At 43.0% G+C, this 56,715-nt stretch carries 42 protein-coding genes; 22 read left to right on the plus strand and 20 right to left on the minus strand.

What is annotated here, in order from left to right; genetic code table 11:
• Positions 1-822: 822 nt before the first annotated feature.
• The 8 genes from F0475_RS04565 to lysS all read right to left on the minus strand — a co-directional run bounded on the left by F0475_RS04565 (position 823) and on the right by lysS (position 8,943).
• On the minus strand, positions 823-1,293 hold the full coding sequence (locus tag F0475_RS04565; RefSeq protein WP_155715673.1) for an HU family DNA-binding protein: 471 nt from the start codon (positions 1,291-1,293) through the stop codon (positions 823-825).
• A gap of 93 nt (positions 1,294-1,386) precedes the next feature.
• The gene (locus F0475_RS04570) at positions 1,387-3,030 is read right to left on the minus strand and encodes a hypothetical protein (RefSeq protein WP_155715674.1); all 1,644 of its coding nucleotides are present in this window, start codon (positions 3,028-3,030) and stop codon (positions 1,387-1,389) included.
• 36 nt (positions 3,031-3,066) lie between these two features.
• Complete coding sequence (locus F0475_RS04575; protein WP_155715675.1) at positions 3,067-3,237, minus strand: fatty-acid--CoA ligase; 171 nt, start codon at positions 3,235-3,237, stop codon at positions 3,067-3,069.
• A gap of 179 nt (positions 3,238-3,416) precedes the next feature.
• Positions 3,417-3,599, minus strand: a complete 183-nt coding sequence (locus tag F0475_RS11835) for a hypothetical protein (RefSeq protein ID WP_234422958.1) — start codon at positions 3,597-3,599, stop codon at positions 3,417-3,419.
• A 230-nt stretch (positions 3,600-3,829) separates the two neighbouring features.
• Positions 3,830-4,624 carry an HAD family hydrolase gene (locus F0475_RS04580; protein ID WP_317163179.1) on the minus strand — a complete coding sequence of 265 codons (795 nt, stop codon included), beginning with the start codon at positions 4,622-4,624 and terminating at the stop codon, positions 3,830-3,832.
• 178 nt (positions 4,625-4,802) lie between these two features.
• The gene (locus tag F0475_RS04585; protein WP_018910607.1) at positions 4,803-6,158 is read right to left on the minus strand and encodes a glucose-6-phosphate isomerase; all 1,356 of its coding nucleotides are present in this window, start codon (positions 6,156-6,158) and stop codon (positions 4,803-4,805) included.
• 6 nt (positions 6,159-6,164) lie between these two features.
• The gene (locus F0475_RS04590) at positions 6,165-7,160 is read right to left on the minus strand and encodes an NAD(P)H-dependent glycerol-3-phosphate dehydrogenase (protein WP_155715677.1); all 996 of its coding nucleotides are present in this window, start codon (positions 7,158-7,160) and stop codon (positions 6,165-6,167) included.
• A 49-nt stretch (positions 7,161-7,209) separates the two neighbouring features.
• A complete protein-coding gene (gene lysS, locus F0475_RS04595; RefSeq protein WP_155715678.1) occupies positions 7,210-8,943 on the minus strand; it encodes a lysine--tRNA ligase in 1,734 nt (577 codons plus the stop codon).
• Between the two features lie 498 nt (positions 8,944-9,441).
• Here lysS and F0475_RS04600 point away from each other — a divergent pair, with 498 nt between their 5' ends.
• The 7 genes from F0475_RS04600 to F0475_RS04630 all read left to right on the plus strand — a co-directional run bounded on the left by F0475_RS04600 (position 9,442) and on the right by F0475_RS04630 (position 15,951).
• Positions 9,442-9,858, plus strand: coding sequence for a PaaI family thioesterase (locus F0475_RS04600; protein ID WP_009435383.1), 417 nt, complete (start codon positions 9,442-9,444; stop codon positions 9,856-9,858).
• Positions 9,859-10,902, plus strand: coding sequence for an isochorismate synthase (locus F0475_RS04605; protein WP_155715679.1), 1,044 nt, complete (start codon positions 9,859-9,861; stop codon positions 10,900-10,902). It abuts the gene before it with no gap.
• A 37-nt stretch (positions 10,903-10,939) separates the two neighbouring features.
• On the plus strand, positions 10,940-12,622 hold the full coding sequence (gene menD, locus F0475_RS04610; protein WP_155715680.1) for a 2-succinyl-5-enolpyruvyl-6-hydroxy-3-cyclohexene-1-carboxylic-acid synthase: 1,683 nt from the start codon (positions 10,940-10,942) through the stop codon (positions 12,620-12,622).
• A gap of 42 nt (positions 12,623-12,664) precedes the next feature.
• Entirely contained in the window at positions 12,665-13,492 is an 828-nt protein-coding gene (gene menB, locus F0475_RS04615) for a 1,4-dihydroxy-2-naphthoyl-CoA synthase (protein WP_004382423.1), read from the plus strand.
• Between the two features lie 167 nt (positions 13,493-13,659).
• Positions 13,660-13,785 carry a hypothetical protein gene (locus tag F0475_RS11925; protein WP_262885076.1) on the plus strand — a complete coding sequence of 42 codons (126 nt, stop codon included), beginning with the start codon at positions 13,660-13,662 and terminating at the stop codon, positions 13,783-13,785.
• Between the two features lie 74 nt (positions 13,786-13,859).
• Positions 13,860-14,897, plus strand: a complete 1,038-nt coding sequence (locus tag F0475_RS04625; RefSeq protein WP_155715681.1) for an o-succinylbenzoate synthase — start codon at positions 13,860-13,862, stop codon at positions 14,895-14,897.
• A gap of 28 nt (positions 14,898-14,925) precedes the next feature.
• Positions 14,926-15,951, plus strand: coding sequence for an AMP-binding protein (locus tag F0475_RS04630; RefSeq protein ID WP_155715682.1), 1,026 nt, complete (start codon positions 14,926-14,928; stop codon positions 15,949-15,951).
• Between the two features lie 12 nt (positions 15,952-15,963).
• Here the strand turns inward: F0475_RS04630 and F0475_RS04635 are convergent, their stop codons facing one another.
• On the minus strand, positions 15,964-16,968 hold the full coding sequence (locus F0475_RS04635) for a hypothetical protein (protein ID WP_155715683.1): 1,005 nt from the start codon (positions 16,966-16,968) through the stop codon (positions 15,964-15,966).
• A gap of 485 nt (positions 16,969-17,453) precedes the next feature.
• Here F0475_RS04635 and F0475_RS04640 point away from each other — a divergent pair, with 485 nt between their 5' ends.
• The 6 genes from F0475_RS04640 (at position 17,454) to F0475_RS04665 (ending at position 25,199) form a co-directional block, all read left to right on the plus strand.
• Complete coding sequence (locus F0475_RS04640) at positions 17,454-18,380, plus strand: magnesium transporter CorA family protein (protein ID WP_004382418.1); 927 nt, start codon at positions 17,454-17,456, stop codon at positions 18,378-18,380.
• A 158-nt stretch (positions 18,381-18,538) separates the two neighbouring features.
• On the plus strand, positions 18,539-20,407 hold the full coding sequence (locus F0475_RS04645) for a DUF349 domain-containing protein (protein WP_155715684.1): 1,869 nt from the start codon (positions 18,539-18,541) through the stop codon (positions 20,405-20,407).
• A 291-nt stretch (positions 20,408-20,698) separates the two neighbouring features.
• Positions 20,699-21,058 (plus strand): ribosome silencing factor, encoded by a 360-nt coding sequence (gene rsfS, locus F0475_RS04650; protein ID WP_018910596.1) that lies wholly within the window; start codon positions 20,699-20,701, stop codon positions 21,056-21,058.
• Between the two features lie 55 nt (positions 21,059-21,113).
• Entirely contained in the window at positions 21,114-23,183 is a 2,070-nt protein-coding gene (ftsH, locus tag F0475_RS04655) for an ATP-dependent zinc metalloprotease FtsH (protein ID WP_155715685.1), read from the plus strand.
• A 10-nt stretch (positions 23,184-23,193) separates the two neighbouring features.
• A complete protein-coding gene (locus F0475_RS04660; protein ID WP_155715686.1) occupies positions 23,194-24,057 on the plus strand; it encodes a phosphatidate cytidylyltransferase in 864 nt (287 codons plus the stop codon).
• 494 nt (positions 24,058-24,551) lie between these two features.
• Entirely contained in the window at positions 24,552-25,199 is a 648-nt protein-coding gene (locus F0475_RS04665; protein ID WP_009435378.1) for a SprT-like domain-containing protein, read from the plus strand.
• 31 nt (positions 25,200-25,230) lie between these two features.
• Here F0475_RS04665 and F0475_RS04670 read toward each other — a convergent pair whose 3' ends face one another.
• Together F0475_RS04670 and F0475_RS04675 are read right to left on the minus strand one after the other, a co-directional pair.
• Positions 25,231-26,847 (minus strand): RagB/SusD family nutrient uptake outer membrane protein, encoded by a 1,617-nt coding sequence (locus F0475_RS04670; protein ID WP_155715687.1) that lies wholly within the window; start codon positions 26,845-26,847, stop codon positions 25,231-25,233.
• Positions 26,848-26,880: 33 nt separating this feature from the next.
• Complete coding sequence (locus F0475_RS04675; protein ID WP_199879780.1) at positions 26,881-29,616, minus strand: SusC/RagA family TonB-linked outer membrane protein; 2,736 nt, start codon at positions 29,614-29,616, stop codon at positions 26,881-26,883.
• 169 nt (positions 29,617-29,785) lie between these two features.
• On the opposite strand from F0475_RS04675, the gene F0475_RS04680 reads away from it, so the two are divergent.
• Entirely contained in the window at positions 29,786-32,953 is a 3,168-nt protein-coding gene (locus F0475_RS04680; protein ID WP_155715688.1) for a glycoside hydrolase family 2 TIM barrel-domain containing protein, read from the plus strand.
• A 287-nt stretch (positions 32,954-33,240) separates the two neighbouring features.
• On the opposite strand, the gene F0475_RS04685 is transcribed toward F0475_RS04680, so the two are convergent.
• Positions 33,241-34,644, minus strand: a complete 1,404-nt coding sequence (locus F0475_RS04685; RefSeq protein ID WP_155715714.1) for a C1 family peptidase — start codon at positions 34,642-34,644, stop codon at positions 33,241-33,243.
• A gap of 246 nt (positions 34,645-34,890) precedes the next feature.
• Between F0475_RS04685 and F0475_RS04695 the strand changes: the two genes are divergently transcribed.
• The 6 genes from F0475_RS04695 (at position 34,891) to F0475_RS04720 (ending at position 41,650) form a co-directional block, all read left to right on the plus strand.
• Positions 34,891-35,712, plus strand: a complete 822-nt coding sequence (locus F0475_RS04695) for an ABC transporter ATP-binding protein (RefSeq protein ID WP_009435401.1) — start codon at positions 34,891-34,893, stop codon at positions 35,710-35,712.
• A 20-nt stretch (positions 35,713-35,732) separates the two neighbouring features.
• Positions 35,733-36,470 carry a GIN domain-containing protein gene (locus F0475_RS04700; protein ID WP_155715690.1) on the plus strand — a complete coding sequence of 246 codons (738 nt, stop codon included), beginning with the start codon at positions 35,733-35,735 and terminating at the stop codon, positions 36,468-36,470.
• 22 nt (positions 36,471-36,492) lie between these two features.
• Positions 36,493-37,299: a hypothetical protein gene (locus F0475_RS04705; protein WP_155715691.1), complete on the plus strand. Its 807-nt coding sequence runs from the start codon at positions 36,493-36,495 to the stop codon at positions 37,297-37,299.
• 28 nt (positions 37,300-37,327) lie between these two features.
• On the plus strand, positions 37,328-37,690 hold the full coding sequence (locus F0475_RS04710; protein WP_009435364.1) for a GntR family transcriptional regulator: 363 nt from the start codon (positions 37,328-37,330) through the stop codon (positions 37,688-37,690).
• A 477-nt stretch (positions 37,691-38,167) separates the two neighbouring features.
• Positions 38,168-40,765 carry a transglutaminase-like domain-containing protein gene (locus F0475_RS04715; RefSeq protein ID WP_155715692.1) on the plus strand — a complete coding sequence of 866 codons (2,598 nt, stop codon included), beginning with the start codon at positions 38,168-38,170 and terminating at the stop codon, positions 40,763-40,765.
• A 129-nt stretch (positions 40,766-40,894) separates the two neighbouring features.
• Entirely contained in the window at positions 40,895-41,650 is a 756-nt protein-coding gene (locus F0475_RS04720; protein WP_155715693.1) for a copper homeostasis protein CutC, read from the plus strand.
• A gap of 75 nt (positions 41,651-41,725) precedes the next feature.
• Here F0475_RS04720 and recA read toward each other — a convergent pair whose 3' ends face one another.
• The 3 genes from recA to F0475_RS04735 all read right to left on the minus strand — a co-directional run bounded on the left by recA (position 41,726) and on the right by F0475_RS04735 (position 44,806).
• Positions 41,726-42,730 carry a recombinase RecA gene (gene recA, locus F0475_RS04725; protein WP_009435396.1) on the minus strand — a complete coding sequence of 335 codons (1,005 nt, stop codon included), beginning with the start codon at positions 42,728-42,730 and terminating at the stop codon, positions 41,726-41,728.
• Positions 42,731-42,934: 204 nt separating this feature from the next.
• The gene (locus tag F0475_RS04730) at positions 42,935-44,173 is read right to left on the minus strand and encodes a saccharopine dehydrogenase family protein (RefSeq protein WP_155715694.1); all 1,239 of its coding nucleotides are present in this window, start codon (positions 44,171-44,173) and stop codon (positions 42,935-42,937) included.
• A 12-nt stretch (positions 44,174-44,185) separates the two neighbouring features.
• Positions 44,186-44,806, minus strand: a complete 621-nt coding sequence (locus F0475_RS04735; protein WP_155715695.1) for a DUF6621 family protein — start codon at positions 44,804-44,806, stop codon at positions 44,186-44,188.
• Positions 44,807-45,536: 730 nt separating this feature from the next.
• Here F0475_RS04735 and F0475_RS04740 point away from each other — a divergent pair.
• Positions 45,537-45,995, plus strand: coding sequence for an HU family DNA-binding protein (locus tag F0475_RS04740; protein ID WP_155715696.1), 459 nt, complete (start codon positions 45,537-45,539; stop codon positions 45,993-45,995).
• Between the two features lie 140 nt (positions 45,996-46,135).
• Here F0475_RS04740 and alaS read toward each other — a convergent pair whose 3' ends face one another.
• Positions 46,136-48,802, minus strand: coding sequence for an alanine--tRNA ligase (alaS, locus tag F0475_RS04745; RefSeq protein WP_155715697.1), 2,667 nt, complete (start codon positions 48,800-48,802; stop codon positions 46,136-46,138).
• A 177-nt stretch (positions 48,803-48,979) separates the two neighbouring features.
• Here alaS and F0475_RS04750 point away from each other — a divergent pair, with 177 nt between their 5' ends.
• Complete coding sequence (locus F0475_RS04750) at positions 48,980-49,318, plus strand: MerR family transcriptional regulator (RefSeq protein WP_009435381.1); 339 nt, start codon at positions 48,980-48,982, stop codon at positions 49,316-49,318.
• Positions 49,319-49,441: 123 nt separating this feature from the next.
• On the opposite strand, the gene F0475_RS04755 is transcribed toward F0475_RS04750, so the two are convergent.
• From F0475_RS04755 to F0475_RS04770, 4 genes are all read right to left on the minus strand, one after another.
• Positions 49,442-50,500, minus strand: a complete 1,059-nt coding sequence (locus tag F0475_RS04755) for a DUF4876 domain-containing protein (RefSeq protein WP_155715698.1) — start codon at positions 50,498-50,500, stop codon at positions 49,442-49,444.
• Between the two features lie 194 nt (positions 50,501-50,694).
• Positions 50,695-52,101: a hypothetical protein gene (locus F0475_RS04760; RefSeq protein ID WP_155715699.1), complete on the minus strand. Its 1,407-nt coding sequence runs from the start codon at positions 52,099-52,101 to the stop codon at positions 50,695-50,697.
• A gap of 21 nt (positions 52,102-52,122) precedes the next feature.
• Positions 52,123-53,574, minus strand: coding sequence for a hypothetical protein (locus F0475_RS04765; RefSeq protein ID WP_155715700.1), 1,452 nt, complete (start codon positions 53,572-53,574; stop codon positions 52,123-52,125).
• Positions 53,575-53,589: 15 nt separating this feature from the next.
• On the minus strand, positions 53,590-56,013 hold the full coding sequence (locus F0475_RS04770; protein WP_199879781.1) for a TonB-dependent receptor: 2,424 nt from the start codon (positions 56,011-56,013) through the stop codon (positions 53,590-53,592).
• Positions 56,014-56,715: the final 702 nt, after the last annotated feature.

The raw sequence follows: 56,715 nt of genomic DNA on the forward strand, positions 1-56,715 counted from the left end.
AGACAAAGTGGGGGGAACATAAGGCGATAGTAACATACTATATGTGGAAGGGAAACAAAATCCGTCAACGACGGATGATATGTCATTAAAAAAAATATGTCTTTCTGTCATTGTGTCTTAGAATCATTTGTTTGTTGCTAAATCACAATGACATAGTTTTTTAAGACATAGAAAGCAAAGGAACGATCATATATTTTGTAGACACAAAGACATATCTTTTAATGATATATTTTTAAAGACAAAGTGGGGGGAACATAAGGCGATAGTAACATACTATATGTGGAAGGGAAACAAAATCCGTCAACGACGGATAATATGTCATTAAAAAAATATGTCTTTCTGTCTTTGTGTCTTAGAATCATTTGTTTGTTACTAAATCAATTTGTTCTTCTGTTACTCTGTCTTCAAAACCCATGTTCCTCTGTCTTATACAAAAGCCTCACCCCGTTAGGCGCCCCCCTCTCTGTAGGAGAGGGGCTGGGGGTGAGGCCGTACCACGAGAGCGAGAGAACCAAATTAATACACTAGTTTTGAAAGACATTAATTTCACAATTAATATAATCGATTGTCTTATTACAGAACGATTGATACCCTGAATCAATCTAATAAATGCTCCCGTGGCACGTTTATCTAGAAGCAGAACCTGTCATAAGAAATGTGTTCTTATATCATTCTGCCTAAAGCCTTGTTCTTCTGTTACAATGTTCCTCTAAGCAACGCAAAAAATTCTTCGCGAAGAAAATTAAAATTGTTCGCGAAGAATTTCGAATTTCTTCGCGAACAATTTTTTTGTTGTTTTAGCAGAATCTCAAAAATCCGTTATCATCCTTCTGTTACAGGACCTGAAGGCTCGGTTCCTTCCTCTTTCTTTTTCTCTTTCTTTCCTTTCTTCTCCTTTGGTGCTACTTGCTCATACGTAACATCATTCAGTGTGAAATACTTCGCAGAAGCAAGAAACTTTATAACAGGTTTCTCAATGTGCTGTTGTGCGCGGAACTGCTCAATAGTCTCTACTGCCTTGCTCTTAAACGAGGGTGTCAACGTTCCCATGTCGCCAAACTCCACAATGTCACCATTGGCTACGATGTCACGGGCGGTCTCGCTTGCAAGATTCAGCACGGCTGCTACCTCCTGCGCATTAAAGGTTGTTGACTTAGCAATACGTTCGCAAAAGTTGCGGAAGTCTACACGGTGCCTACCAGTTGGACGAGCAACAATTACAGTCTTTCCAGCCTGCTTACCGATGTTTAGCTTCTGCTCTCTCAAGAAAAATTGAATTGGTTTGTTAGCCATATTATCATTAAGGTGGTCTCTGGTTGTGAATACTCCGTGGGCTTGAGACCTTTTAGCCCACGGAGCATTGGTTAATAATATTATTGTTTGCTATTAAAAATGAATGAAAGATCTAACCGAGAGAGCTGTAGGAATAGTAAAAGAGCCTGAACCTGAAGTAGTTTCCATATGTGCATAAAACGCAGGAGAACTGTTTGAACCATTTATACCAAATCCTATCCAACTCGAATTTAAAGTAGATGCAGTCCAATACCATTGAGACATAGGCCTACCAAAAAAAGTTTCAAAAGCATCAGGATAACAATCAGCAGACCAGTCGTTACGACCACCTCCCAAAATCTTACTACCAAAGAATAGTTTTTCACAGGCATCAGCCCACTCTCCAGCCGCAGGAAGATACCACTTACTAACATTTGTGGCACTCGCAAAAGGCTGTCTGTGGCTTCCATCTTCAGCTCTAGCAGCATTTACTGCTGGGCTGTAGGAAGGAAATTGATTCCAAGTTTTACTATATCCATTTTTATCTTGCCTGGTATCTTCCATATAATTGAAAGAGGTAATACTATAACTGCTTGGCATATCTGATTCTGGATATGTTGTACCATATTGACTATCTTCTAAAGCCATAGCTGTTCCAGACTGAGGTGTTCCGTTATTCTCATTGATAACAACTGCAATAGGATTTCCATGCCCACTAGATGCAGGATCACCATCCTTCCATACAGTTCCATCTTGATAGAGGAGTTTGTATCTATATTTAAGCGTTATACGCAGTGTGTACGATCCATTCTGAGTAGTAGTAGACGATAAAAGGAAACCACCATTTAATGAGATATTGCTCATCTCCTTTTTATAGATCTTAAGTGTTGAGAAATTCACCATTAAATCCAACAAATCTGTTCCTGGTAGGATATAATAATAATCACCTAAAGCATCAAATGTATTCCCAGATCCTTTACTATATGCATTATAAAAATGAGAACCAGCAGAAAGGGATGAATTAGCAGCGACAGAATTATCTGTAGTATAGCTGCCTGTTGGGGCATTCAGCGTTGTTGAGCCTGGAATATTATTCTTTGTCTTAAAATCTGCCGTTGAGTAAAATGGCATATAACCAGACACCTTAATGCGCACACGTGCTCCAACGTGTTTCATCGTAAAGTCCACCTTTTGCTTTGCTGGAGTAGCAGTGATGACCTTTGTCGTAACACCAATACGAGCCGTACCTGCATCTGCACGATTTACGGTTAGGTTGTTCCCGCTGATGTTTACCTTGTCATTGCAACAATAGAAGGTATATGTTCCTGGATCAAGGTTGAGACTTTGGTTAGCACTAGTTGCTGTGAATACGTTGCTGGTGACAGTGCCTTTAAGTGTACCCTTTAGGACACCGCCCTGATAAGTCAGAATCGTATAAGTACCATTCGACATACCAGCTGCGCGCGTTGCAGGCTTGGTATCACGGGCTGTATCGCGTTCAAGTGTGGCTTCTGCAAAGATATCGTTACCAAGGTCAATGGTATCTTTTGCTACTTCCAAAGATTGTTTTCCTGCACGAGTTACAGATACTTCTTCATCTGCATTGAAGTCTTCGTCAGTTAAAGTAAATGTGAGTTGCTGTTTTGATCCCTCACTTCTCTTGTTGTCGAGATTATCATCACTTGAACAGGCAATAAACATACTTATAGTGATTATCGCTGTCAATAAAGAACTGATATTTAATAAAATCTTCTTCATCTTGTTTAGTTTGTCGTTAATTTGCTTTCTTAATGATTATTCAACCCATACTTCGCCAAAATTCTTTTCTTCATCAGGATTCCAATCTTCTTCTTGAGACGTCATCGGTGCTGGGGTAACCGATACGCAGAAGAATGCCTCTGACTTCATTTCATAAACGAGACATACTGGTCGTTCATAATCTTTCTTTTCTTGCTTTTTTCTCATTGCTTTTATTGATTAAAAATAGTTGTTATTTCGTTCTTAATTTCTCTATATTTCGGTTTAGGTACGGACACAAAAAAAGAACAAAGGAAACTCCTAGAAGTCCTTTGTTTACAGGGTTTACGGCACGCTTCGCGCGCGCGTACGCGAGAAGAAAAAATGTGTAATTTACGTCTGCTCTACTAGAGAGAGAGAGAGAGAGAGAGAGAGAGAGAGAGTATACAAATATTTGGAACTACCAAATTATTTGCTATCTTTTTCTCGATTTTAGATGTTAAAGAATCCAACGCAACAACACGGCTTACCCCTTTATTATATAAGGCGCAAACGTTAGCTTGATTGAATTTCGTTGTTTGTAACATCATTATTAATAAGTTAATTCTCACTCAACGGGCGCAAAGGTAAGAAGAATTAATTAACTAGCCAAATAAATTAAGAAAAAAGAAGCCTCATCAAGCACCCCAACCAGCCTCACCCCCACCCCCTCTCCGCAAGAAGAAAAGCCTCTCCCCCGACCCCTCTCCGAATGGAGAAGGGAGTAAAAAGTACTGTTTGCTAGTGATTTACAGTAATGGAGATAAAGGGAGGGAAAGGCTTAATAATGGGGGAAATGAGATAAAAGAAGTTCCCATTTGTCGGCGAACTCACGGATAGTTGGGAAGAGGAGGTTGGCTTCTTCATCAAGAAGAGCTGTATCGGGCAATGGTCCACTATTGATTGCTACGGTGAAACAACCAGCTGCTACACCAGCACGAACGCCCAAAGGGGCATTCTCAACAACGATTCCCTCGGATGGAGAATAGTTGCCCGCCTTCTTCAAGCCCATAAGATAAGGATCAGGATTAGGCTTACCACGCTTCACATCAAAGGCTGTAGTTACCTGATCCCGAGTGATAAAGTCGGCAAAATCATGCGTCACACGCTCTATCAATGGTCGCTGTGCACTACCTGTTACAATACCAATCTTCAGTCCACTGCGCTTTATCTTCTGCATGAGATCGAGCACACCATCGAAGATCTTAGCTTCTGGCATCTCATGAAAATAGTGTGCTTTCACATCATACATCCGTTGCGCCTCTTCCTCACTCAGTTCCTTTCCGAGTTGTTCGCGAGCATATTTACGAATGGTATCAACCCCTCTAGCACCTTCAGTTGCATACGAATCCTCCAGCGTAAAGTGTATTCCAAACTCCTTCATAGCACGCTGCCAAGCAACACCATGATTCGGCATTGAGTCATAAAGTACCCCATCCATGTCGAAGAGGACGACTTTGAAGCCCGTCCAAGCTTCTCCAAAAGAAGGGATGTTAGGGGGATTGAAGCCTCCCCAAACCCCTCCAAAGGAGGGGATGTCTTGCTGAGGTTGGGATGATATAGTTGTTTTCTTCACCTTATTATATATTATTATCCTCAAGTACCACACCTTAGTGCAGGACTTGAGGATACATTAGAATCTTATTAAAGAATACTCTCTAAACACCTAACTAACTAACTTCTGTTAGCTACTCTTCCCCATTCGTGAAGGTTTGTTAGGACATCCCCTCCTTTGGAGGGGCTTGGGGAGGCTCTTATTCCTTAGTCAATCTTTCTTGAATAGCCTTGCTCTCTGCCTCGTAACCAGGCTTATTGAGAAGAGCAAACATATTCTTCTTGTAAGCCTCAACACCTGGTTGGTTGAATGGATTAACCTCTTGGATAAGACCACTAATACCGCAAGCCTTCTCGAAGAAGTAGATGAGCTGACCAAGATAATACTCGTTCAATACTGGTACACTCACACGAATATTAGGCACGCCACCATCTACGTGAGCCAGACGAGTACCAAGTTCTGCCATCTTGTTAACCTCATCAACACGCTTACCCTCTAAGAAGTTCAAGCCGTCGAGATTCTCATCATCATGTGGGAAGAGCAACTTTGCGTTAGGCTGTTCGATAGAGATTACAGTCTCAAAGATAGAACGCTCGCCCTCTTGAATCCACTGTCCCATAGAGTGGAGATCGGTTGTAAAGTCGCAAGCAGCAGGGAAAATACCCTTGTGATCCTTACCTTCACTCTCACCATAGAGCTGTTTCCACCACTCAGCAAAGTAATGGAGCTTTGGTTGGAAGTTAGCAACTATCTCAATCTTCTTGCCTGCCTGTGAGTAAAGACCTTGACGAACAGCAGCGTAACGTGCTGCGATGTTGTTAGCAAAAGGTACGTCATTAGCCGTCTCCTTCTCCATTACCTGTGCACCTTCAACAAGTTTCTGAATATCGAAACCAGCTACTGCAATAGGCAACAAACCAACTGGTGTAAGAACTGAGAATCGTCCACCAACATTATCAGGAATGATGAATGTCTTGTAACCTTCCTTTGTTGCAGCAGCACGAGCAGCACCCTTGTGCTCATCAGTGATAGCTACAATAACATCTTTAGCAGTCTCCTTACCACGTTGCTCCTCACATTGCTTCTTCAAAAGACGGAATGCAAGAGCTGTCTCTGTGGTAGTACCAGACTTAGAAATATTAATGACACCAAACTTCTTATCGCTTAAATAGGCGGTAAGTTCAGCGAGATAATCCTCACCAATATTGTTTCCTGCGAACAAGATTGTAGGGTTCTTCTTGTCATTCACAAGCCAAGCAAAACTATTACCTAAGGCTTCGATGACAGCACGAGCACCTAAATAAGAACCACCGATACCAGCAACAACAACCACTTCACACTTCTCACGAAGAGTGTTGGCAACCGCTTGTATCTGACCAAGGAACTCGGTAGTTATACTTGATGGCAAGTGTAACCAACCTAGGAAATCGTTACCTGGACAAGTGCTCTTCTCCAATGCTTCTTGGGCAGCAGCTACGTGAGGAGCATAGGCCTCTACCGCACCCAAATTCAAAAACTGAGCTGCTTTTGAAATGTCTAACTTAATACTTTCCATTTGTGTTTATCTAAATGAATCTGTTAATAATTTAATCTCTACTTGTGGACTTATACGTTCGTAAAGGATGTTATACACGGCATCTAGAATCGGCATATTTACATGTAGACGGCGGTTAATCTCCTTCATGCACTTCGTTCCGAAGTATCCTTCGGCTATCATCTCCATCTCTAATTGAGCCGACTTAACGCTATATCCCTTACCAATCATCGCACCAAAGGTGTGGTTACGAGAGAAGTTACTATATCCCGTTACCAACTGATCGCCAAGATAAACGCTATCGATAATAGATCGTTGGATAGGGTTGATCGTCTTTAAGAAACGATCCATTTCTTGCATAGCGTTCGACATTAACACCGCTTGAAAGTTATCGCCATACTTCAGACCAGCACAGATACCAGCTGAAATGGCATATACATTCTTCAAGACAGAAGCGTATTCTATACCAAGAACATCTGGTGATATCTTCGTCTTAACATAATTGGATGCTAACACCTCTGTAAAGCTTCGAGCCTTCTCAAGGTCAGAACAACCGACGGTTAGGTATGTAAGACGTTCCATAGCAACCTCTTCTGCATGCGAAGGACCACCTATCACAGCCAGATTATCATAAGGAACTTTGTATTCCTCATGGAAGTATTCCGAGCAAACAAGGTTCTCATCAGGCACAATACCCTTGATAGCTGTAACGATAAGTTTCGTATTGAGCTTTACTTTTAGCTTCTTCAACAAAGCCTTCAAGTAAGGAGATGGGGTCACAAAGACCAATGTGTCATACTCCTGAACAATCTTATTAATATCAGACGAGAAAGTTATCTCATCCATATTGAACCTGACACTCGTTAGATAGGTAGGGTTATGTCCTCTCCGTTTAAACTCTTCTATCTTATCATCACGGCGGAAGTACCAACCTATGTGATGCGTATGTTCCACAACAATCTTAGCGATAGCCGTTGCCCAGCTACCGCTACCAATGATTGCTATTTTACCTATGTTGAACATTCTTCTTAGGTAGTTAAAGGAGGAAGAGGCAACTCTTCACTTCTTCCAATTACTTTCCAGCCTCGTCAATCCACTTCTGGATCTCATCAACAGAAGGCTTCTCATATCCGAGTTTATACTTCTTATTGATCTCACCCAACTTCTGTTGTAAGCCTTGCGCCTTCTCTCCCTTGATATCAGCAATTAGGTTGAAACCTGCCTTACGCAGCACATATACCCAATCTTCTGATACACCAAGAGCAGCCCAATCTTTGATTGAGTCTTGTGGAATCTTTGGTTCCGGCTTCATCTGAGGGAACAACATTACCTCCTGAATGTACTCCTTGCCAGTCATTAACATCACGAGTCTGTCAATGCCAATACCAATACCTGAGGTAGGAGGCATACCATATTGCAATGCACGTAAGAAGTCTTGATCAATGATCATAGCCTCATCATCACCCTTATCAGCCAAGTGCATCTGATCCAAGAAACGCTCCTCTTGATCAATCGGATCGTTCAACTCGGAGTAAGCATTAGCCAACTCTTTACCATTGACCATTAACTCGAAACGTTCAGTCAAGCCTGGTTTTGAGCGGTGCATCTTAGTAAGTGGAGACATCTCTACCGGATAGTCGGTGATAAAAGTAGGCTGAATATAAGTTCCCTCACAGAACTCTCCAAAGATTTCATCAATGAGTTTGCCCTTACCAAAGCTCTCATCTATAGTCTCCATCTTCAACTTGTTCAATGCAATATCACGTATCTCGTCCTCTGACTTACCCTCTAAATCAAAGCCAGTCTTCTCCTTTATAGCCTCAAGAATAGGTAGACGGCGGAACGGAGCCTTAAAGCTTATCACCTTATCACCCATCTTTACCTCTGGTTTCCCATTAACGGCAACACAGATCTTCTCGAGTAACTGCTCTGTAAAAGACATCATCCAGTTATAGTCCTTGTACTGAACATAAAGTTCCATACAGGTGAACTCTGGGTTATGGAAGCGATCCATACCCTCGTTACGGAAGTTCTTACCAATCTCGTAAACACCTTCAAAGCCACCAACAATGAGTCGTTTCAAATAAAGCTCAGTAGCGATACGCATGTACATATCAATGTTGAGTGCATTGAAGTGGGTGATGAATGGGCGTGCACTAGCACCACCTGGAATACTCTGGAGGGTTGGTGTCTCCACTTCCGTGTACCCCGCCTCATCAAAGAATTGGCGCATTGTACGCAAGACTGTGGCACGCTTCAAGAAAGTATCTTTAACTCCATCGTTGACAACAAGGTCAACATAACGCTGACGATAGCGTTGTTCTGGGTCTTCGAACTTATCATAAGCCTCGCCATCTTTGTACTTCACGATTGGAAGAGGCTTCAAACTCTTTGAAAGAAGAGTAATCTCTTTTGCATGAATAGATATCTCTCCCATCTGAGTCTTGAACACATAGCCCTTAACACCGATGAAGTCTCCAATGTCAAGGAGCTTCTTGAAGACCTTATTATACAACTCTTTATCTTCTCCCGGACATATATCATCACGGGTAATATATACTTGTATTCTTCCTTTACTATCCTGAATCTCAGCAAAAGAAGCCTTACCCATAATGCGACGACCCATCATTCGTCCTGCAATCGTTACTTCTCTTTGCTCCTCCTCATTGAATTGCTCTTTTATATCAGTAGAGTAAGCGTTGGTTGGGAACTCTGCTGCTGGGTATGGATTAATGCCCATCTCACGCAATTCTTGCAGGCTTTGACGACGTCCAATCTCCTGCTCTGACAATTCTAAAATGTTCATCTTTATAATAAATCGAGTATATTCTTATAATGTGCAAATTTACTAAAATATTCGCAAACTATGGTGCTTTTTGCCTTTTTTATAATGGCATTGCATAGGAAAGAGAGGTTAACTCTACCCCTCCCAGCCTCCTTCAAGGGGAGGAATACTTAACGAAAAACAGTTAGGAAAAGCTCCTTTCACTTTGAAGAGGGCATTCCTTCAACATGAAGAGAGGCTTTCTTTAATGCAAGGAAACGCCTTCGTTCAATGGAGGAAACGCCCTCTTCTATCCCACAATAGAATGATTAGGATAAAAGGTATATATCTTTAAGTTCATATATCCTTGTGCCTTTCCGTCTACAAATCACGTTACGTGCAGAATAAACTAGGGCTTCTAATCCTACTATCGTGCTGTATTAAAGAGCTACTCCATCCCTTCACACACAAAAACAAACCCTTTCGAAAAGGATTTCCAGTTGTTTTTAGTATCTTTGCAATACATTAAGTAAGATCGACATGAACGTAGAAAAGATTTGGAATAAGATTAAAGATGCTGACGGATTGAGCCGTACTTTGGGCATGGAGTTTATCTCTACTCCCGAACAAGACACGTTAAAGGCTCGCATGGCAGTGGATGATCGAAATAAACAGCCCTTTGGTTTTCTTTCAGGAGGAGCCTCGTTAGCCCTAGCGGAGAACCTAGCAGGAGTCGGTTCAATGGCTCTCTGCCCTGGAAAGATGGCTTTGGGAATCAATATAAGCGGTAACCACGTGAAGGCAATGCCGTATGGTGGAACTGTAACTGCCTATGGTAAGCTCGTTCATAAGGGTCACACACTGCACGTTTGGCACATAGATATCAAGAATGATGAGGGTGAGCTCATCTCTACTGTGCAAGTTACCAACTACGTTATAGCACCGAAGAAAGATTAAATGGACGCATTTTTTATCTATCGTGAGCCTTTCGAGGAAATCTGTCATTGCTATTCTCAACAAGAGGAACCCACTCGCTTTGGTTCACTAACAGAACTTGACGGGCATAAGGGGTTCGTGATTGCACCCTTCGCCAGCAATACGACTCATCCAATCTACTTACTTGATGGCAAAAGCGGACAATCATCAGTCTTGCCCTTAGATGGTAGTAAGGGCTTTGAAGCCATTCCGAACGGGCAAGATGAGGCTTATCTGGAGACCTCGGAAATTGACCCTCGTATTCAATACCACAATGACTTCACTTGTTTCCACGATGAATTGAATCGCAACTCATTCCGCAAACTGGTATTGGCACGCACCATCGTGGAGAAGAAAGACGAACAGATGAATCCTAGAGACATCTTTCTCAAGGCGTGCGAATGGTATCCACGGTCGTACATTGCACTTTTCTACACTGCACAAACAGGTATGTGGCTCGTGGCAAGTCCTGAGATTCTGTTACGTGGAGACGCTACAAGCTATCAAACAATGGCTTTAGCTGGTACGATGAGATATGAGGGAGAGGAAATTAAATGGTCTGAAAAGAACCGAGAAGAGCAACAACTGGTTGCCGATTACATCCGAACTTGCTTACAGCCGTTCGCTAGCGACATCACGGAAAGCGAACCTTTCACTTCTCGTGCAGCCCATCTAGCTCATCTAAGAACCGATTTCTCTTTCCAACTCAAGGACACACAACGCCTCGGAAGTTTCCTAACTGCCTTTCACCCAACGCCTGCCGTGTGTGGTATTCCTAAGGAAGAGGCACACAAATTCATCCTTCGTCACGAGCATACTGACCGCCTTTATTATAGTGGCTTCAGTGGGCTGCTGGGGGACAATGGGCTTGCAAAACTCTATGTAACACTCCGTTGCATGCATATCACTCGATCGGCTTGTCAGCTCTATGCGGGTGGTGGATTGTTAAAAGAGAGTATAGAAGAGAACGAATGGCAAGAGACAGAAGCAAAGCTCGCCACAATGCGACAGCTTATTCAGCAATAAAAGAAAATCAACTAACCTTCAATACAACTTATTGAAAATGTATAGTAACAAGGAGAACGTTAATATATTAACCGCCTTACTGGTAAAGTTTGGAATATCAAAGGCTGTTGTCTGCCCCGGTTCACGTAACTCTCCTATCGTGCATAACCTATGTACTTGCCCTGATATTGAGTGTTTTCCTGTAACGGATGAGCGGTCGGCTGGCTTCGTCGCATTAGGTATGTCATTAGCAGATAATGAGCCCATTGCACTTTGTGTAACCTCTGGTTCGGCACTATTAAACGTGGCTCCTGCAGTGGCAGAAGCCTTTTATCAGAAACGTCCGTTGGTGATTATCTCTGGAGATAGACCTGCACAATGGATCAATCAACAAGATGGTCAGACCTTACAACAGCATGGAGCTTTAGAACCGAACGTCCGTAAGAGTGTGACACTACCTGAACCACACAACGAAGAGGAACGTTGGTATTGCAATAGATTGGTCAATGAGGCTCTCAACGCAGCCTTATCTCAAGGGTTCGGACCCGTACACATCAATGTTCCTATTAGTGAGCCTCTTTTCAAATATGACGTTCCCAACCTCCCTAACGAGCGCAAAATCACATTACATGAACCGGTCGCGAACAATGCTATTAGCTATGAGCTGGCTGCAGAACTACTGCAAAGTGAGCGTCCAATGATTGTTCTTGGACAGATGACTCCTGAGGTTGTTGGGGAGACAATGGAGGCTCTTGAGGTGTTGAAAAGCACTGCTGTGGTCATTCAGGAGAAATTGGCTGACGATAGTATTAGCCCTGCTCTCCCCATTGATGAGGCATTGATAAGGATAGGTAACGATGAGTCTTATCGTCCCGACCACCTTATATATATAGGAGGGACGTTAGTTAGCAAACGATTGAAGCAGTTTTTACGAAAGTGCCAACCACAGGTTTCTATCGTTGTAAACGAGAATGGAACTTGTTGTGATACCTTCATGCACCTAACGGACATCATTCAATGCTCGCAGGAAGAGATGATTGGTATCCTTGCTAACGAAGTGGATGACATGAAAGAGAAACCTTTTGTGACGCAATGGAACAACGTTTTCAATGAAGCCTACGCCATTCGAGAGAAGATACAACCCCGTTTTTCACAATTACTAGCCGTTAAAACTTTCCACGAGACCATCCGAAAAGAAGGTATTGATGGTGAATTCTTCTACGGGAATAGCTCTGCTATACGATTGGGAAACATCTTCTCTGATCAATACATCTATGTGAATCGTGGCGTGAATGGTATAGAAGGTTCGCTGTCAACGGCTGTTGGATATGCTATTGCACATCAGGAAGAAGAGGATGTGTACTGTGTTATCGGTGACTTGAGCTTCTTCTACGATCAAAATGCACTTTGGAACCACTGTTTGTCACCTAATCTTGGGATCTTACTACTCAACAATGGAAGTGGAGGAATATTCCATCAATTACACGGATTAGGCTCTTCTCCATTCCGAGATGATATAATTGCAGCACATCATAATACTTCCGCTGAAGCCATCTGTCAAGCCCATGACATCGAATACATGGCTGCGCACAATGCAGAAGAGTTATCGGAACGCCTCAAGGACTTCTTCAATGCAGAGGAAGGACCTGTTCTCTTGGAGGTTTTCACTAACCCCGAAGAGGATGCACAAGCAATGGAAGACTATTACAAAGCCTTTTCCTATACAAGAGAAAACAACTAATTATCATTTAAAAATAAAACTACAAAATAAAAGAAAAGCCTTATGAGCAAAAGAGAATGGAAACCCATCGAGGGCTTCAAGTTTGAGGAAATACGCTTCGAAGAGTTTAATCATATCGCAAAAGTTACCATTAACCGACCTCGCTATCGCAATGCTTTCACGCCAAAGACGGTCTGGGAGATGTCACAAGCATTCAACTACTGTCGCGAAGCACTTGATATTCGAGTGGTCATACTTACTGGTGAGGGTGATAAAGCATTCTGTTCTGGGGGCGACATGCACGTTAAAGGAAGGGGTGGATATGTAGGAGGTGATGGTGTTCCACGCCTTAATGTCCTTGATTTACAGATGCAGATTCGTCGTTTACCAAAGCCTGTTATCGCCATGGTAAATGGTTATGCCATTGGTGGCGGACATGTTCTTCAAGTGGTATGCGACCTGTCCATCGCTTCGGATAACGCCATCTTCGGACAGACAGGACCAAAGGTTGGATCCTTCGATGCCGGTTTCGGTGCTTCGTATCTAGCCCGTATTGTGGGGCAGAAGAAGGCTAGAGAGATATGGTTCTTGTGCCGTCAATACTCTGCAATAGAGGCAGAACGCATGGGATTAGTCAATAAGGTCGTACCCTTCGAACAGCTAGAAGACGAGTGTGTAGACTGGGCTAACACTATGATGGAGCGTTCCCCGTTAGCCTTACGCATGATAAAAGCAGGTCTAAATGCCGAGTTGGATGGTCAAGCAGGTATACAAGAACTAGCAGGAGATGCCACTATGCTCTATTACACACTGGATGAGGCTCAAGAAGGCGGAAAGGCTTTCTTAGAGAAGCGCAAGCCCGATTTCGATAAGTACCCACAATTCCCTTAAGACAGAGGAACCGTGGGGAATGGTGATGACAGAGTATAAGAAGAACGGAGACTTTAGTAGCATAAGGTTAAAGAGACAATAGGAACAGGAAGAGACAAAGTAACATAAGAACAGAGGAGATCGTAACCTAAGCCTTGTTCTATAGTAACATAAAATAAAAAGAGCCAATGGAAAGGAAGGAACTAATCGATATCAACGACTTGATATTACAGTTCATTAACTGTACAAAGAACATTCGACGGCAACTGGAACCAGGCTTCCTTGAGAAAGTATATAAGGTTACTTTGTCTTAATACATCGTTACTAAGTCTCGTGTACCTATGTTACTCTGTCCTAGAGATCATTTTACTCTGTCTTAAAAATTACTATGTACGAAATTAAAATATCCTCCCGCACCCTCCACTTCATCAATCCTGCAGGCACTTCAAGGGGTGTTTACAAAACGAGGAAGAGCTTTTATATTAAACTATCAGACACGAATAAGCCTGGAGTAATAGGCATTGGGGAATGCGCCACACTCCCCGATTTATCCTGCGATGCCATGTCTGATGATGAATATGAACGTAAGTTGCGAATCTTCTGTGATGACTTTTGCCATACAGGAAGCATTGACACGAATGCAATGAGGCCTTATCCGTCTATGCTCTTTGGCTTGGAAACAGCAAAGGCACAACTTGATGCAAACGGAAGTATTGACTTCTTCCACACGAACTTTGGTGCTGGTAAAGAAGGAATCACCATCAACGGACTCGTTTGGATGGGTTCCTTCGAAGAGATGTATCATCGTTTAGAAGAGAAACTAAAGGCAGGCTATCATTGTGTAAAGCTAAAGATTGGGGCAATAGACTTCGCTAAAGAGATTGAACTCATCCGTCACATCAGACAATCCTTCACACGTGCTCAAATAGAACTACGTGTTGATGCAAATGGAGCATTCACTCCTGAAAATGCCATGGAACGCTTGGAAGCATTGGCACAATACGATATCCACTCTATAGAACAGCCTATCCGACAACATCAATGGGCACAAATGACACAGCTATGTGACCTCTCTCCACTTCCAATCGCACTAGATGAAGAACTCATCGGAGTAAATAGCTATAACGAAAAAGAGCAACTACTCGACACAATCCGACCGCAATATATAGTTCTAAAACCTAGTTTGCATGGGGGAATGACAGGTGTGCGAGAATGGGTGAAGATGGCTAATCAACGGGGAATAGGCTCTTGGATCACCTCCGCACTAGAAAGTAATGTGGGGTTAAACAGCATTGCGCAGCTTACAGCCGACTTATATGGACCACACATCACAATGCCCCAGGGACTTGGAACAGGACTTTTATTCTCGGATAATATACCCATGCCTCTGACAATCAAAGGTGATCAACTCTGGGTGAAACAATAACGATTAGGGAATCAATCAACGAACAACAATGACGATAGAAGAGTTTCTTACAGAATGGAATAACGCTGACACGAGGGTGTTAGTGCATACCAGTGGATCAACAGGAAAGCCCAAACCACTATGGGTGGAGAAGTCTCGAATGTTAAACTCAGCACGCATCACCTGTGATTTCCTTCGATTGAAAGCTGGTGACACTGCACTCCTTTGTATGCCATTGGATTATATTGCGGGTAAGATGGTAGTAGTTAGGAGTATTGAAAGAAACTTACGATTAATCAACGTAAAGCCCTCTGGTCATCCGCTCTCAGACGATTCTCTCCACCAAGCCAACGCCCTTCATGAGGAGATAATATTTGCAGCCATGGTTCCACTGCAGGTTTATAACTCCCTACAAGTGCCTCAAGAACGAGAGAGGTTACGTAAGATTAAACAATTAATCATCGGTGGTGGAGCCATTGATGACAATCTCTCCGAAGCGTTAAAAGACTTTCCTCATGCTGTATGGAGCACATACGGAATGACAGAAACACTCTCCCACATCGCTTTACGACGCTTGAATGGAGATTCAGCAAGCGATTGGTACGAACCATTCGATAGCGTGGAAGTGAGTCTAAATACGGATGGTTGTCTGGTTATCAACGCCCCAGCAGTCTGTTCGCAACCCTTGGTAACGAATGATAGAGCCGAACTCCAAAAGATGAAATCACCGAGCGGAAAGGGTGATCGAATGCGTTTCCGCATCCTAGGAAGACGCGATAATGTGATTGATTCAGGCGGTATAAAGATACAAATAGAGGAGGTTGAACGTGCCTTAAAAGCACATCTCACAGAGGAATATGCCATTACAAGCATAAGAGATAAGAAGTTTGGAGAGCTTATAGTGCTTCTCACTACGTCCGAAGACACAGACTCTATCAATACAATCTGCCAACGTATCCTCCCTAAGTATTGGCAACCACGCCTCATCCTCCACACTACAAGCATCCCACAAACAGCCACGGGGAAACCTGCCCGTGCAGAGATTAAGGCTTTGGCAGACACACTTTGCCAATAAAAAGCGTGCTATCTATTTCACAACATGCCATTCTATTTGCTCTTCCGTCATGGCAACATTCTCCTCTCGGAAGCTAATGTTACGTGCTTTGGGACCCTCAACAACAATTTCAACTTTGGTTTTCACATTTCGTTTCAACGTCAGATCCTTGTGCTCTTGCACCACTGTTCCGTTCGCTTTAGTCCACTTCATCTCTAAAGGAGCTACCAACTGATAACCATCCTTAGTGGCTTCTACAATCTCACTGAATGCATAAATACTACCACCATCATAGCCTGTTTGACCACTCTTTTGGGCTAACTTCCATCCGAGATAATTAATCTCTAGCGTTCCTTCCTCTGGTGGTGTAATCTTAAAATGAAGTCCAAATACAGCCTTCCGCATATCTATTGTGAGTTCTTGGGAAGCTTTGGGATCTATGTCTTCTTGCGTTCCATATAGCTTAATCATCCTTGGATAACGCTGAACCTTCGTTTCAGAGATATTCGTTTCACCCTTTTGAAGATTACTCATATTATCCGTTTTCGACATAACAAATTGATTGGTTACTTTCGTAGGAAGATTCGCTCCATGCAAGAATGGGGCTTGATAGGATTTCTCCTTATTATAGAGATGGTCGTCACCTTCCACTACTTCGAGGCATTCAATCTTATATCTGTTGTCTTCAAACATTCTGATTGCAATCTTACTTGGGTCAGAGAACAAGCCATAAGCATATTTCTCATACAACTCCGAACCTACTTTCTTTTCAAAGACATTCACTGCATAGAGTTTCACTTTGCCCTCTCCTGGAACACTGGCGCCCCTTGATTGCACACCTGAAGACTTACTAATAAGTGGTTCTTCCATACTTTCCACACGCAGTTCTGTTGGGTGAATCCTTACGACACGAGTGACTCTATGCCTTGATTTATTGGTGTTCTTTTGCCCATCAGGATTATCAATTACAGACTTCTCACAGGCTACGAATAATAAAGAACATAATAGGATACACATCCAAGTAATTTGTTTCTTCATAATAAAAAGGTTTCTTTAGTATTGTTAGACATAATTAATTACCGCTTGCAAGATAGATAATTAAAAGTAAGAACGCAAACGATTCGTTAATTATTTAACGTTAATTAATCCTTTAAAGAGTATTATATGAAGATATCATAAGCTTCAATTATGTCAGAGGTAACAGACCTTAAAACAAGAGACTTCGGTAGATGGAAAACAAGGAGAGCCTTTCTTGCATATAAAGAGGGCGTCTCTTGGCATAAAGGAAAGCCTCTCTTCGAGGTAAGAAAGGCGTCTGCTCATTTACACCAACCGCACTCCACTAACCTTAAAAACTTATTCGTTTGTTTGTTCTAACCATTATTTTTTCCTAAATTTGCAGTCGCAAAACCAATACGTAATTATTAAATGGACGATTATCACGCGAAAACTTTCAATCAATAAGCGTGAGGATTGCAACGAGATTGCTAATCCCCACACTTATTAAACATGGAGATTAGCAAATGAAAACATATTGGAATATCAATAGAACCTTGAGCCCCATTAAGGAATGGCAACCTAATTGTTGGATTCAAGTAACCTGCCCAACAGAGCAAGATCAGCAAGAATTAGAAGATACATATCATATCCCTGATTACTTCCTATCGGATATCAGCGATACTGATGAGCGTGCCCGTTATGAGTATGATGACGGTTGGATGCTTATCATCTTACGTATCCCCTACGTTAAAGAAATTCGATCAAGAACACCATACACAACCGTTCCTTTGGGTATTATTCATAAACGAGATGTGACCATCACTGTATGTAACTTCGAGACGAACATGATGCTTGACTTCGTTAGTTATCAGCAGAAGAGAAACGCTGGATTCACCGACTATGTCGACTTAATCTTCCGTCTCTTTCTATCTTCAGCAGTATGGTACTTGAAACGACTCAAGCAGATTAATACACTCATCGAGAAGGCTAAACGCAACCTAGATAAGGGTGTTGATAATGAGAGTTTGATAGGTTTAAGTAGACTACAAGACTCCCTCACCTATTTCATTACATCCATTCGTGGCAACGAGAACCTACTTGCTAAGCTGAAATTCAAGCTACAAGTTGATGAGCTGGATGCCGACCTTATCGAGGATGTAAACATCGAGATGTCACAGGCGAGAGAGACTACTAGTATCTATTCGGACATCTTGGAATCAACGATGGACACGTATTCTAGCATTATTAACAACAACATGAACACCGTGATGCGTACGCTTACTTCGGTGTCAATAGTCATGATGTTGCCAACGTTAATATCCTCCCTTTTTGGTATGAACCTTATTAACGGTATGGAAAGAAGTACATGGGGTTTTCCCATAGCGATGCTCTTATCCGTTGTAGTCTCCGCTGCTTCATGGTGGATTTTACGCCGTAAACGCTTACTTTAGAGGCTAGAAACAAAAAAAGAAGATAAAAATTAGGTATATTCAGAGATTTTATCTAAGTTTGCAACTGATATACTTTAATATGGTTGCGAAGGCTCAATATTTATTGAGCCATTCGTTATCTAATTTGCGGAAAACCCGAATCACAAACAAAAAGTGAAATGATGGACTCTCAAGAGAATGCCCTTAATCAGGGTACAGAAGAAGTAAAGTTGTCTGAAGAAGCTGTAGCTAAGGCCCCAACAGAGCAGAATGAAGCAACAGCAGAAGGCCTAAATCAGTCAACTGAAACACAATCTAAGTGCGAAGCAGAAACCTATTCTGCAAAGACATATAGCACAAAGAAGGAAATCATAGAGCGCCTTAAGGCTATTGTTGATAGTGACGATACCCCTGAGAAAGCTGAGGTTGACCATCTGAAAACTGTATTCTATAAGCTACACTTCGCTGAACGTGAAGCGCAGCAGAGGGCTTATATAGAGAATGGTGGCGACCCCGAGAAGTACCAAGTACTTCCAGATGAGGATGAAGAGGTATTTAAGGCGGAGATGACCATCATTAAGGAGAAACGCCAAAAGGCATTCCTTGCACTCGAAGAAGAGAAACAGAAGAACCTCAAGAAGAAGGAGGCTATCATCGAGAAGATCAAAGCGATGGTTACAACTCCTGATGAGGCAAACAAGAACTTCCCAGTATTGAAGACCTTACAACAGGAATGGAAAGAGATCAAAATGGTTCCTGCAGAGAAGGCAAACGAGCTATGGCGCAACTATCAGCTCTATGTTGAACAGTTCTACGACTTGTTGAATCTGAATCGCGAAGCACGTGAATACGATTTCAAGAAGAATCTTGAGAAGAAGACGAAGCTGTGTGAAGCAGCAGAAAAGTTGATAGAAGAGAAGGATGTCATCAGTGCTTTCCATCAGTTACAAGAACTTCATCAAGAGTATCGCGAGACGGGACCAGTTGCAAAAGAACTTCGCGAACAGGTGTGGACACGCTTTAAAGCAGCTAGCACTGTTATCAACAAGCGTCATCAACAGCACTTTGAAGCTATCCGCAATAGCGAAGAGGAGAACCTTACAAAGAAGACTGCTCTATGCGAGAAGATTGAAGAGATCATCAAACAAGAGAATAAAACGTCATCCGATTGGGAGAAACATACAAAGGAGATTATCGCTCTTCAACAGGAATGGAAGACGATTGGCTTTGCTCCACAGAAGATGAACGTAAAGATCTTCGAACGCTTCCGTGCAGCTTGTGATGACTTCTTTACACGCAAAGGCGAGTTCTTCAAACAGTTGAAAGCACAATTTGCTGAAAACGCAGAGAAGAAGAAAGCACTCGTTGAAAAGGCACAAGCTCTGACTGATTCTACCGATTGGAAGGCTACATCCGATAAGCTCATCGCATTACAAAAGGAGTGGAAAACGATTGGTATGGTACCTAAGAAAATTGGTGATCAGCTTTGGAACGACTTCCTAACAGCTTGCAACCACTTCTTCGAGGCACGTAACGCAGTACACGCAGGGGCGCATAGCGAGGAACGTGAGAACCTTGGGAAGAAGAAGGAGATTATTGCTCAACTAAAGGAATTGTTTGATAAGACCGAAGAAGGCATCCAAGAGAAGGTTCAACAGCTCACTGAAGAATATAATAAGGTAGGACATGTACCTTACAAGGAGAAGGATAAGTTGTATAAGGAGTATCATGAGGTACTCGATAAGTTGTACAAAGACCTTCACATATCGGCTTCTCGCAAGCGTGTAGATAATTTCCGTAACAACTTAAAAAAGGTGGCTAGCCGAGGTACTGACGCTCTTGATAGTGAGCGTGGTCGTTTGATGCGCCGCTTTGAACAGCTCAAACAGGAGATTAACACCTATGAGAACAACCTCGGTTTCTTGAGTATCAGTTCTAAGAAAGGTAATAGTCTCATTGACGAAATGAACCGCCGTATCGAGAAACTCAAGAATGATATGAACGAAGTAAAGCAGAAGATAAAAGCTATCGACGCAGAGAATAAGTAATTGATTATTGTATGCAAAGATAGTAGAAAATACTAACGAATAAGGAAAGATGGGATATGCCAATAGTAGCATATTCCATCTTCTTTTATGTCCTACTATTATATATATAAGGTGATAAGGCGTCTCTCCATATTAAAGTAGGACTTCGACATGCGTGAGAAATAGTTTATAGTCATTCTATCAACAGGAGTTAGCAATGCTGTATATACCAATTATAAATAAAACTAAATTTATTTTGCACTTCATGCCATTTGCGTTAACTTTGCAACTCATATTATATAACAAGACTGAATGAAAGAAACTAAAAGATTAGTAGAGCTTATTACAAAAGGAATCCAAGATAAGAAGGGACATGGCATAGTAATTGCAGATTTATCAGGGATTGATGGTACCATCTGTAACTACTTCATCATCTGCCAGGGTAACTCAACCCAACAAGTTGAAGCCATTGCTGAATCGGTAAGCGATTATGTGCGTGAGACGATTGGTGAGAAGCCTGTCAACTGTGCAGGACTTGGTAATGATCAATGGGTAGCGATAGACTATGTGGATGTAATCGTCCATGTATTTCTTCCAGAGACACGTGCTTTCTATGACATAGAACACCTATGGGAGGATGCTAAGCTGACTTACTTACCAGACATAGACTAGGTATAAAGCCATCTAATCACCCATTTATTATTTCACAATTAATCAAACTTCAACAATGGACAATTCATCCCCCAACAACAATCCCAATATGCCTAAGATGCCAAAGTTCAATATGAACTGGCTGTACGTATTGGTTATCATTGCCCTCGGAGTAGTATTCTTTGCCGGTGGCAATAGCTTCTTGTCAAGCAGCGCAGGCGTTGACAGAGATTACACAACATTCAAGCAATATATTGCCAAAGGCTATGGTACGAAGGTAGTCATCAACAAGAGCGACAATACCTTGCGTATGTATGTTAGTCCAGACCACATCCGTGACATCTTCAAACAAGGTACACAACAGGTAGGAAAGTCCCCATACGTAAATGTTGAGATTGGTTCTGTAGATAAGGTTGAAACCTTCTTGGATCAAGCTGTAGCCCAGAAGAAGATAGCCAGCTATAGCTATGAGAACAAGTCAGGCAATGGCTTTATGGATATTCTCATCTCAATAGCTCCGTGGGTATTCTTCTTTGGAATATGGTACTTCCTCATTCGCCGTATGGGAGGCGGTGCTGGCGGTGGCGGCGGCGTCTTCAGTGTGGGCAAGTCAAAGGCTAAGCTCTATGAGAAAGCTAACGAGATGGGGATTACCTTTAAGGATGTTGCTGGTCAGACAGGTGCTAAGCAAGAGGTACAAGAGATTGTTGAGTTCTTGAAGAACCCAAAGAAATACACCGACCTAGGTGGTAAGATTCCTAAGGGAGCACTACTGATTGGTCCTCCTGGAACGGGTAAGACATTGCTAGCAAAGGCTGTTGCTGGTGAGGCTGGCGTACCTTTCTTCTCTATGAGTGGTTCCGACTTCGTCGAGATGTTCGTCGGTGTTGGTGCGAGTCGAGTGCGTGATGTCTTCCGCCAAGCTAAGGAGAAGTCACCTTGTATCATCTTCATTGATGAGATTGATGCCGTTGGTCGTGCCCGTTCAAAGAACCCAGCAATGGGCGGTAATGACGAACGTGAGAACACACTTAACGCCCTTCTCACAGAGATGGACGGCTTCGGCACGAACTCTGGTGTGATTGTTCTTGCAGCAACCAACCGCGTTGATATGCTTGATAAGGCTTTACTCCGTGCAGGACGATTCGACCGCCAGATTCACGTAGACCTCCCCGATTTGCCAGAGCGTAAGGACATCTTCCTCGTTCATATGCGTAACTTGAAGCTCGACAAGAACCTTGACATCGACCTCTTAGCACGCCAGACGCCAGGATTCTCTGGTGCCGACATTGCCAATGTATGTAATGAGGCAGCCCTTATCGCAGCCCGCCACGACAGCAAGGAGGTAGCAAAGCAAGACTTCCTAGATGCTGTTGACAGAATCATTGGTGGTTTGGAGAAGAAGACAAAGGTAATGACTACCGCCGAGAAGCGCACTATCGCCCTCCATGAAGCTGGTCACGCTACAATCAGTTGGTTCTGCGAACACTCCAACCCATTGGTGAAGGTGAGCATTGTACCACGTGGTCAGGCTCTCGGTGCAGCATGGTATCTGCCAGAAGAGCGTCCTATCACAACCAAAGAACAGATGTTAGATGAGATGTGCTCATTGCTCGGTGGTCGTGCAGCTGAGGAGCTATTCACAGGTCATATATCAACTGGTGCGATGAACGACTTAGAGCGTGCGACCAAGAGTGCATATGGTATGATTGCCTACGCAGGTATGAGCGACCGCTTGCCAAACATCTGCTATTACAATAATGACGAATACAACTTCCAGAAGCCATACTCTGATACAACTGCAAAGATGATCGATGAGGAAGTGCTGAAGATGATTAACGGACAGTACGATCGTGCTAAGCAGATTCTCACCGAGCACAAGGAAGGTCACAACCGCCTAGCCCAACTGCTCATGGAACGTGAGGTTATCATGGCGGAAGACGTTGAAGAGATATTCGGTAAGCGTCCTTGGGTGAGTCGCACAGACGAGTTGTTAGATCAAGAGGCTAAGTCGCAACCTAAGTTGGAGGATATGCCCGAAGCTGTAAAGCAAGCTCAAGCAGAGCACGAGGCACAGCAGAGAGCACTCAACAACAATGCGACAAAGGCTGAAGATGACATCGAATCAAATAACACAGCAGAATAAATAAGACGCCATGAGTGATAAACTTAAGAACCTAATCATACGTGCCCTCACTGGGATCGTATTCGTTGCTATTATGGTGACGAGCATCATCAACCCTCTACGACTCACGTGTCTGTTCCTCATCATAACGGGAGCAGCCATGTGGGAATACACGGGATTGGTGAATAAAATAGATGGTGTAAAGGTCAATCGATTCATCTCTACCGTAGCAGGAGCCTACTTCTTCTGCGCTGTGACAGCCCTACAAGTGAATATGGTGACGGGTTTTATCGTCTTCGTACCCTATGTTCTCACACTTATCTACCTCTTCGTTGCAGAACTCTACCTACAGAATAAGAATCCAATGCATAGTTGGGCTTACACAATGTTAGGTCAGATGTACATTGCCTTCCCCTTCTCAATGATGAGCGTGTTAGCCTTCCAGCAGAAAGGCTATGGTATGACAACCTTCGATTATCTCCTACCATTGAGCATATTTATCTTCCTCTGGACAAATGACACGGGTGCTTATCTTAGTGGCTCACTCTTTGGCAAGCACAAACTCTTCCCACGCATCAGTCCGAAGAAGAGCTGGGAAGGAAGTATAGGAGGGGGTATCCTCGTACTGATTATCGCTGGCGTGATAGGCTATTATGCTAATTCAGGCAATAACACTCACCTCCTCAGTATGCCAGAGTGGATAGGTCTGGGACTGGTTGTCGTTATCTTTGGCACATGGGGCGACCTGGTTGAGAGCCTGCTCAAGCGCACTATCGGCATCAAAGACAGCGGTAATATCCTACCAGGACATGGCGGAATACTCGACCGATTCGACTCATCGCTCTTAGCAATACCCGCCGCAACGGTCTATCTTTACACCCTGTCTATATGCTAAGAAGATAGATAAAACCCATATCCGAAGTAGATGTTTAAATACCAATCAAGTAAGGACAAACAGCGCAATCAGTCCTTACTTGATTGCGTTTTATCCGCCTTTTCCAGCCCTCACATCTCTCACTTCGTACGTTAGCAAATAGGATGAACGGAGGAAGTAAATACCATCTTTCAAGAAATATAACGTCACTTTAACCGATGAAACATACAACTTAGCTTTTTGTACACACTTGTACAATCCATTGTCACGCGGAAGACAATTCATTATCACGCGGAAGACAATCCATTGTCACACTGAAGACAATCGATTGTAACAATAGGAGACAATCGATTATACAGCTGGTGTATAATTGAGTATCACCTATGTGATACTCGAATATCATTAGCGTGATACCCGAATATCATGCGTATGATACTCAATTATACCGCTGTGTAGAATCCGTTATAATACAGAATTCAACCCATCTAACTAATGACTATTGTCACACATTCAATATGAAACAAAACCTCACAATAGCCTATCTTAAAGAGGCATTCACGCACTATAACCAGCTTATCTTTCACGGGGAACTTCCCTTGCCTGCGCTTAAATTGTCGAGAGGCAAGACCCGTCTCGGGCAGATGGCATGCAAGCGACGAACGTATTGGAGGCGTACCATTTATTCCGATTACACCATTTCCATCTCCACGTACTATGCGTTAAACAAGGAGGAGATTGATGATGTGCTCATCCATGAGATGATACATTATTATATAGCTTACACGGGGCAGAAGGATACTTCGGCACATGGCGTTATCTTCCGTCAGATGATGGATGATATTAATCAGCGTTTCGGTAGGCACATCACCATATCCACACAAACTAAGGATATTCCTACTCGCATTGCACAAAAGCCTAGAAAGTTTCTCGTGTTGGCATTAGAGACGATTGACAGGCAATACTTCCTCTCTTCTGTTATGCCGTCAGCAGCAAGAAAGGTTGCCCATCTGGTGAGTCGAAGTAAGGATATTATGACGTATAACTGGTATTACACTTACGACGAATACTTCCGTGACATGCCTCGTGTTCGGTCGCTTCGTGGTCGTAAGGTATCGTTGGAAGTATATATAGAAATGAGAAGTAAGATGGAACGCATAGGATAGGTTCCATCTTACCAAACTATTAGGACAAAGGTTAGCGATAACCTTTATTCTGTTTCAAACTCTTATTCAATGCCATAACACGAGTTGGGATGGGGAACACAATAGTGTGCCGATCCGCCTCATTCGTGCTATTTGTCTTCTGGTCATACGCCCGATGGAACAGGTCATAGCGTATGAGATCGTTCCGCCTCCAGCCTTCCCACATCAATTCCATCAGTCTTTCGGCTAGGATGTTATCGAGGGTAGCTTGCCTATACCCCATCCCACTGCGTTGGCGAACAGCATTTAGTTCGTTATCAGCAACCTCCCCGTTACGCGCTTTTGCTTCTGCCTTCATCAAAAGCACATCGGCATATCTAAAGAGTACGATATCGTTATCGGGGCTCTTACCATCGTTATATGCGTTCCTATCCACCTCGTATTTCGCCATACGGGCACCTGCTGTCTTGATAAATGGGCTATTCGTTAAATTCACCTCGACAGCCAATGGCATGTAGACAAGCGGTTCGCCATCTTCAAGCCGTACAATCTTCCCATCGACGCGCACCGTGTCAGAATATAAATTAGCTGTATATCGCTTGTCAACCTGGCTCGTTCCGTAACCGAAAGTACGCACAGCGGTAAGCGTTGCACAGGCACCATTCTCAGAGGAAGTGCCCACTGCGCCACCATGCGCATAGTGACGAGAGCGGAAAAGATACTGAAATTGATTCTTATAGAGTATCTTGTTCATCGGAATCACAAATATATTCTCTACTGATGTCTCATTGTGTACGGCGAAGTTACTGCTATAATCGCTTGCTAACGTGTAGCCGTCTGCCGTTATCTTATCGCAATAATACTGGCAAGCCTGCCACGCATTCAGCTGCTGCCCATCAATGGTGAAGAAGATATTAGTCCCACTTGGACGCTGGTTGTCAGTCCAATCAGCATCCGTATATACCTCCGCATTGAGCATTAACTTAGCCAATAGGAAGTCGGCGACAGGCTGTGTGACACGCCCATAATAGGCTCCTTCCAAGTTACTATGTTCCTTCGGCAGGAATGGTTCGACCTCTTGTAGCTCTTTGACAATGAAGTTGAATACTTCAGGTCGACTACTCTGCTTGCTGTCCTTCATGTTATCAATCGTGCTGGTAGCCAAAGGTACGTTACCAAACATATCCATGGTATAGAAGTAGAACAATGCTCTCAAGGCTCTCACCTCTGCCTGATAGGAAGTGTATTGGCTCTCGGTGAGCAAGTCTCGCTTCTTATCTATGATCCTCAAAGCGTCATTACAGAACACAACCACCTTATAAAGATACTTCCATGTGTCGTAAAGCGACTGGTCATCAGCCGTCCAACGATGCAGATAAAGGTTCTCCCAGAAGCCTCCATCGTACCAATCACCCCCTCTAACTGGGATGAGTGCCTCGTCAGAAGTCAAGGTGTTGTAATCATAAACGCCCCTATAAGTGCCTTGCAAGCCCTGACTATCGGCATTACCACCAATATAATTATATAACGTGGCAACGGCATTCACATACACATCCTTAGCTGATGTGAATACTTGGTCTTCGTCCAAACTCCCTTTAGAGTGCTCGTTCAAGCAACTAGAGAATGTCAAGATAGCCGCAAAGAGTAGTAAACGTGGAATATATCTCATGCTGTGAAGGGTTTAAAATATTACTAGCTTCCATTAGAACTTAACGCTTAGTCCCACCGAGAAGGTGCGATAAGGAGGATAAGTTCGCTTGTCATCTATGCCTAATGTGTTATCTACTACGTAACTATTTATCATTGGTGTCAATCCACTGTAGCCCGTGATGGTAGCAAGGTTATTGATGTTGAATGATAAACGCAACGACTGGATGTACTTGTTCTTAATAGGAGTATTCCATCCAATGGTGAGATAATCGAAGTTAAGATAGTCTCCCTTCTCCAACCAATAGTCGCTCACATTCTGGTCAACGATGTTCCGTTCTGGTGCAACAGACAGCACATTATAATCAGGGAAGTTAGACATATTGAGGTATGAGAGCGTCGTTCCGTTGAATATCTTATGCCCGAAGGCTCCGTTCATCTGCAAGGTTACATCGATATTCTTATATCTGAAGCTGATATTAGAGCCGAGTGTCATCTTTGGAGTAGCCTGTCCTGCAATATAACGATCACCATGGTCACTAAGATCTATTGTACCATTGTTATCTAAGTCAGCAATGTCATACTTCATGTGTCCATGCCCGTTATCAACGAGTCCCTTGCAGTGAGGAAGATAGAAAACGCCCAGTGGCTGCCCAACAATCTGATACAAGATGTGGTTATTCCCCCCATGAAAGCCCGCACCATCCATTGCGCCAATAGGAGTAATCTTCGATGCCGTCATCTCGTGACCCTTATAATTACCACTCAAGGACAATAGTTTGTTCTTCTGCCAAGCCATGTTAACATTGATGTTCAGCTCCATGTCCTTTCGAGCAATAGGCACAATACCCACACCAAGCTCAAATCCACTATTCGACATAGAGCCTATGTTCGCCAATAACTTATCAAAGGCAAAATCAGGAACAGGCACATCATACTCATAGAGCATGGCGGTTGTCTTTGAATAATAGTATTCGGCGGTCAAGAGGAGGCGGTTATTAAAGAAACCCATATCCGTTCCGATATTGAAAGTACTGCGTACCTCCCACTTTAGATCGGGGTTACTATTACGCAAGATACCCATTGTTGTGGTTGGAGTTCCATTATACGATACCACCCCAATAGGAATATATTGCTTTAAAGAAAGGTAAGAACTGATAGCTCCAAGGTTACCCGACCTACCATAACCAGCCCTCAGATTGAGCAAGCTAATCGCTCTCACGTTACGCAGGAAAGCCTCTTTCTTCATATTCCACGATGCAGAAATAGAAGGGAAGAAGCCCCATGTGTGATCTTTGCCAACCATTGATGAGCCATCCGCACGCATTGACATATTCAATGTGTAGCGGTCCAAGAGATTGTAAGAGAGTGTTCCCATGACGGATGCTAAACTAGGATCAGCATAGTTACTGCCTGTTCCCTCATAAAGGCGAACAGCTCCCGCCCCGAGGTTATCATAGCCGAAGAGGTTACTAGTCAATCCCTTTACTTCTGTCCAGAAAGCCCTTGTCTTGCTCTGTTGATATTCGGCCAAAAGGGTGGCAGAGAGGGCTTGATTGTCCCAACTATGCTTCCAATCGAGTTGGAGATTACCTAACAGATCCTCTGCCTTACGCTCTCCTCTATAGGCTCTTCCTTGTGCCCATACCCATGTAGGAGCGAACTTCCCATTCTCAGTTGACGTATAGGAATAAGAGCCCAAAGCCGATAGCTTCAAGTCATGTGACAGCTGATATTGTAATTGCAAATGGGTATTGAAAGTTAGATTCCGCTCATCGTTACGCTCCTTCAACAGCGGTGCGGGGGCAGCAATCTGCGATGAGTTGCTATTGCGTTGCCACCCATCTCCCACCTTATGAAAGGCTAATGTAGGATTCATAGACGCTGCCGAATAGACAAGCATGTGCAGGTCATAGACCTTATTATCCTGTTGAGACGAGCCGAAGACACCAAAGTCTATCTTCAACTTCTCATCAAATGCCAACTGAGAGATATCTAGCTTGGCGATGAAGTTATTGTAGCTTCGATTCTTTATAACGGTCTCTCCACGCATATAACCTAATGACGCACGATAATTCGACTTATCACTACCACCGCTAAAGGCTATATGATGTGTATTTAGGAAGCCTGTTCTGGTAATTTCCTTTTGAAAGTCTGTATCAAAGCCTCCATCATTATAAACCAATCCCAACGCTTTGGCAGCATTTCTATACTCTGTTGCATTCAGCATTCGAAGTTGTTTATAGACTGACTCAAAACCTATAGTTCCATCATAATATATCTGGAACTTACCTCCATGACCGCGTTTCGTCTTTACTTCAATGACACCGGAAGCACCACGAGAACCATACTTTGATGTTTCTGAAGCATTCTTCAAGACTGTGAAACTCTCAATATCTGCAGGGTAGATAGTTGAGAGTGTGGCTAGGTCGGAAGATACTCCATCAATGATAACGAGTGGGTCATTGCCACCAGTTAATGAAGTAGTACCACGGACACGCACACTTGTGAGCATTGCCATTCGGTCCTGTCCGTTAGATACCATATTTACACCCACAACCCTACCTGATAGAGCGTCAAGTGCCGAACTTACCAATCCTTTATTCATTTGTTCTGCTCCCACCTTTGCCATCGAACCAATGATAGGCAAGGTATCATTTACGTGGAATAAAGGTTGCGTTTGAACTTTTCGAGTGCTCCTATGTCTCTTCTGCGCTTGTGCTACCCCTATTGAATGGGTCAACAAAAGGCAACAAGCAAGTGAGCGTACGATGATGTACCGACTAGTCATATTATGGATAATAAATGTTATGTATGCCGTTATGTGTAGCAAATATACATAAATTTTGATAGATAACACGCTCATTAAAGGATTTTTTGCTAATTTTGTTGGTGCTTACCTCATACGTGTTACGTATATAAGGAGCATAATAAAAAGGAAACCTAAAGTATTGACCAACATGGAAAAGATAATCCTTACAGCTTTATTGCTAGGTTTGTCTGCCTCTGGGTTACATGCTCAACAACCACAGACAGAACCTACCTTCACAGAATGGCACGACTTACAAACAAATGCCGTCAACCGATTTACAACGCACACTGACTTCTTTGCCTTCTCTCCATACGAAGGATTAGCATTGAAGAAGTATGATCGAAAACTCTCAACAAACTATCTCTCATTAGATGGAGACTGGAAGTTTAATTGGGTGGAACATGCTAATCAACGTCCAACTGACTTCTTTCGCACTGATTATGACGATTCGCAATGGAAGACCTTACATGTTCCTGGTATCTGGGAGATGAATGGTTATGGTGATCCCGTGTATGTGAACGTGGGTTTTGCATGGCGTGGTAACTTCAAGAATAACCCTCCTGAGGTTCCGATTCAGGATAACCACGTCGGCTCTTATCGCCGTACTATCACAATACCAGACACCTGGACAGGCAAACAAGTTATTGCTCACTTTGGTTCTGTAACCTCCTGTATCTATTTATGGGTCAATGGTAAGTTTGTTGGATATAGTGAAGACTCAAAGGTTGGACCTGAGTTTGACATCACAAAATACCTTAAGAAGGGTAAAAACCAGCTAGCTTTTCAAGTCTTCAGATGGTCAGATGGCAGTTATTGTGAGGATCAGGACTTCTGGAGACTTAGCGGTGTAGCACGTGAAAGTTACCTTTATGCACGTGATGCAAAGCAACACTTGGATGACATCCGTATTACTCCAGACCTCGTAAATGACTACAAGGATGGTACACTCAGCGTCAACCTTCAGCTTACAGGCAATACAAAAGCCTTCTTGGTATTGGAGGATACGGATAATAACCTTGTCTATAAGACGGTCGTAACGCCCAATAAAGCAGGGCAAGCAACGGCTTTGATGGAATTAAGAAACCCAAAGAAGTGGACGGCAGAGACACCTTATCTCTATAATCTCTATGTTCATGTAGAAGATGCCAAGACTGGTAAAGCCATTGAGACTATACCCCTCAAGGTAGGATTCCGTAAGGTGGAGATAAAGAACTCACAAGTTCTTGTCAACGGACAACCCATTCTCTTCAAGGGTGCTAACCGACATGAAATGGATCCAGATGGCGGTTATCTCGTTACACGTGAGCGTATGATACAGGACATCCAGATTATGAAACGTCTTAACATCAACGCTGTTCGCACCTGTCACTACCCTGACGACCCATTGTGGTATGACCTTTGTGATGAGTACGGACTATATGTTATAGCTGAAGCTAACCAAGAGAGTCATGGCTTCGGGTACGCTAAAGACGCTCCATCAGGTACTCCTCTCTTTGCGAAACAGATAATGGAACGCAATCAACACAATGTAGGAACTAAGTTCAACCACACTAGTATCGTCTTTTGGAGTTTAGGTAACGAGACGTGTTATAGTAAGAACTTTGACGATGCTTACGACTGGATAAAATCACAAGATCAGAGCCGTCCTGTGCAGTATGAACGGGCGGAGAAAGAGGGCTACGCAACAGACATCTTCTGTCCAATGTATTATTCTCCAAAGGACTGCGAAGCCTATTCTAAGGATCCAAACTATACACGTCCTCTGATTCAATGTGAGTATAACCACACTATGGGTAACTCGGGTGGTAACCTCAAAGAATACTGGGATTTGATTCGTAAATATCCTAAGTTTCAAGGTGGATTTGACTGGGACTTCGTTGATCAAGGTCTACATCGTACACCGCACTTCGACGCTTCTCGCACTACAAAAGACTATGAGCAATTAGCCAAAGAAGCGAATGTTGAAACGGAATATACCTATGGTGGCGATTACAACAAGCATGACCCTTCAGACAACAACTTCAACTGCAATGGTATCATCGGACCTGATCGTCAATACAACCCACATGCTTATGAACTTGCATACGAGTATCAGAATATTTGGGCAAAACCGATTGACTTGAAGCAAGGAAAGATACAAGTTCATAACGAATACTTCTTCCGTAACCTCAATAACTATCGAATGGAATGGTCATTGATGGACGAGGGGAAAGTTGTGAAACAGGGTACGATTGAAACGCTGGACATAGAACCACAGCAGTCTGCTACTTACACTCTTCCAATCAACGGACAGGACTTTGAAGGTGAAGGACTACTGAATATCGACTTTAAACTAAAGTCGGCAGAACCACTCATGGAGGCTGGTCAGACTGTAGCAAGTATGCAGATGGAGGTGAATCCATGGCAACCAATGCCCAAGATGGAGCCTGTTTCGACTGCAAAGGTTAAGGTTTCTGACAACGTAAAGGCTGGTGAGGTGAGCTTCACAAGTAAGGACTTTGAGATTGTATTCAGCCGTCAGACGGGTCTATTGACACGCTATGAAGTGGAAGGAAGAAACCTCTTGGGCGAAGGTGGAACACTAAAACCTAACTTCTGGAGAGCCGTTACAGATAATGATATGGGGGCTAACTTCCAAAACAAGCTAGCGGTATGGCACAATCCTAAGATGGACTTAAAGCAAGTCTCTGTAGAACCTGCAACAAGACAGCTAACAGCTGTTTATGATATGCCCGATGTAGCAGCAACATTACACCTTATATATAATGTAGCACAAGATGGGGCTCTTCATGTGAGCATGGAAATGCAAATGAAAGATGGTTCGAAGGCACCTATCCTACCCCGCTTTGGTGTGTTGATGCAATTACCTTACGACATGGATCAGTCCACTTACTATGGTCGTGGACCTATCGAGAACTATTCCGATCGTAAATACTCACAGCGAATAGGGCTCTACGAGCAATCTGCTGATCAGCAATTCTTCCCTTACATTCGCCCTCAAGAGACGGGTACAAAGAGTGACATAAGATGGTGGAAGCAGACAGATAACGATAAGTTTGGATTCAAAGTGTACTTCGACGAAGCTCCATTCTACGCCAGTGCGCTACATTACAACATAAGTGACTTGGATGAAGGAAAGGAGAAACACCAACGCCATAGTTACCAAGTTCCAACTTCAGAGTACACTAATCTCACCTTAGATGGTTATATGATGGGAGTCGGCGGAATCAACTCTTGGGGTGAAGAACCACTACCACAATACCAGTTACCAGCGGTAAATAGGGCTATACACTTTTGGATTCAACCATGTAAATAAGGCTCTTTGAAACTCCTCCCAACCTCCCTTAAGAAGAGGAGTTTCTAATGGAAACTAATAAGGGAGGGCTTTCTTTGTTTTGAAGAGAGCCTCCCCTCACATCAAAGAAACGCCTTTCTCCAATGGAGAAGGGCGTTTCTTTCTTTATTAACTATTGTCCGTTGCTAACAAGGCTGTGCTTCGTTACACTTTACACACACCTTTATCGCACTATTCCTCCTTATTCCCTTAATAACATCCCCTCCTTTCGGAGGGGGCTTGGGGAGGCTTTATCAGAGTGGAGAAAACTACATATCCTCCTGGAACAATGGGTCTTCTGGCACCACCATAATAGGTTTCTCTTGTGCAGCCTTCAGTACATTAGCAGGCACATACTTCGTATCAACTACCAGTCGGAACATATAGTCATTAAACCAAGGATTGGTCATTATCAAGTAACCATTCTGTCCGTAAGTAGCTCCCCAGGAGTTTTCTACCTTCCACTTCTTCGGTTGTCCCTGCTCGTCAAGGTCAACAGCTGTAAGTGTCATGGCATGTGTTGAACCGCTATCGAAGGTCGCAATGCGATCCGCCTTATCCATTGGGAAGGTCGTACCATACAATGTTCCGTAATCGTAGTTATCGGTATCGAGGTATCCACGAGTGCGATCCAACTGTTTGCCAACATCGTAACTACTATACATCTTAGTCGAATCCTTCAACGAAGCAATAGCCATTTTATCGATCTCCTCCATAGGTAGATTAACGTACTTCCAGTTATGTCCATCGTAAGTATGGCGGTCGTAATCAATCTCGTAAGTCTTATAATAAGGTCGACGAGGGTCATTCATCACCATAATAAACGTACCATTAAGAGGACCACCAACGGTCTCTTTATAGAATTCCTGCGGTGTATAAGTCTTCACCTTGCCCACTTGTTTACCATTCTTATCCTTGTAGGCATAGTTAAAAGACTTAACTGGTTCGCCAAGAGAAAGCGTCAAGATGTGATAGATAGTACCTAACATCTCTGTCTTACGAGACTTGATGCTCGCCTTCGATTTCTTATCTGCTACCATCTTACGAAGCTCCAATCCGAACTCACGTAACTTAGAAGCTATGATGCGAGACATACGTGAGGTGTTCTCTGCCGAGTACGTTTCTGGCATTATTTCCATCGGTACTACGCCATACTTCTCCACGAGGTCTGCAACTCCACAAAACGTCCCTCCGTCCCCAATGGGGTTCTTAAAAAAGAACTGAACACGTGGGTCGTCAATAGCTTTGTCAGCATTATCTATAACGCCCTGTAGCATTAGGTTGGCTTTTTCTAACTGGTCATAAAAGGAGAGATAGACATGCGAATACTCTACATGTAACGTATCCTTATGGGCACGAGCGAACTTAGAACGCAAGACATTAAGCCCCGTAAAGAGCCAACAACGCCCTGAGCTCTTTTGGTTCTGAATGTTTTGTTTAGGTGTTTCAACACTGAAATAGGTATCAATAGGACCTGCATTGCGAAAGTTTCGAGCCAAGTCATCAATCGAATTAGTGGCTATCGCATTGGATAAAGCACGGTCAGAAGCAGTCAAGCCAGACTTCTGGATCTGCTGTAACATCTGCTTATCAATACCTCCATCTTTGGTTTGTGCTTGTAGAGAAAACGCTATGCTCAATAGCCCACAAGCAATCAACATGTTTCTTTTCATCATTATTTATTGTATTGGTATAGGGTTATTACAATTCACAAAGATAGTACTTATTTCCCAAACCATCTATAAGAACAAATGGAAAAAAGCCTTGATTTTTTTGCAAAAAAATATTAATTCATTTGGAAGGAAGCGTTTTTTCAACTACATTTGCAGTGTATTATTAAAGTAGTACACCATTACATACAATCAAAACAAGCGTTTAAAGACATTTAAGACATAACCCCTTTAAAACAAGAAGGAACTATGATTCAAGTTAACAACCTCTCTTTCAGCTATCCAAGAAGCAAACACAAGGTGTTTGATGGGCTGAACTTAGAACTCAACGAGAGCCGTATTTATGGCTTATTAGGTAAGAATGGAATGGGAAAAAGTACCCTACTCTACCTCATTGCAGGCTTATTAAAGCCATCAAAGGGCACAGTGATTGTTGATGGATACACCGCTTCGCGGCGTTATCCAGCAATGTTACAAGAAATATACATCGTCCCTGAAGAGTATAACTTGCCTGACATGAGTCTCAAGAATTACTTAGCTGTACACGAGAAGTTCTATCCGAACTTCAGCAGACAGACCTTAGAAAAGTGCTTACAAGACTTTGAGATGCCCACAGATGTAGACATGAAGCAGCTCTCCATGGGGCAGAAAAAGAAGGTGTATATGAGTTTCGCACTTGCCACAGGATGCCGACTTCTATTGATGGATGAGCCTACCAATGGGCTTGACATCCCATCCAAAACACTCTTCCGAAAGGTTGTTGCAGGCAATATGGCTGATGATTCGTCATTGATAATATCAACTCATCAGGTGCATGATGTCGAACAGCTACTGGACTACATCATAATATTGGACAACTCACAAGTGCTCCTTAATGATTCAACGGAAGCTATTACTTCAAGGTTTCGATTCGATGTTCTCCAACCCAGCGAGATGGATAACTCGGTGCTTTATGCTGAACCTTCTCTACAAGGAAACAGCGTGATCTGTAAGCGTAAAGAGGGTGACAAGGAGACCTACATCAACTTAGAACTCTTATTCAATGCGGCAATTCAAGGTAAACTAAAGTAAATATAAAGGAGGACATCATTATGAAGAAACAATCCAACAAACGGATATCTACTATCCTAACCAGCCTTTTCTTGACTTTAACAATCATCACTCTGTGTTCGTGCATCACAAAGAAACCCGATTACGGACTGCCTACCAAGAAGGATATGAACGTCGAGGCGTTCCAGAATGTAGAGTTAGGAGGAAACGCAGAAGTATACTTCTTGCAAGGAAATAAGTATCAAGTAGAGATAAAAGGTAGGGAGAAACTACTCGAATATGTGGATATCAAGGTTAAAAATAATACCCTCATAATCCACGAGAGGAATCACCCTTCACCAAAAGGGATCATCTTCTTTAATAGTTCTAACGACGGAGCTGATATAATAAAGGTATATGTAACATGCCCACAACTCGTTAGAGTGGATCAAGGAGGTAACACATCCCTCACTTTCCAGGACTCTCTTCAGGTAGACAAACTGACACTTGACATTAGAGGTAACTCTTGCGTCAAACTCAACAAAGTGAAAGTCAGCGAGATGAACATGGATATCTCTGGTAATGCAGACGTTAACATTGCAAAGTTGACGGCACAGACAACAAAATTCAACATCAGTGGTAACGCCAGTGTAAACACCTACTTTGACCATTCCGACAGTGTGACACTCACCTTATCAGGCAATGCTGACATCACACTCAATGGTAACACACGTCAAAGCATACAACAACGAGTAACAGGAAATGCCTCTGTTACCGATAATACAAGTAGAACAAAATAAATAAAGAAAGGACTTATTAGTTATGAAAAAGTTCGATATTAACCGATTCGGAAGAGTACTCGCTCGACTCGTTCTCGTGCGCCGTCGCAAAATAATTAACCTATTCCTTGGGTTCCTCATTGCCTGCTTCATCTATATGATCTTACGTGTTTGTAACATCTTCACATGGCAGGCAAGCAGTACAGAACAGATACAAATAGATCTCATGGGAAGCGTTGATTTCGCCCTTACGATACTACCGGCTGCATTCTTCATCATGGGTACCTTTGTTATAAACGACCTCAAGTCGCGTCAGTCACGCATAAGTGAGATGATGCTACCAGCTACCAATGTAGAGAAGTTCGTGGCACGTGTAGTACTCGTGTCCATCGTCTTCCCCCTCATAGTTGTGGCTGCTTTCCTAACAGCTGACGTGTTACAACAAATTGTTTCCATGCTGGTTAATCATGGTGCAAGGGCTTCGATGACTACAATAGCAATAGACTTTCTCCAAACGACAAGCTCCCTTTCCCCTCTTTGGGTACAGTTAGAAGCAATCCTTCTCACCAATGCTTTCACCATATTAGGGGGTATGTTCTTCCGCAAAACAGCATGGTTGAAGACCATCATAAGCCTCGTTTTGATTCTCATGATAGTAGCTGGTTTAATGGCAGGTATCGGTTTTATGCTACTTGCTCACACCGACTATCAACTCTCAATACCGAATGACTTCTTCGGAGATATTACTGGGAACATCATCTGTTTGGCACTCACTATATTAATGTATTGGGCTGCTTACAAGTTATACACACGCTTGCAGGTTATCAACAATCGGTGGATTAACATATAACAAAGTATTAATGAGAGGATAAAAGATTATGACTTTCGAAAATAATAAGGCTATATACGAGCAGATGGCAGACCGCCTTTGCGATGAAATCATAGCCAAAACCTATAAAGCCGACGACCGAATCCCATCTGTAAGGGAGTATGCTGTCACCTTGCAAGTGAACACCAATACGGCGGTTAAGGCTTACGAACTATTGGCAAGAGAGCAGATTATCTATAACAAACGCGGTATGGGCTATTTCGTTTCGGCTGGTGCAAGGGAGCAAATCATGCTTGCACGACGTAAAACCTTTTGTCAGCAAACCCTTCCGTCATTGTTCCGTGAGATGCAGCTCTTGGGTATCACAATGGAAGAAGTGGTGCAGGAATATAAATCGAAGGCGCAGTCTTAAACGCTGCCCTTCCATCCTTTAAACTATTAAGGGAGCCGAAAGAATGAAAACAAGTGTGTAGTTTAGCCATAAGATATAAGTTTACTTGGATTCATTCTTTCTACTCCCTTAATACTTTCTAAGCCCTTACAAGAAACATAGTACACATTGATAAAAAACAAAGAGAGGCTCTTCTCAATTTGAAAAGGGCGTTTCTTTCATGCAAAGAGAGGCTCTTTTCATAGCGAAGAAACGCCCCCTTTATCCACTAACACATATTAGTAACATTCCCTTAGGTGGCACCCCTATTCTTTGGAGAGGCTTAGCGAGACAAGAAGAAGAAAGGAACTCTTACAGACCTAACCAACTGCACGACAGAAAGGATTCGTATTTTTTATGCGATAAGACTTGCATATATTGATTTTTTTTACGAATATTGCAAGCGAAAATAGTATCAACTGTAATTTACCAACAGCTTATTAACTAAAGAATAAATCTATGAAGAAAATCCTACTAAGCTTGTGTCTCTGCCTCATGGGAATGACAGTCTATGCACAACACTTTATCTCCGATGCAGCATTCAGACAGAAGGTGAACAATGCTTTCGACGCCAAAATGAAGTTGATTGGATCGAAGTTCTATGATACAAAAGGGCTATCGCCAACCATGGAGGAAGAGGAAGCCTTGCGCTTTCTTTATGCCTATATGCCGATTGCAGATGCGACTGATTACACCACAGCTTACCACTTACGTAATGTGCGAACTGCCCTCAAAACGAGAAAAGAGATGGCATGGGGAAAGAAGGTTCCAGAGCTTCTCTTTAGGCATTTCGTTCTACCGATGCGTGTGAACAACGAGCCTCTTGACAGCTCTCGCGCTATATTCTTTCAAGAACTGAAGGGGCGTGTTAAAGGGCTTTCTATGCAACAGGCAATATTGGAAGTGAACCACTGGTGCCATGAACATGTTACTTATGAACCTTCGGACGCACGCACTTCTTCACCACTGCAATCAATGCGGACAGGACGAGGACGATGTGGGGAAGAGAGTACTTACACGGTGAGTGCCTTGAGAGCCATTGGTATTCCGGCTCGCCAAGTATATACTCCTCGATGGGCACATACCGATGATAACCATGCGTGGGTAGAGGCTTGGGCAGACGGAAAGTGGTACTTCTTGGGGGCTTGTGAGCCTGAACCTGTATTGAATTTGGCATGGTTTAATGCACCGGCATCGCGTGCTATGCTCATGCACACACGTGCCTTTGGCGATTATGAAGGTCCAGAAGAGGTTATGCTACGCACAAATAACTTCACAGAAATCAATCTGATTGATAACTACGGGAGCACTGGTAGGATTGATTTCAGCGTTCTTGATGCTAAAGGGAAGCCCGTACAGGATGCGAAAGTGGACTTTAAAATATACAACTATGCCGAATATTACACTGCAGTTACCAAATACACCGATAAGAAAGGACAAACGTTTCTATCTGCAGGAAGGGGTGATATGCTTGTATGGGCGTCTAAGAACGGACATTACGGATATGCTAAAGTATCGTTTGGAAAGGACAAGAAGGTTGTTATAAGACTCTCTTATGATGATAAAAAGGCGGGGAAAGAGCAGGATATGGATATTATCCCACCTGTAGAGAAAGCTATTCTGCCTCCTGTAACAGATGCACAACGCAAGGAGAACGAGCGTAGATTAACGGAAGAAGATGCTAAACGCAATGCTTACATAGCGACATTCCCATCAGAGGAGAGCTTGAAAGATTATCCGATTAAGGCCGCTATACCTTATATAATAAGGTCACGTGGTAACTGGAGAACCATCAAAGAATTTGTTGAGAAGCACTCGGCAGATGAGAAACGGGCTATTGATCTGTTGGAATCACTTAGTTATAAGGATCTTCGAGATATGCCAATGGAGATATTGGAAGACCAGATGGCAGCAAAGAGTGACGAGTTATGCCCTCGTGTAGAGAGTGAAATGATCCTCAAACCATTTAAGGTTTTCTTTGAGAAAGCGTTTAGTAATGATGCTAAGAGGTTTAAAGAGAATCCTGCACTATTGGTGAATTGGGTGAGAACAAACATCAAATTGAATCCTGATAAGCACGCCATGAGAATCCCACAAACGCCTATCAGTACGTGGGAAAGTCGTGTGGCAGACGAGAGAAGTAGGAATATTTTCTTTGTGGATGTGGCTCGAAGCCTTGGTATTGAGGCTCAACAAGATGGCGTAACAGGGAAGGTTCAATACAAGAAAGATGGTCAGTGGGTTGATGTCGACTTTGAAACGACGCAACAACAAGTAGCTAAGACGGGGAAGTTGGTGCTTGACTATAAGCCAACGGAGTTCTTAGATGACCCGAAATATTATACCCACTTCACGATTAGTAAGATTGTGAATGGGCAGACCTTACTGATGAATTTCGATGAGTCAGCCGATGGTTCTACCTATGGAGCCACCTGGGCAAATGCGTTCAAGGATGGAGCAACACTGGACGAGGGCACTTACTTGCTCGTTACAGGGCAACGCATGGCAGACGGAAGTGTGATGGCTCATAACCGATTCTTCACTATCAAGCCAGGAACAACAACTCGAATCAACCTCATCATGCGTCAGGAAACGGAGGGAATAAAGGTGATTGGCAGCTTTAATAGCGAAGATCTCTTTGAGAAGGAGGGGCATAATGTGTCCTTACTAAGCCAGACGGGACGCGGTTATTACGTCCTCGGCATACTCGGTGTAGGGCAAGAACCAACGAACCATGCCCTCCATGACATCGCAAAAGTAAAGGAGAAGCTGGATAAATGGGGGCGTCCAATGGTATTGCTCTTCACAAGTGAGGAAGCAAAAGAGAAGTTCGATGCACAGAAGAGTGAGTTAGGTCAACTGCCAGAGAAGGTAATCTACGGTATAGATAAGAGTGGGGAGATTCTCAAGGAGATTGCCAAAGAGATGAAACTGCACAATACGAGTCAGCTACCAGTATTCATCATCGCTGACACCTTCAACCGAGTTGTATTCCTATCACAGGGTTACACCATCGGGTTGGGAGACCAGATTGTGAAGGTAAGTAATAAACTTTAGAATTGAGGAAAGGGCGTTTGACGATAGAAGGATATAAGTATTGAGATGTAAAAGTCCAATAACTCCAATTAACGGAACATTTGTCTTAACTCCCTTTCACTCCTTTCACTCCCTTAACTCCTCTATAATATGATGAAAGAAAACTATGAATTTGAAGTCTGCGCCAATAGTGTTGAGAGTTGTATAGAGGCTCAACGAGGTGGTGCCAATCGTGTGGAACTCTGCATGGGAATACCCGAAGGCGGTACAACTCCTTCTTATGGGGAGATAAAGATGGCACGAGATGTATTGAAAGAAACACGCTTGCACGTGATAATTCGCAATCGCGGAGGCGACTTCCTATACTCTGAAGCAGAGTTGGAACGCATGGCAATGGATATAGACTTGTGTAGACAACTCGGTGTGGATGGCGTTGTCTTTGGTTGTCTGACGGCTAATGGCGATATTGACAAGCATGCCAACCAATTATTGATGGAGCATGCTAAAGGAATGAATGTCACCTTTCATCGTGCTTTCGATTGTTGTCGAGATCCCGAGAAAGCCTTAGAAGAGATTATCGCAATGGGCTTTCATCGTATTCTCACGTCTGGTCAGCAACCCACGGCAGAGTTAGGTATTCCTTTACTAAGACGTTTGAATACACTTGCAAAGGATAGAATCATTATCATGGCAGGATGTGGAGTAACGGAAAAGAATATCTTTAAGATTCAAGAAGAGACACAGGTACGTGCCTTTCACTTCTCTGCTCGTGGGGAGAAACGCAGCGATATGCTTTATTCCAACCCTTCCATCTATATGGGGAGCAAAGGAGTTGATGAGAACATCATCATGCAGACTACCGAAAGGAGGGTACGAAATACGATTGAAAGTTTACTAAGAAAGTAAGTAAAGAAGATACTTCTAAAACAAAAAAGAGGCTTAATCCCATTTGGATTAAGCCTCTTTTATATATGTAGAAGATTATTGTGCCTGGTCAACAATAGCCTGCTTTATTAGTCCTTCTATCTCTTCTGCAAGCTCAGGATTATCCTTCAACATCGTCTTAGTGGCGTCACGTCCTTGTGCAAGTTTGGTTCCGTTATAACTAAACCAGCTACCACTCTTTTGAATAATATTGTATTGAACGCCCAAGTCAACTATCTCACCGATCTTTGAGATACCCTCACCAAAGGTGATTTCAAACTCTGCCTTACGGAAAGGAGGAGCCACCTTATTCTTAACAATCTTAACACGAACCTGGTTACCAATTACCTGATCACCATTCTTGATACTAGTAACACGGCGGATATCAAGGCGTACGGAACTATAGAACTTCAATGCGTTACCACCCGTAGTGGTCTCTGGGTTACCAAACATCACACCTATCTTCTCACGCAACTGATTGATGAATATACAGCAAGTGTTGGTCTTTGAGATAGTAGAAGTGAGCTTACGCAATGCCTGACTCATCAATCGTGCTTGCAAACCAACAGCCGAGTCGCCCATATCTCCTTCGATCTCTTTCTTAGGAGTAAGGGCTGCAACAGAGTCGACAACGAGAATATCTATAGCAGAAGAACGTATCAATTGATCTGCTATCTCTAATGCTTGTTCACCATTATCAGGCTGTGATATCCAAAGATTATCTACATCCACACCGAGCTTCTCAGCATAGAAACGATCGAAAGCGTGCTCTGCATCAATGAAAGCAGCTATGCCCCCTTGCTTCTGTGCTTCGGCTATTGCATGGATAGCAAGCGTCGTCTTACCAGAAGACTCTGGTCCGTAAATCTCGATAATACGCCCACGAGGATAGCCACCAACGCCCAATGCTGTATCAAGAGCCACACTTCCTGTTGGTATAACATCAACATTCTCTATCTGTTCATCACCCATTCGCATGATAGAACCTTTACCAAAGTCTTTCTCTATCTTGGACATTGCGGCTTGCAATGCCTTTAGTTTTCCCTCGTTTGATTCTGACATAGTTATTTTATAATATTTAAGCCCCACCTCAACCCTCCCCAAGTGAGGGAGTTCGATTAGTTAGGAGGGATAAAGTTTACTATTTGTTTATTGATTTCACATTAAATAATCCACTTAGTTCTGCTTTACCTACCGATCTATACTCAAAACCTCGCAACAGAACTATTCAGTCCCCCCTCCCTTGGGGAGGGGAAAGGGGTGGGTTTATAACTCCAAATCCTTTCCAAATACTTCATGCCAAGGCAAGCCTTGCTTATTGAGTACCTCCAAGAATGGATCTGGATCAAAGTCTTCAACGTTCCATACACCTGGTTTGCGCCACAGTCCCTTGAAGAACATCATTGCACCAGCCATCGCAGGTACACCCGTGGTATAGCTGACACCTTGCATTCCCGTTTCGTTATAGGCATCTTGGTGCTTACAATTATTATAAATGTAATAGGTTTGCTCCTTTCCATCCTTAACTCCACGGATACGACAACCTATCGAAGTCTCACCATCATAATTCTCTCCTAGATCTTGTGGATTAGGCAGAACTGCTTTCAAGAACTGCAAAGGAACTATCTTCACCTTAGCTGTCTTACCAGAGCCATCAGCTAATGGTGCTTCATATTCTATCTCATCGATACGACTCATACCAAGATTCTGAATACAGTCCAAATAAGTAAGATATTGCTTACCGAATGTCATCCAGAAACGAGCACGCTTAATTGTTGGATAGTTCTTTACCAATGATTCCAATTCCTCATGGTGCATGAGATAAGAATCACGTGGACCAATATTTGGATAGGTTAAATCTTGATGCACAGCCAATGGTTCTGTCTCAATCCATTTACCATTCTCATAATAAAGACCCTTCTGAGTTATCTCACGGATATTAATTTCTGGATTGAAGTTCGTTGCAAATGCCTTGTGATGATTACCCGCATTACAATCAACGATATCAAGATAATGAATTTCGTCAAAATGATGTTTAGCAGCATACGCCGTATATGCCTGTGATACTCCTGGATCGAAACCACAACCAAGGATAGCTGTCAGTCCAGCCTTCTCGAACTTATCCTTATAAGCCCATTGCCAACTATATTCGAAGTGTGCCTCGTCCTTTGGTTCGTAATTAGCTGTATCCAAATAATTACAACCGCAAGCCAAACAAGCATCCATGATTGTCAAATCTTGATATGGCAAAGCTAAATTAATAACCAGCTCTGGCTTAAAATCATTAAACAATGCTTTCAATTGCTCAACATCATCTGCATCAACCTGTGCTGTCTTGATATCAGCTTTATAACCTTTATCATGAATTGCCTTAACTAACTCATCACATTTTTCCTTGCGACGGCTAGCAATCATAAATTCAGTAAACACGTCCTGATTCTGGACAATCTTAAAAGCAGCTACAGTAGCAACGCCACCTGCACCTATCATTAATACTTTTCCCATATTATCTTATTATTATTTTATCTTACTTTCAATTTCTGGGGAGGAGATCCCCATTGCGTTTAGTATCGAATAACCCAATATCGCTTGCTTGAAGTTGCCACCTTCTAAAGGTTGCATTGCAAATAATGTGATATGCTTTAACTCATCATCCACATCATTTAATGTATTTCTAATAGAGCGAAGCAGCGAATCCTCCTCAGCATTCGGAACAATCATAATCCGTTTTACCTCTTCATGAATACAAAGCGTCTTGAGAAGATCAAGCAAAACAGCATCTTTCGCAGTATTTTCATCACCGCAAGCAATACTATTTATAATAAACTCACCGAAACGCTCGTCCATAAAAGCCTGACCATTGAGTTCCTTATCATAATCGGAAGGAGCAAAATTCTCTAGTTTCTGATTCTTTTTATCATGCAAAAGAATCACTTGTGTCTCATGAGCCCCTGGTTTCAACCTACCATCAAGCGCAACATCTACCGCCCACTGACTAAAATCAGCAGCAGGAATACGACGATCTAACATGCGCTCAAAGTTTACAATAATATCAAAAGCCACATGATCAATATAATCACCATCAACAATGATGATGTTTTCACTCCACTTAATATTCTGTGCTTCTTGTGTATTCATAGCCACAAAGATACACTAAATCAAGCGAAATGCAAAATAATAGTATGACTTTGTTATCTTTACATTCTCTGCGTAACAAACAAAAAGAGCCCCACAGCTAAAAGTACTAACAAAAAAGGAATCCACATAGACATCTTAATAAAATGGGCAGAACACAATGTCACATACAACAATATCAATAGGATAATAAGCGTAATCATTCTCAGAGCTTTTACAATACCATGATTTAATTTTCATCCTATAAAATTAAAAGAGATTATATTCCTGCATAACAAAAACCTTCTCACGAATACAAGAAAATGACATAAGAGAATTATAAATTGTAAAATTAAATACAAAATCACAAACTAATAAATCCTGCAAAACATCCTACAAACAACCCACTCCTTAGTAAGATTATAAAACATTGATTATTAGTGTTATAACCAAACATCAAAACTACTCAAAAAAAAGTACTATCGTTTCACAGAAAAAGTACTATCGTTTTGAGAAAAAAGTAGTATCGTTTTTATGAAAAAGTTCTATCGTTTTACTAAAAAAGTTCTATCATTTTTTTTAACCAATATATCGAAAAGAAAACGTAAAATTAATTCAAAAAAATCTGTGATTATATTTGCAATCTTCAAATATAATGTTTATCTTTGTTGCAGACTATAGGAGGATAACACCGTGAAGAGTACGGAAAAACACGACCCTATTGGTCTACAAACTTAAACAATAAAAAAAGAGTATGAACTATTCACTGAACAAACGCACAATGAGCGTTGGCCCCAAAAAGGGCGAGGAAGTTTTCGTGGCAAGTGCTGTTTGCCAAAAACATCGTATTTCATTTGACGAGCTTTGCGAGCGCATGGCGGACGATTCAACAGTAGGACAAGCTGATGTCGCAGCTGTTTTCTATCGACTCCGTAAGGTGCTAAATCAACTTTGCTCTCATGGTTTCATCGTGGATGGTGGTCCGTTAGGAACATTCCGACCTACCTTTACATCCAAAGCCGTGAGCAAAGAAGAGGATTTCAAACCTGCAGAATGTATTTCGCGAACCCAAATCATCTTTACTCCTACTGCCGATTTCCGCCAACTAAAGGATGTTGAGTTCTTCCGTGTGGCTAAGCAGGAGAGAAAGGGTACGAAGAAAAAGAAAACGACTAAGGACTCTGAACCTTCTGGACCAACTACTGTTGGTTAATTCCCACGAACTAAAAGATTACTCCCCCTCTCCACTTCGGTTGGAGAGGGGGAGTTTTCATTAAAAATCCCATTAGCTTATCTCGCAATAAAGCTAATGGGATTATTATTTTTACTTGACTTATCTTGAAGCAATAGGCTTTAGATATTCAATAACTCTATTACCTTTTCAACAGCAGCACTGATACCATCGGTATCTTTACCACCTGCTTGTGCATAATGTGGCTGACCGCCACCGCCACCCTTAATGAGTTTGGCTGCTTCACGAATTACTTTTCCTGCATTTAAGTCGTGCTCTTTCACCATATCATCACTGAGCATGATTGAAAGCTGTGGACGATTCTCATGTACGGAACCTAATACGCAAACGAGATTCTCTGGTAATGCTTCACGAACCTTGAAGACAATATCCTTAGCAGAAGCAGGATCTACTGGGAGCACTGCCTTAACAACATGTACACCATTCACTGTTTCTGCACGTTCTACCAATGATTTCGCTGCACGGTCAACTGCTTGCGCACGGAAACGCTCAACTTCCTTCTTCATTGCATCATTCTCTTCAACGAACTTGGTGAGAACTGCCTTAAGATCCTTAGCATTGTTGAACATTGCCTTCAAGTCGCGCAAGGTATCTTCAAGTGCATAGATTGCATTCTCGCAAGTTTCGCCAGTCATTGCTTCAATACGACGAACGCCAGCAGCAACGCTACTTTCGCCTACAATCTTAAAGAAACCGATGCGACCCGTAGACTTAGCATGAATACCACCACAGAACTCGCAACTTGGACCGAAGCGTACAACACGAACCTTGTCGCCATATTTCTCACCAAAGAGAGCTACTGCACCCATTTCCTTTGCTTCCTCCATTGGTGTATCACGATGCTCGTCAAGAGGATAATCCTTACGAATCATCTCGTTGACAAGTTTCTCTACTTGACGAAGTTCCTCATCGGTTATCTTCTGGAAGTGAGAAACATCGAAACGGAGCGTGTCAGGACTTACGTAAGAACCTTTCTGCTCGGCATGCTCACCAAGAACTTGCTTCAAAGCATAATCAAGCAAGTGGGTTGCAGTATGATTAGCTGCCGACGCATCACGCTTATCTGTATCAATACATGCCATGAAATCTGCCTCAACATCCTTTGGCAATTCCTTAACAATATGGATGCTCTGGTTGTTCTCACGCTTGGTATCAATGACATTGATCGTCTCATCCTCGTTGACAAGCACACCTTGATCGCCTACCTGTCCACCCATCTCACCATAGAATGGGGTATAATCGAGTACAATCTCATAGAAACTATTCTTCTTCTGTGTCACCTTACGATAACGGAGAATATGACATTCGTACTCTGTATAATCGTAACCAACGAATTCCTGTTCGCCTTCACGTACAATCTCCCAGTCACCATTCTCAACAACAGCAGCATTGCGAGCACGTGCCTTCTGCTGTTCCATCTCTTCATTGAATTGCTTCTCATCAACGGTATAACCATTCTCACCGCAGATAAGTTCGGTCAAGTCGAGTGGGAAACCGTATGTATCAAACAAGCGGAAGGCCTCCTTACCATCAAGCTCGGTCTTGCCATGTGCCTTCAATTCATCCATTGCACCATTGAGCAATGTGATACCCTTATCCAATGTGCGCAAGAAAGAATCTTCCTCTTCCTTCATCACCCGACCAATCAGTTCACGTTGTGCTGTAAGTTCAGGATAAGCAACGCCCATCTCATGTACCAAAACATTGATTAGCTTATACATGAAAGCCTCCTTCTGATCAAGGAAAGTGTAAGCATAACGCACAGCACGACGAAGGATACGGCGGATAACATAACCAGCCTTTGCATTGCTTGGCAACTGACCATCGGCAATAGAGAATGCAACGGCACGCAAGTGATCGGCAACAACACGCATGGCGATGTCTACCTTCTGCTCGTCGTTGATACCTTCACCATTAGGACCTTCTGGGAAAGTGTGGTTATACTTCTTACCAGAGAGGCGTTCGATCTCTTCTATTACTGGTGTGAAGATATCGGTATCATAGTTAGAGTTCTTTCCTTGCATCAAGCGAACCAAACGCTCGAAGCCCATACCCGTATCAATAACGTGCATCTTCAATGGCTCAAGGCTACCATCAGCTTTACGATTGAACTGCATGAAGACGATGTTCCATATCTCAATTACCTGTGGGTGATCCTTATTGACAAGTTCCTCTCCAGGCACCTTAGCTTTCTCTTCCTCTGAACGGAAGTCGATATGAATCTCCGAACAAGGACCGCAAGGACCTGTGTCACCCATTTCCCAGAAGTTATCATGCTTATTACCATTGACGATATGGTTCTTTGGGAAATGCTTCTCCCAGTAGTTTGCAGCCTCATCATCACGTGAGATACCTTCTGCCTTATCACCTTCAAAAACCGTTACATAAAGGTCCTTTGGATCAAGATGCAATACATCTACAAGATATTCATAAGCGTAATCAATAGCACCTTCCTTGAAGTAATCGCCAAAGCTCCAGTTACCCAACATCTCAAACATAGTATGGTGACTGAGAGCAGCATCACGCCCCACTTCTTCCAAGTCGTTATGCTTACCACTAACACGCAAACACTTCTGTGAGTCAGTACGTCGGCGTGGTTCTGGTTCCTTTGTTCCAAGGATAATATCTTTCCACTGGTTCATACCAGCATTCGTAAACATCAGCGTAGGGTCGTCCTTGATAACCATTGGGGCAGACGGTACGATAACATGTCCCTTCGACTCAAAGAACTTCAAATAGGAGTCGCGGATTTCATTTGCTGTCATCATCTTTATTATATATTTAATTCAATTTTCTACCTAAAAGTGTTGCAAAGATACTGACTTTTGCGTATTTTTGCAAGCAATTAAGCTGCTGAATACACAAAATCTTATTTACCATCGTGGGAGTGTAAAGGTGTTTCATCAGCATAACCACATAAACAACTGAATTAAAAGAAACGAGATATGGCAGAGAATCCGCATAAATTGTATTATTCAATAAAGGAAGTAGCGCAACAAATAAACGTTTCGGAGAGTCTGCTGAGATATTGGGAGACTGAGTTTCCACACCTTCGTCCTAAGACAACAGGCAACCGTGTGCGCCAATATACAGAGAAAGATATCGAACAAATAAAGGTTATCTACAACCTTGTGAAGGTGCGTGGTTTCAAGATTGCAGCTGCCCGCAAGATGTTACAAGAGAACCGCAATGGTGTTGAAAAGAGTCAGAAGGTTATGGAAACGCTCTTCTCTGTTCGCGACCAACTGAAGGACTTGAAGAAACAACTCGATGGCTTGGTGTAAAGTCAGCCATACCTGAAAGGCATAGTCCTTATTCGTTCTGAAAGAAATACTCATATACAGCATAGGGACAGACGATTTCGTCTGTCCCTATGACGTTTGTAACCCAACTATGTGAACGCTCTCTTACTTCTTCCTCGACAATGAGGCACGCTTCACTTCAAAGTCGGCTGTGGTATTATTATCGTCTACATACTTCTTTCCATCCCACTTCCTTTGCAATGAAAGACCAGAATAAATGGGGTAATCGCCCTTCTTCATACTTGAGAAAGACACATCTGTCACGGCATTATAACCACGGTCGAGCTTGCTGGGGCGCATTTGGAACATACGACGAGGACAAATCGTTATACAATCAATGACGCTCTCAAACGGAACCTCTATCGCATAGAAATCGCCGTGAGCACTACTGGTGACGGTGATATAATGCAGATAACCTTTGCTATCCTTTGTTTCGGCATAGTTCTTCTTGAATTCCTCTGGTGTCCAAGGGAGTTTTATCAAGGCTATACCGTTGCTTTCAGACACACGAGAGAAGTCATAAGAAGATCCGATATTACCGCTGGCGTCGGTAGATGTGAGGATAGCACACATATCAGGTACGTTCGGATTGTTCTTCTGTCCGGGGTCATAGTTGATGTTTGTCCATTCAAAGTCGGCTTTACTCAAGTCCAGGAAGTCATCCAGCCCACCATACATACTCAAGTCCTCACCTTCCAGTTCTGACTCAAACTGCGCCTTATGGTCAATCGCATACTTAGCCACAATGATGGTCTGACCAGGCTTTACGGGATAATCCGCACCCTTACCAGGGAAATAAGATATGCCCGATGCACCATAATAACGATTGACAAAGTCGTCTTTCGGAGCAAACTGAATCGCCCTACTAGGGTCGATGGCATTGACACACAACGCCAGTCCGTCCAAATACTTCACCTCATTGGTCGGATTAAAGATAGCGATGTATTGGTCATCATTATACATTTGATTCTGATTCTTCATACCCCATGCCCTGACATCACGATACCAGTAATGCCCAACGTAAAACACTTCTTTTATGATCAGATGGTCTAACTTCGTCTTAGAAGTAGACTGTTTCACCGGCATTTCATTACGTGTACAGCTGCCGAAACATGTGAGTATCAGGCTCAACAGCAGGTAGGTTATTATCTTCTTATGTATCATCTCACTCAATTATCTTATCTGTTTATACTCTTTAAATATATTGTTTGCAACATTACCAGCGAATGGTACTTAGCGTTCCATGTATTGAAACGGTGCGTTCCATATACTGAAACCCTGCGTTTCATGTATTGAAACTGTGAGTCTCATAGGCTGGGACGATTGGCGCATAGTATTTCCTCCGATTCAACCTCTTATTATAAGAACCAGTTACCAAAGCCAGCTCCACCTCCAATACCATGTGTTTGCACATTCTGAGCAGCCTCCATCGCATCCGCCGAGGCGAGTCCTATTTCATGCCCCATATAGAAGTACAACGGGTCGTTAGGGTCGATTGTCGTTGGATCAGTATCGAAGCTACTGCAAAAGACCTTAATAGGTATGTTGAAGCGGAATAGTTCCTTCCATTCAGAATCAGCCCCGTATTCCTTCGGTTCATCAGGGTTATAAGCCTCCGAACAGATGAATGGGCTACGGAACACATAGGTGGAATGGCGGTTGAGATACTCCTCTTTAGGAATGAGCGCCTTCTTGCCCTTCGGACACTTCATCACGCGCACCGACAGATAGAACTTCGGAAGGAGATAAGACGGACGAGTATATCGCCCAGCCTCACCTGTTGCGGGGTCCTGCCTACGGATTATCTCTAACGGCCACTCTTGATGTAAAGCATCGTTCTCATCGGCATCTATATCGAAATTGAAGTGCCCCTTGAGTCCTACTCTATCCTGATCATAAGGTGCAACAGCCCAATCGGCATCCTCACGAGTGAGTGGAGGTAGCAGTCGCTGATTGAATAACTCACGTGCACCATCAGCCATTGCGTCTTGAATCCACGTATCACGATAGGTATATTCGAATATCTTTGGCGTCAGAGCCGCACGCTCTTTCCATGTCGAGGTATTGGCAAAGAGCGGTGAAGGCACAGGGGTAGTATCTATCGTTCCGCCCTTCTTCCAGTCGCCAAACTTATCCCTCTTAGGCTTCCACGTACCTCGGCAATCCATCACTTCATACGGGTTTCCCTTGTCATCCACCTCACTCACGGTGAAGAATATCTGATATTCATCCGAGTGATTGAGTATCTCGTCATTCATGAGCTTGCCCTCCTTATTGAAGAAATAGAGGCACAATCCCCATCGCTTCAGCTTTCCGCCAATGATACGAATATAGTCAGGACCTTGCTTCCCATCGTTCTGTTCGAGATAGGTCACCGTACTCTTCCGTTGAACCTCTATCGTTGGCCACTTGCCCGCATTGTTATGTATGAGCACAAACTCCTCTTGCTTCCATGGAGCATTCTGATAAACAAAGTTGCCGTGCATCATGCCATCACCATGCGAGTGACCTTCCTTGAACATGGCAAGGCATGTAGCCCAATCCTTAAAGGCTCCATCTGCATCAGGATTAGCCATTTCGCCCGATACTTTCACCTTCGATAAGCTATCAACATAACGGTCGGCACCACTGTGCGCAACGCCTTTCGCCGCTAGTGGATTATCATTATAATCAACATGCACATTGCCAAAGACGAAGTCGTCACATGACGTACACAAGCCTAGAACAGCAACGAGCAGGAGAATACTCTTGATTATCTTTTTCATTACTATTAGTCCTTTCTTCTTTTACATCAATACTATGTTCTGTCTATATTGCGTGAAGTAATCCTGTGGATGGGTCAACATCCGCCACAGCTGCGCCTTCTCTACACCTGAATAGAAACGCTTCACGTCTTCATAACACTTCTCTTCGCCATCCTTCACATCAGCGATAATGCGCACTGACAAGGGATAATCAATATCGAAACTATCCCATCCTGGCTGTATCTCATTGAATGCCCAAAGGAAAGCACCCTCACTATTGTTCGTGTTGCAATACTTCGCTGGCTTCTCAGACTCGCCTGTGTGCTGTTGTCCCTTATTCAAGATATGACAAATGCGAACCTGTAATTGGAATGCAACATTAGCCCGATGGAACTGCATAACGCCCTTAAAACCGAGCCTGTCTAAGTCCGATCCAACATCCAGACTGCGCTTCTGTCGTAACAGCCCCACGGTGTGTCCGTAGCGTTGTCGGGGCGATTCGGTATCGGGATCGATGAAGTCATCGTTATAAACTTCGGTGAATAGCTTGCCAAGCTCCTCCTCCACAGGGTCGGTGTCACGATATTCATAAGTGAAGAGTTCCGGTGTTATCTTGTTCAGAAGGGTCTGGTCTATTGTCTTGTAGAGCCTATAATTCTTCCCATCAAAGGTATGAGGCTTCAAGGCATCAGGCTTACCTGATAGTTCAATAGCCTTCCAAGCGAGGTCTGTCTGATAGCCCACTTCATTCTTACCGAGCTGGAAGTTCTCTGGAGCAAAGATGTTCGACGTAGAGAACTTACTAGCCATCTCCGCTGCACCAGCTTTCTCCCTAAAGGTGTATCGGTCGTAATACGTGGGCGAATCCGCCAACGAACGTGGATAAGCCAACTGTATTCCTTTCTTGCGTTCAGCGTTTCCTGTACCCGTAGATACCTCTTGATCCAATGACGAGTTACCTACTCCAAAGAAGTGTTGATGCACCAGTAAGGTGGCGTTATCCTCGTCTGGTATGCTGTAACCTTCCTTATCTTTCGTGAAAGGATAGCCCGAGAATTGATGATTGATAAGCATTCCGTTGCGGTCATAATACTTGAGTTCTAGACCGTAATAGATATTGTCTGACGCTATTACATCAAAGCAATTACGCTCGGTAGTAATGGTCATCTGCCCATCATCATCACGTGTGATATCAATCTCCTGCATAATGGGTAACATTGTTTCCGGACTAACCACATGATAGGTGTTATAGGCTGTGAGCGAGTCATTACCATCTGGTCCGACACCAATCATGCCCCCTTTATACCCCATTCTAAGGATGGCGTGGACAGCATAAATCTGTTCATGCCCCTTCACATCACGCTCTATTGATGAGGGCGGAGCCTGTACTATCTTCTTGAAGAAGTCGTCTACTTGATCGTTGGAACAACTCCCGAACAGGAGTCCCATTAGCATTATGGCAAGTAGCGATAGTATGTTTCTATTTCGTTTCATATACTTTTCGATTGATTAGAACTTAAACAATGTACGTAAGGAGAAGTTGGCTCCACGCTCATGGGCGTAGTAACGGAACCGATCAGTGTACTCCTTATATAATGCGTTAAGGATGTTTTCACCCACAAGCATAAACTTCAATTCTCTTCGTTGCTGTAGTTTGATACGCAACTCGGCTGTACCATTCAAAAGGAAGTAAGCAGGTGGCGAGTCAGGAACTAAATCCTTATCTGGGTCAAAGCGGGTTTGCTTTGTCACATAAATACCCGATAACGACAACGAACCATGATATTTATCATCCTTCGTAAGTCCTCGCTCGTAGGTAGATGATAGTCCGTAACGATCGGAAGGCATAAAAGGTAACCAATCGTTATGCGTTAGATTGCGTGCGAACATCCATTCGCCTTTACCCACAAAGGTGAGTCCTTGCAAAGGTTTAAGCGTTGCCTCGATATCACCACCATATAGTTTCACATCGTCCTGATCGTAGATGAACTTAGGATACTTACCACTCGGATGATTATGGAAGCGGTCTTTGCCTTCTCCAATGTGGTCATAGATGTAGCTATTAATGCGCTGTAAGAAGAAGCTCGGCTCTACTGACAACCACGTATTGCGGTATCTTGTACCTACCACGAGTTTGTATCCTCGCTCACTGGCAAGATTCTTATTGCCCACTACCCAGTAAGAACCATCCTGCAAGCCAATGGCATATAACTCGTTAATATCAGGTGGTCTCCATGACCAACCAATGTTAGCTCGAATGTCCCAAAGGTCTGTCAACTGGTAATGAGACGCTAAACTCATGGTGAAGTTACTATACAGCTTGAAGTCATCATAGTAAGTGTAATTACTCAAACTACTATATCCATTCACCGACATCACACGGAAGTCATAACGCATACCCAAGGCACATTGCAATCGACCGAACTCTGCCTTATGCAAGAAGTAACCACCCATTGAGAGGGCAGCGAAGTTCGGAACGAAGGCTGGTTGCTTAGTCCCTGGATAGTTGAAGTTCGTTTGATAGGTATTAGATAAGCCTGCATCTGTGGTCATGTTCCATCGTTTCCACTTAGCATGCCAGAGCACATCAAACTTATAAGTCTTCAATATCAAGTCCTGAACAGGTATCCAACTCCATTGCGCCTTCTTCCTGTTTTCAAACTCCTGACGCAAGTTCTCTTGGAAAGAAAGGGTGAAGTCGAGACGGTGATAAGCGTTAATATCCCACTTCAATTCGCCTTTCAGCGTTACATGTTGTGACTGCTGGAAGGGCGGCTTAATGCTATATGAGAAGGGCTTAACGGTCTCTGGATCTGGACGACCATACTCGAAGCGTTTGATGAGTTGGTTCAAATCGGATATCTTACTAGCATAATAGATTCCACTTCGTTGGTAATAAATACTCGAGAAGAGCGTCGCTGTCACCTTTCTCCCTTGATATCCTGCAAGCGCAGAGAGGCTTATTGTGTTATAACCAGTATTGTTTAAGACATAGTCGGCAGTGCGATAATCACCGCCTTTTGTGTACATTCCATGTAGGCGCAGACCGATGTTCTTGCGTCCAGCTTCTATACTACCTGAACCGCTAAAGCCCCTTGCATTGGTGTCATATCCCATATTGACATTACCGCTCACCATGGTCTTCTTGTTTCCATAAGGTAGTGGAGCATCATTCAAGAGAACAACTCCGCCCATCGCACCAAAGCCATAACGAATGCACTCGGCACCCTTGACTACCTCAACCATACTCGATCCCGTATAGTCTAACTCGGGTGCATGATCGGCTCCCCAGCTCTGACTTTCGAGTCGAACTCCATTGTTCATCAATAAGATTCGACTACTGTGCATACCTTGAATAACAGGTTTGGCAATCGTGTTTCCCGTGCTAATTGAACTCACGCCAGGCACTGTCTCAAGTAGTTTGGCTAGTGAAGTTGCACCGCCTTTCTCTAATGCCTCTTGACTAATTGATGCCGATTGTTGCAAGACAGTGGTATGTCCTTTCAAGGCTGTAATCGTCACATTATCCAACTGCTTAGAGTCGTCTTTCATCGTCAAGACCACTTGTCCGTCTGCTGGAACAACTATCAAGCGTGACAAGTTCTTGTAACCTAAATAAGAGACCGAAACCTTTATGCGAGTTACAGGATGTTTGAACTTAGCCACACAACGACCATTAATATCCGTGACAACAGGAGTTGCCAAGCCTTCGCAATGTATCACAGCACCAACGAGGGGCTCTTGAGATTGTTCAGCAACTACGGAAAAGGTGATTGAAGAACCTTCATTCTTATCATCATCACCAACATGTTCCCTCCCATGCGCCGTTATCGAGGCTAAGAGTGGAGGCGAGAAAAGTAACAAAGAAGACATTAGGATTGTAGATGACAATAATCTAACATGCCTTCCAAAGTTCATCTTTAATTTAATCATATATTATCAGATTGTGAGTAGTTTATCACTTAAGTTTATGCAATTCTCCCACTCTTTGCAGGAGAAATGAGTATCTTTTAATATGCTACTCAGTTCATAAATTAAGTTTAGAGATCTATTGGCTATTGCCTACAGGTCCGCAGATTCGTAGATGTTTGTTTGTAGATGAAGCCTTATTCAGTGCTTTATTCTATACAACACCTTAATCGTTTGCAAAGGTATAGATATTTATTTATTACTGCAATACTTACTTTTAGCGATTTACATATTACTTATTTTTGGGTAAGAACATGGTTATTTCGACTACGAAGCACTATTTTATGGTATGTTTGATATAGGATTTTAGGGTGGAGAAGTTCGTGTCTTTCGTATTATAACATATTGAGTTACGTGAGACATGATAATGAGGAGAAAAGAAAGAAACGCCCTTCTTCATAGAAGGAAGGCATTTCTATGCAATGAAGAGAGGCTTTCTTCAAAACGAAGAAAGCCTCTCCTTTACTTGTAGACATTAGTCACTTCTTCCATACAAGGAAGCTATATGGTGACTTCAGGAAACCTTCTTACCTATAAAACCTCAAATCCGCAACTAAGCCCTTGAAGGTTCTTATTGCGTTTACACGTCCTCTCATTACTGAATTTGCAGATAATTTGAACTTGAAGCACCCACTTCTGCCTACAATATCCCCTTACCCCACAATG

The sequence above is a fragment of the Prevotella vespertina genome (assembly GCF_009728485.1).
In the GTDB taxonomy this organism is placed as follows: Bacteria; Bacteroidota; Bacteroidia; order Bacteroidales; family Bacteroidaceae; genus Prevotella; species Prevotella vespertina.

Excerpts from the sequence above, each read along its gene's own strand:
- ftsH (WP_155715685.1), top strand. The coding sequence starts at position 21,114 with ATGGACAATTCATCCCCCAACAACAATCCCAATATGCCTAAGATGCCA.
- F0475_RS04740 (WP_155715696.1), top strand. The coding sequence starts at position 45,537 with ATGAACTATTCACTGAACAAACGCACAATGAGCGTTGGCCCCAAAAAG.
- F0475_RS04565 (WP_155715673.1), bottom strand. The coding sequence starts at position 1,293 with ATGGCTAACAAACCAATTCAATTTTTCTTGAGAGAGCAGAAGCTAAAC.
- rsfS (WP_018910596.1), top strand. The coding sequence starts at position 20,699 with ATGAAAGAAACTAAAAGATTAGTAGAGCTTATTACAAAAGGAATCCAA.
- F0475_RS04590 (WP_155715677.1), bottom strand. The coding sequence starts at position 7,160 with ATGTTCAACATAGGTAAAATAGCAATCATTGGTAGCGGTAGCTGGGCA.
- F0475_RS04750 (WP_009435381.1), top strand. The coding sequence starts at position 48,980 with ATGGCAGAGAATCCGCATAAATTGTATTATTCAATAAAGGAAGTAGCG.
- F0475_RS04645 (WP_155715684.1), top strand. The coding sequence starts at position 18,539 with ATGATGGACTCTCAAGAGAATGCCCTTAATCAGGGTACAGAAGAAGTA.
- recA (WP_009435396.1), bottom strand. The coding sequence starts at position 42,730 with ATGTCAGAATCAAACGAGGGAAAACTAAAGGCATTGCAAGCCGCAATG.
- F0475_RS04570 (WP_155715674.1), bottom strand. The coding sequence starts at position 3,030 with ATGAAGAAGATTTTATTAAATATCAGTTCTTTATTGACAGCGATAATC.
- F0475_RS04720 (WP_155715693.1), top strand. The coding sequence starts at position 40,895 with ATGATGAAAGAAAACTATGAATTTGAAGTCTGCGCCAATAGTGTTGAG.
- F0475_RS04695 (WP_009435401.1), top strand. The coding sequence starts at position 34,891 with ATGATTCAAGTTAACAACCTCTCTTTCAGCTATCCAAGAAGCAAACAC.
- F0475_RS04715 (WP_155715692.1), top strand. The coding sequence starts at position 38,168 with ATGAAGAAAATCCTACTAAGCTTGTGTCTCTGCCTCATGGGAATGACA.
- F0475_RS04625 (WP_155715681.1), top strand. The coding sequence starts at position 13,860 with ATGTACGAAATTAAAATATCCTCCCGCACCCTCCACTTCATCAATCCT.
- F0475_RS04765 (WP_155715700.1), bottom strand. The coding sequence starts at position 53,574 with ATGAAACGAAATAGAAACATACTATCGCTACTTGCCATAATGCTAATG.
- F0475_RS04585 (WP_018910607.1), bottom strand. The coding sequence starts at position 6,158 with ATGGAAAGTATTAAGTTAGACATTTCAAAAGCAGCTCAGTTTTTGAAT.
- F0475_RS04680 (WP_155715688.1), top strand. The coding sequence starts at position 29,786 with ATGGAAAAGATAATCCTTACAGCTTTATTGCTAGGTTTGTCTGCCTCT.
- F0475_RS04635 (WP_155715683.1), bottom strand. The coding sequence starts at position 16,968 with ATGAAGAAACAAATTACTTGGATGTGTATCCTATTATGTTCTTTATTA.
- F0475_RS04710 (WP_009435364.1), top strand. The coding sequence starts at position 37,328 with ATGACTTTCGAAAATAATAAGGCTATATACGAGCAGATGGCAGACCGC.
- F0475_RS04640 (WP_004382418.1), top strand. The coding sequence starts at position 17,454 with ATGAAAACATATTGGAATATCAATAGAACCTTGAGCCCCATTAAGGAA.
- menD (WP_155715680.1), top strand. The coding sequence starts at position 10,940 with ATGTATAGTAACAAGGAGAACGTTAATATATTAACCGCCTTACTGGTA.
- lysS (WP_155715678.1), bottom strand. The coding sequence starts at position 8,943 with ATGAACATTTTAGAATTGTCAGAGCAGGAGATTGGACGTCGTCAAAGC.
- F0475_RS04665 (WP_009435378.1), top strand. The coding sequence starts at position 24,552 with ATGAAACAAAACCTCACAATAGCCTATCTTAAAGAGGCATTCACGCAC.
- F0475_RS04670 (WP_155715687.1), bottom strand. The coding sequence starts at position 26,847 with ATGAGATATATTCCACGTTTACTACTCTTTGCGGCTATCTTGACATTC.
- F0475_RS04700 (WP_155715690.1), top strand. The coding sequence starts at position 35,733 with ATGAAGAAACAATCCAACAAACGGATATCTACTATCCTAACCAGCCTT.
- F0475_RS04755 (WP_155715698.1), bottom strand. The coding sequence starts at position 50,500 with ATGATACATAAGAAGATAATAACCTACCTGCTGTTGAGCCTGATACTC.
- F0475_RS04605 (WP_155715679.1), top strand. The coding sequence starts at position 9,859 with ATGGACGCATTTTTTATCTATCGTGAGCCTTTCGAGGAAATCTGTCAT.
- F0475_RS04735 (WP_155715695.1), bottom strand. The coding sequence starts at position 44,806 with ATGAATACACAAGAAGCACAGAATATTAAGTGGAGTGAAAACATCATC.
- F0475_RS04705 (WP_155715691.1), top strand. The coding sequence starts at position 36,493 with ATGAAAAAGTTCGATATTAACCGATTCGGAAGAGTACTCGCTCGACTC.
- alaS (WP_155715697.1), bottom strand. The coding sequence starts at position 48,802 with ATGATGACAGCAAATGAAATCCGCGACTCCTATTTGAAGTTCTTTGAG.
- menB (WP_004382423.1), top strand. The coding sequence starts at position 12,665 with ATGAGCAAAAGAGAATGGAAACCCATCGAGGGCTTCAAGTTTGAGGAA.
- F0475_RS04575 (WP_155715675.1), bottom strand. The coding sequence starts at position 3,237 with ATGAGAAAAAAGCAAGAAAAGAAAGATTATGAACGACCAGTATGTCTC.
- F0475_RS04770 (WP_199879781.1), bottom strand. The coding sequence starts at position 56,013 with ATGATTAAATTAAAGATGAACTTTGGAAGGCATGTTAGATTATTGTCA.
- F0475_RS11925 (WP_262885076.1), top strand. The coding sequence starts at position 13,660 with ATGGAAAGGAAGGAACTAATCGATATCAACGACTTGATATTACAGTTC.
- F0475_RS04730 (WP_155715694.1), bottom strand. The coding sequence starts at position 44,173 with ATGGGAAAAGTATTAATGATAGGTGCAGGTGGCGTTGCTACTGTAGCT.
- F0475_RS04760 (WP_155715699.1), bottom strand. The coding sequence starts at position 52,101 with ATGAAAAAGATAATCAAGAGTATTCTCCTGCTCGTTGCTGTTCTAGGC.
- F0475_RS04660 (WP_155715686.1), top strand. The coding sequence starts at position 23,194 with ATGAGTGATAAACTTAAGAACCTAATCATACGTGCCCTCACTGGGATC.
- F0475_RS11835 (WP_234422958.1), bottom strand. The coding sequence starts at position 3,599 with ATGATGTTACAAACAACGAAATTCAATCAAGCTAACGTTTGCGCCTTA.
- F0475_RS04600 (WP_009435383.1), top strand. The coding sequence starts at position 9,442 with ATGAACGTAGAAAAGATTTGGAATAAGATTAAAGATGCTGACGGATTG.
- F0475_RS04675 (WP_199879780.1), bottom strand. The coding sequence starts at position 29,616 with ATGACTAGTCGGTACATCATCGTACGCTCACTTGCTTGTTGCCTTTTG.
- F0475_RS04630 (WP_155715682.1), top strand. The coding sequence starts at position 14,926 with ATGACGATAGAAGAGTTTCTTACAGAATGGAATAACGCTGACACGAGG.
- F0475_RS04685 (WP_155715714.1), bottom strand. The coding sequence starts at position 34,644 with ATGAAAAGAAACATGTTGATTGCTTGTGGGCTATTGAGCATAGCGTTT.